Genomic DNA, 53,527 nt, shown 5'->3' on the forward strand with positions numbered 1-53,527 from the left:
CATCGAGGTTGAAGGCGGGTTGAAGGCGTAGAACAGCGGTGCTTGCGCAGCTTGCTGACGACCCATCATCGTGGCAACGTCCACTTGTCCGATGGGTAGGCAGTGAATCAGCTTCAGACGGCCGATTCAACTGACTTTTTCAACACAATCGACCCATAGCGGTCACTGACAAACCTTCCGCATAGAGCTGGCACCCTTCACGCAAGGACTAGACCGTGAGTCATCGACGTCCCTTAGGGTTTTTGTTCGGTTTGATGGTCTTGGTGTGTCCCGCCTACGGTCTTTTTGCTGCCGAGAGAACATTTGCCGAGCAAGGGTTTGTCCTTACTCCTTCTCAGGCTGAGGACCTAGCCGGTCAGGCGCTCGATGGGTCGGGTGACTCGGCTCTTCGACTTTCGCGCTTCTATTCAAATGTGACCGTCAATCTGGATGAGTCGCTGAAATGGGCCATCATTGGAGCAGAGAACGGCGACGCGAACTGCGCGTTCACCGCCTATGCGCTTCTCCGAGCACGCGTGTCGCCAGATGATAGGCGGCGAGCGAGGTTCTGGTTGAGGCGAGCCGCAGAGCAAGGCTACAAGCCCGCCGTAGATGCGTTGAACAGTTCAAGCTAAGGTCCGCTTTCGACCCGTAGCAGACCCAAGGGGAAGGGGACGCGCGAAGGTCAGGTGAGCGCCCGCGAGCACCAAGTCTTCGAGGCCAAGCCGATCTCGTTGATGGGCCTCACGCGCGTGCCAGGATGAGAGCTCATCGCGACTGACGATCCTCGAATTTCCCAAGAACTCGTTCGACCCAGGGGCGGATAGGTGACCGGCCGCCGTTGGAGTACATTTCGGCCTGTGCACGAGGTCGTCCACACCTGAGGCGGATGCATAGACGTGGTGTTCCGGCGCTTGATGGCATCCGGCATTTCCCGACTTAGAAAAAGGCCCCCGAGAGGAGGGCCTTCTTCACTTTCAATTGGCTATGCCCTGGATGCCTTTGGGGCATTTGCCAGCGAATGAATAGCGACGGCCGGCCGCTGAAGCAAACGCGACAACCTGTCTGCTCAGCGCAAGATCAACGCCGCCGGCGCCTTGCTGCCAGGCCGCGCGATCGCGTACATCTGCCAGCTGATGTCCTTCAGCAGCGCGTAGTGATCGTCGCCCAGCGTGTAAAGATCGAAGTGGCCCTTGTCGGGTAAGAACCGGAAGTCCGACTTGGCGCCCAGGCCATCCAGTAACGCTTTCAACTTGTGCGCGGGGCCCTCCAGGTAGGCGCTATCGGCGCTGCCCACATAGAGGTGGATCTTGCCGTCCAGATCGCCCTTGAGCTGCGGCCATTGCTGCTGCAAGCGATAGGCGATGTCGTAGTGGTCATGCCAGTAGCTCATCACTTTGGGATCGACCGCACCGGTGTCGCGATCGAACATCGGCATCGGCCGACCGTCCTTGCCGCGCGGCGAGAACACCCACTCGAACGAGGCCATCTGGCCGCCGTACTCGCCGATGACCCGTTCCTGCTTCGAAAACTCTTCCAGCGTGACCAGCACCTTGCCCTGGTCACGAAGAAACGGCCGCGGCTTGCCCTGCGTATCGCGATAAAGGTTGGCGTTCGGCGCGTACAGATCCACGCCAATGAAATCGTGGAAATCGCTTGGGTCCGGCGAGGTCGACCAGGTGCCGCCGAAGATGGACGGGTAGTTCGTCTGCAGCCATAGCGTGGCCCAGCCGCCGGACGAATGGCCGTTGAGGAAACGCCCGTTCGGCGTGGCGTCCATGTGGTACTTCGCTTCCAGAGCCGGTATCAGCTCGGCGGTCAGCGCCTGCCCCCAGGGGCCGTTGTTGACCGAGTCGGCGAACTCCACCGTGCCGGTGTAGCCAGACTCATCCAGGAAGACCCAGATCATCGGCGGCATCTCGCCCTTGCTCATCGCCGCATAGACACTGGCCAGCACGGGAATCATGCGGTCGTTGTTGCCACTGAAACCATGCGTGTAATACACCGTCGGGTAGCGCGTGGTGGCATGGGCGTCGTAGCCCGGCGGCAGCAGTACGCGGCCACGCATGGCGATCGGGCGGCCCCAGAAAGCACTCAGCGCAGGGCTGGTGAAGTCGATCGCCTGCGTATGCGCGCGCGCTTGCGGCAGCCATTGGCGCACCGCGGCCGGAGTCTGGGCCGACAGCGTCCACGGATCGCTCGCCGGCAGGGCGCGCGTGAGCTTCAACACTGGCGCTGAGGTGGCCGGCAGATGCACCGACACCACCTCGCTGACCAGATCGCCCGCGCCACGACCGTCTACGACGTTATAGCCGTGATCCACATCGAGCACTGCCTGCATCACGTAGTCGCCCGGCGGCAGCTTGGAAAAAGCCGCCGGAAATGCCTGTTCATCGGCGTCAAGCGTCACCGGCTGGCCTGGCAGCAGATGGGTCACCTCGCGCGCCGCTACCGAGGCCTGCTCGGGAAAAAACGGACTGGCGTCGACCGCCTCGACCTTGCCGTCCTTGGCCGCTGCCTGCGCCGCCTTGGCCTCGCTGGCGAATAACAGCAGGCGACCGCTGACCGGCTGCTGGGAGGCGCCGTCCAGTTCGATCTGGAACAGACTCTGCGCCGGCGCGGCCTGCTCGGCCTGTGCCAGTCCCGTCCACGCCATCCCGGTGCCGCTTACGCACACTGCCAGCAGTGCGGCGGCGATCTTGGTTTTATATTGACCCACAAACACTCCTAGGCGGCCATAGGCGCCGCCGGTGAAAACATCGCTGATCCAGGAAGCCAATACGAGCTGGCATCCCGGGTATTCTTAGTTGGCGTTGACTGGCGCCAATGGCTTTCGCCGCAAGTCCTGATCGTTTGCTTGTGCGTGCGCTGCAGTCATCGTCATGGCAACAGACATCCCGCCAACCATCGATCGCAAGTACTTGTTCGTGATTTGTCTCCAGGAAAGGCCATTGGGGCAATGGCTCTTTTCTACTTCGCTGGCAGTACGAACCCGGTTACGTATTTTTTCTGTCGGATGAAATGAGAGCTGCTCCGAACTCTTCCTGCATGACGAGGCCGGAAATTCGTACCTCCTGCAGTTGCGGGGAGACTAAGCGTCACCGAGGGCCCAAGCCGCGCCAAGGTCAACGAAGCGGAAGAACTTGCTTGTCTTGAGCTGCGCGTGCGCCAGCCGCGCAGCGGCATGATGTCGTTGGCCCGAATTGACCATCAGGCCAAGACGAGATCTCTCAAGGAACATCACTCATGAATCTCACTTGTAGCTTAGGTCGGAACCGTAAGGTCCGCTTTCGACCCAAAGCAGACGCCAAAAGCTGGTGAAAACCGAGCCTGGTTTTGCAGGTCGCTAGCCGATTGCATGATGGTTTTGTGAAGGCAGTGCCGGCGGAACGCGGGTGCTATAGTTTTTCAGCGCCGGTAGCGGCCGGCTTGGTTTCACTGGCGCACTCCCATGTGTGGAAGCCCCCGGGCTGTGATTCTTCCTGGTGTGATGCTTCCACTGTCCTTAGCGGCTCAGGAAGAGGTATCGCTATGAAGACTTCGACACTTGCATTGGTGGCATCCACGGCGCTTGCGATGGCTATGCCGGCTTTTTCGGATGACGGTCCATTGGGCCAGGATGGTACTTTGTCCTACAGCGGGAATTTTCTTGTCTGGAAAGATGCAGGCCATCGCATCGTCTTGACGACGGATGCATTTCAGCGGGTTTTCGTGAGCCAGGTTCGGCCTGACGGTTGGATGGGATTGCACAGCACCGACCAGATTGAACGGATCGATGGGCAGCCGGTGCGCTGGGTGGGACAACTCGTCGGGCAGATGAAGAGTCACGCGCCGAGTCCTGTCGTGCTCACCGTTAACCACCACGACATCGACATGCGCATTTACCAGCGACGAGACCTTCAGTTTGCGCGGGTCGATTACGCGAAGTTCATCCCGAAAAGCTGATCGTCTTGTGACACAGGGTTGAAAGTCGGCGTCGCGCTTCGGGTTGGACCTGCCTGTTTCCTGGCGCTGCTTTTCCTGATGGATTCTTTCGCAGTGATCATTTCCTGGCGCGCATGACCCATCGTGGGCATGCGCGCCAGGCGAACGAACGCGCGCAATTCGTGGTGCGTGCGTATCTCTGAATTCAAATGACTTTGCTTCGGCTTCGGGCCATGGTGTGCAGGCAAAAACGGACGCTTTTCGCATCAGTCAGGCTGAGGATGGAAGCTGGTGAACAGTTGGCAGGGTCAGCCATGAACGCAGAAGAGATAGCCGAGGTCCAGGCTCGGTATAGCCATCTGGTCAACTATGTTGATCAAGACCCATGCGTTCCGATAGATCCGATGTCTTACATCGACTCGAATGGTCTACCGCTTCGCACTACGCCTATGCTGGCGGGCGTGAGGACACGGTGGATTTTTTGCTCTCGAATGGGGCAGACACTTTTATCCGAGATAGCTTTGGCCGACTTCCTGACGAGTGTCGTCGGGACAAATAAGTCTTGGACGGGCAATCGTCCGCTTGAGACCGAAGAGGACGACGTCCAGAACCTGCTTTGAGGCGCTGTCCGCTTGACGTTGTAAATTACCTGACCTAAGTTAGGTATATGGATGATGCCATCAAGCGTGTTCGTCGTTTCAACCGGGCCGTGACGGCAGCAGTCGGCGCGCTGGACGAGTCCTTTCTTGGACGCGGTCGGCCGCTGGGGTCTGCTCGCGTCATCAATGCCATTGGGCACGGGCGAACCGACGTCGCTGTTCTCAGGGAGTACCTGGGTGTCGAAACCAGTTTGATGAGCCGCTTGTTGCGCGGCCTTGAAGATGAAGGCCTGGTCGAAACGGTGGTGAGTACGCAGGACGCGCGCCGCCGCGTCGTGCATCTGACCAAGACTGGGCGATCAGAATTTCGGGCGTACGAAAAGCTTTCCAACACCCAGGCCGACGGGATGCTCGCCGGCCACGCGTGGCCAGACGAACTGTTGGCAGCCATGGATCTCGTGGCCTGCGTACTTGGGCGCGACCGCGTCATCATTGAAGAGGCGGACCCTAAAGGGGAGGCAGCCACCTACTGCCTCGGCGCCTACTATGCGGAAATCAGCAGTCGCTTCGAGCATGGTTTCGACGTATCGCGTTCGCGGGATCCGGTCGCCGCGCAGATGACGCGGCCTCGCGGCGCGTTCCTGGTCGCCTGCTCTGACGATCTTCCTGTTGGCTGCGTGGGGTTGAAGGGAGGCGGGCCCGGCGTGGCGGAGATCAAGCGGCTCTGGGTGGCGCCTGCTGCGCGTGGCATAGGACTTTCGAAGCGCCTGATGGCCCAGGCTGAGCGAATTGCGCGGGAGCTGTCCATCAAAACGCTCCGCCTGGATACCAATCGCGCATTGCCTGAGGCAAAACAGCTCTATCTCAAGACGGGATGGAAAGAGATCGATCGCTTCAACGACGATCCCTATGCCGATAGCTTCTTTGAGAAGCAACTGTGATGTCAGCGCACGGCCGGCTGTCGCGGGAGGCTGTTCAAGCGAAACGAATGGCGTCGAATCGCTTGGCGCAGTAACGCGGTATCGATCGAGCTTCTGCTGTCGGTCGGATGCAGCCCTCCAGGTTTTCGCCATGCCCGAACAGTGTCTGGTCGTGTGCGCTCTACAGCCGCGCGCTTGGACAAGGCGAGCCGCCGGCCTGTATCGCGTGGAATTCGATGGAGAGGCCAAGGTCTTCCTGCGTGGGGGCCAGGAAGGAATCGCCGGACAGGCCGCGATAAGTCGCCAGCTTGTGCTCGTAGCCGCGCTCGACCCAGCGCTGCGCACGTTCGAGATCACTCACCCCCAAGCTCACGCCCAGGATGCGTGGGCCGCCGCTCGCCATGGTCTGCTGGGCCAGCCCAGCGCCGTCGGGTTGCAGTGCCAGCAGCGCGGTCGGGCCGACGGGCACGCAGAATCCCTTGGCGCCGAGTGCGGCCAGCTTTACCGGCACTGCGTGGCCGTAACCCATTTTCTCAAGCTGCCGGCGATCGGCATCGGCGTCGCCCGATACCAGCCATATCGACGAAAGCTCGCGCGCGCCGTTGGGGTGTTCGCGCGTCACACGGTAGTCGTCGGCATTGGCGGGGTCGAACTGATCGGGTGCGTAGCCGGCCGCGTAGTCGATGAAAAAGGTGTTGCTCGACAGCGGTGCGCGGTCGAAGGCGAACAGACGCCAGCCTGGCTTGGCGCTATCGGGCCCGGAAAAAAATGGCGTGACGGCGTAATGCAGCGACTGCAGTGACTGGTGGATCGTGTCGAGCGACGAAGAGCGAAAGCCGAACGTGCGTGAACCGGGGCCGCCTTTCAATGCTTGCTGATCCTCTTTCATGCCCGGATCGAACGTGGGATCGGGCCGTGTGATGCCGAGCAATTCGATAAAGCTGCTGTCCGAAAAACGGATATAGCGATTGGCCACGCCATCAGGGTCGCGCCCTGGCCGGACTTGAAAGCCCAGCTTGACTGCCATGACCGACGTGACCTGGTCGATCCCGCGGCCCCACAGCAGGATATGGTCGAGTCGCGTGGTGGGAGCCACCGGTGCGGCTGCGGCCGTGGCGGGCTGGGCGGCGGCGAAACACACAAGACATGCTGAAAGAAAGGGGATCAGGCGCATGCGTATCCTCACATGAACGTGGATGGTGCTCTCGTGCAGGCCGCAGAAGTCATGACGTCTTCGGCTGCGATGAATCGAACAGCGGCCATGGGCCGGTCGGTGCGCTCGCCACCTGGCCAGGGGCTCTCGGCGCTCTTTTATGCGTGTTCCGAACGGCGCCTACAAGGACAATTTCCGGACAAAAACGGCCATCTCGGATCGGCCGCAACGCCGTGCATCGCAAGCGCCGTGGTAGCCCGCGGCGATCACCCGCCGGCGCTGCGGCGCAGCGACAGTGGTGACATGCCGAACGCGCGCACGAAAGCGCGACGCATGCGGCTCGCGTCTCCGAAGCCCGTGGATGCCGCGATGTGGTCCAGGGTGAGGTGGCTGGTCTCGACCGCGATGCGGGCGGCTTCCAGGCGCAGGCCTTCCACGACTTTTGCCGGCGTCGCGCCGATTTCTGCCGAGAAGGCGCGGGCAAAATGGCGGGGACTCATCGCGGCGCGCTCGGCCAGGCGCTCGACCGTCATCGGTTCGGCAATGCGTGTGTGCATCCAGTTGATCAGGTCGCCGAAGCGTCCGGTCTTGCCACCTTGGTCCACCAGCACGGAGTACTGCGACTGCCCGCCGTGTCGTCGCTGGTGCACCACGAGCTGCTGCGCCGTGCGTCGCGCAATGCCAGGGCCGAGGTCGTCTTCGACCAGCGCCAGCGCCAGGTCGATGCCTGCGGAAATGCCTGCCGAGGTCCACACGTTGCCGTCCCGGACGAACATCCGGTCGGCATCGAGCCGCACCTGCGGATAGAGCAATCGGAAACGCTCGGCGACGGCCCAGTGCGTGGTCGCGCGCCGGCCATCGAGCAAACCGGCCTGCGCGAGAAAAAACGCGCCGGAGCACACGCCCGCCGCTCGCCGCCACGCATCGTCGCCGAGCCAGTCGACGATGTCGCCCTGGTTCTCTTCGATCTGCGCGAGATTGCCGCCCGATACGATCACGGTGTCGAACGGCTTGCGTTCAATCGGCGAGGCCGCCAGGCTCACCCCCGACGAACTGCGCACGACGCCGCCTCCGGGGGCCAGGACGGTAATCGCATAACTGTCCGGCCGAAACCGATCGGCCATCTCGAATACCGCGACCGGGCCGGCCGCATCCAGCAGCTGAAATCCCGGAAAAACAATGATGGCGATGTCGCGTCGCATGGTGGCAGTCGCATGACTCGGTCCAGTGTCGAGAAAGTGGCGTAACTGCAAGGCGTGCGTCAAGGCCATGATCACGAGCAGCGAAGCGAGCGGGCCGATTTCGCTGAAGACGAAGTAACGGGATCGCTTTCACTTGCTGGGCCAGGTCCGACGGAGGATGCTGGCGGGGTGCGGGGCCAGCGCAGTGTGATGCGTGGACGGTCCGCGCTTCTTATCCAGGCACAAGAGGCGGAGACGGCATGAACATGGTGCGCAACCTGGGCCTGGTCGTTTTTTTCGTGTGGTTGATCATCGATGCCTTCGTGGTCTTTCGCCTGAAGACGGGCACGGCGGAGAATCGGGATCACCGGTCATTGAAGTTGCTGATGATGGGTGGTCCGGTGGTCTTCGCCATCTGCATCGCCTTGTCCTACGGGGCGGTGGGAAGCTTGCATTCAGTGGCCCTGCAATGGGCGGGACTGGTCGTTCTGCTGATCGGCATCGCCGTGCGTTCACTCGCCATCGCCCAGTTGGGCCGGTTCCACACACCGAACGTGGCGATTCGCGGCGATCATCAACTCAAGGAAGCAGGCCTGTACGCCTATGTGCGCCACCCAAGCTATCTGGGCGCCATGATTGGATTCTTCGGCTTTGCCCTGACCTTGAGCAACTGGCTTGGCGTGATCGTGATGGTGAGCCTCACTACGTGCCTCTATCTCTATCGCATCAAGGAAGAGGAAGCGGCGCTGGCCGAGGCGTTTGGCGACGCATTTCATCAGTACGCGGCACGCACCAAACGCCTTGTTCCCTGGGTCTACTGACCGACGCCGTGGAGGCCATGAAGCCGTGGCGTCAGGGCGGGTGAAGCGATTGTGTCGCCGCCGTCCCTTATGGCGCCATCGGGGGGATTTCATCGAATGAGCCGACGGGCACTTCGGAAGAGGCAAGGCCTTCCAGTGCGCTGTCCAGCTCGTGATATTCCCTGGCGAAACGCTTCTTGAAGTTCTCAAACGCAGCGGCGGTCTGCCAGCGGTCCATGGTGAGGTATCGGCCCGCATGTTCGCGGCTGCGAAGCAGTCGTACTTCAAGAAAGCCAGGGGCTCGCGCAAACAGCTGAGCCCACGGACCGTCGGGGCCATAGGCAGTTTCAAAAGCCGTCCGTTGATCCTCGGGTACCAGGAACTCCCAAACGGTGGCGTAGCTCATGCTCTATCCCTCCGGTTTGGGCGCGGCTTGAACTGCTCCGTCGGCTTGCGCTTTACGGAAATCAGACCACGCCAACGGCCAACGTGAAGCTCTGGAGAAAGTGGAAATCGGGGCGGCGCAACGCATAGTCGGGATGGTTGGGGTCGCACAGGCGCATCACTTCTTCATGATCGCTGCTCGACAAATACGCTTGCAGCCGCGAGCCCCATGTGCCGCGAAAAATGGCATTCAGCAGGTAGTTCTCGTCCTCCAGCCGCAAGGGGGCGAGGCGTTCGATCATGAAGGTGCGCACATGCACGTCCCGCAATCCGGCCTGGCGCAGCAGGCCGGCGATGGCGCGGATGGAGGTGAGGTCGCGCTCGTCCAGCTGGTATCGGTCACGGTAGTACTGCCGAACGGCCTCGTTGACCAGGCGCTCCAGGCGGGAATCCCAGGCGAAGTACATGTCGGGCAAGAGCGAGCTCTGACCGAGCGCAACGCGCCCGCCAGGGCGAACCAGAGCCATCAGGGCTTGCAGGCCCGCAACCGGCGAGCGGAGATGGTTGATCACGTTCACTGACCAGACCAGGTCAACGCTGGCAGCCACCATCGGTAGCGCCAGAATGTTTCCTTGCAGCAGCAGTGAGCCGCTCTCGGTGGCCGTGCTGTGCGCCGCCCTGACGTGTGGTGTCGCCAGGTCCATGCCGATCACGGCGCCATCGGGGCCGACGTCGTCCGCCAGCCATGCCAGTGCCTCGCCGGTGCCACAGCCTGCATCGAGTATGCGCATGCCGGGCTTCAACGCCAGACTCGCGATGGCCTGGCGTATTTGGGGTGCGGCGAAGGCGTTGAACAGCCGGAGTTTGTCCGCGTAGTCGCGCGACGCCGTATCGCCAAGCAGTCCCAACGTGGTTGTCGGACGAGTCATGGGATCACGCATGCCTGAGTGGGAGCTGCGGTGGCCGAAGGCTTGTATAGCCTCGACCGTCAGCCATGCCAAGCCTAGTGGGCGTTTAGAGATCACGCCAGCGGCAAAGCTGGTGAAGAAAAACTGCCGTTCGGGGGACGGGCAGGGGAGGTCATGGGTCATATGTCCATCGACACGGGTCGCTGACCGCCCCGGTCGATATGCTGCCAGCCGCCATGCCATGCCGAGCCGTCCAGAGGCTGCCTGGATCATGGCTCGCGGCATCCATCATTGAGACACACATCATGATGCAGCTCACTCGACGTCAGTTTCTCGCAGCTGCTGCCGCCTTCGGCGCGGCGGCCATCTGGTGCAGGCCGATGCTTGCGAAGTCGAGTGTGGCGTGGCGCCCATGCACAGAGCGATACCCCGAAGGCGTCGCCTCCGGCGATCCCACGGCCGAGAGCGTGATGCTCTGGACGCGTTATCCCTCTGCCGATGCCCGCAAGCGCTGGACACTTCAGGTCGAAGTGGCCGAAGACGCTGCCTTTGAGCGCGTCGTCGCCAGTGGCAAGGCGCGGGTATCGATCGCGTCCGATTGGACTTGCCGCGTGCTGATCGGCGGACTGAAGCCCGCGCGCGAATACTGGTATCGCTTCACGGACAGCGAGGGCCATGGCAGCCGCATCGGCCGCACGCTGACCGCACCCGAAGAATCGGACGGGCGCCCCGTACGCTTCGCCTTTGTTTCATGCCAGAACGCGAATGTGGGCGCACAGAATGCGTACCGGCGAATGATTTATGAAGACGAGCGTGCCGCTCCGGAGGATCGTCTCGGGTTCGTACTTCACCTTGGCGATTTCATTTACGAACTCGTGTGGTATCCGGAAGACCGGCCGCAAGGCATGTACGACCGGCGCATCCGGGATGTCGTTCGCTACGCGCACGGCGAAAAAATAGACGACTTCCATGTGCCGACCACGGTGGACGACTATCGCGCGGTCTACCGTGCCTACCTGCGCGACCCGGATGTGCAGGACGCCCGGGCACGCTTTCCCTTTGTGTCGATCTGGGACAACCACGAGTTCAGCTGGCAAGGCTGGCAGAGTCTGCAGAAATTCGATGGCAAGACACGGCCCGCGCAGACACGCAAAGTTGCCGCCAACCAGGCGTGGTTCGAGTTCCATCCCGCTCGCGTCAAGACACCGGGTGAATCGCTCGAATGGTTCACTGCGCCCAGTGTCGTGGATGCACCCATCGAACACTACGATGATGCAGGGCTGGGTCTGGAAGCGAACAATCTGGCCGCACTGGCCAGCCTCACCGGCTACCGTGCGCTGCGCTGGGGCAAGCATGTGGATCTGGTCATTACCGATCAGCGTAGCTATCGCTCCGAAGAGCCCGTTGGCCGACCGGAGGCCAAGGTTTTCTCAAGCAAGGACTTCCCTCAGTTCATTCCGCAGGAAGTGCAGGAGATCCTCGACGCCGGGCGCACCTACAACCACGGAAATCCGCCCCCATCGATTCGCTACGATGGCCACGACGTGGACAACTTCTGGCGCGACAGGCCCGCCCAGACCATCCTGGGCGCCAGGCAGAAAACCTGGTTTCTCCAGCAATTGAAGATGTCGGACGCGACCTGGAAGATCTGGGGCAATACCACCGCCACGCTTGATATGCGCGCTGACCCGCAGAACTTGCCTGCCGGATTGACCAGGCCGTGGCCGGGCGCCGGGTATGCGGGATTCGGCGGCGGCGACCATGGCAGCGCCTATGTCGAGCGCGCCGAGATCTACGATTTTGTCGCGCGCGAAGGCATTACCGGATTTGCGACCGTCGCCGGCGACCGCCACAGTTTCTGGGCCGGGCTGGCTGCGAAGTCGTTGCCGCCTCAAGCCTTCGAACCGGTGGGTGTGGCCTTCGTGGTCGGTTCGATCTCCGCGCCTGGCATGGTGGAGGCGATGGAGCACAGTTTCCCCAAAGATCATCCGCTGCGCCCCTTGTTCCTTGCCAACAGGCCGGGCGTGGACAAGCCGGCGCCGACCATCAACATGCTGCTTCGCCACGGCGTTCGGTCTTGTCTGGAATACGCCAAGAGCGGCGACCTGGCAAAGGCGCGTGCCATGACGAATACCGACAACGCGCCCCATCTGGCTTTCGTCGATATGGGTGGGCACGGCTATGCCGTCGTGCGGGCGTCAGGACACGCGCTGGAGACGCAGTTCGTCTGCCTGCCGCGACCCCTTGAGCGCAGTGATCGCGAAGATGGCGGCCCGCTGGTCTATCGCGTGCAGCATCGCGTATCGCTGTGGGAAAAGGGTCAGTCGCCGCGTCTTGAGCAACGGATGCTGGAGGGCGATGCGCCATTCTCGGTTTGAGAGAGGAGGCATCGTGGCGCAACCCGCCGTACTTCCAGCATCGACGATAAGTAAAAATACGCGCCAAAAAACCGTACGTTTGCTGTCGAAATGACCGGCCGGGACAGTGCACGCTGTTGCGGTGCCAATGGGGAACGGTCATGAAAGCTTATGCGCGGTACCTGAGTGTTGCTCTGGCGGCGTTCGTTGCCGCAATGGCCAATGGGCAGACGCCAACGCCCGTGCCGAACGACCAGGACATCAGCGATAGCTATATCTATCTGCTCAGTCGACTGCTGGTGCTCAACCAGGAGCAGGCGGACTTCAGCAACGGCTTTCAGTGGAACCAACTCGTCCACCGCAAGGTGGGTGAGGTGGACTGGCCCAACCCCAATCTTGATGTCGCTTATTCGGAAGCCTGGGTGGCCATCGATGAGAAGAGCTGCGCCTTGATCACGGTGCCGAAGGTGAAAGACCGCTACTACACCGTGCAGTTCCTCAATGGCTGGGGTGAGACCCTGGCGAACATCAATGAACGCGTTTATCCGCAGCGTCCTGATGGTGAGTTTGCCGTGTGCCTGAAGGGCGCCGTGGTCCAGCTGCCGGCAACGACGCAGCGCGTGGATGTGTCCGCCAAAGTGCTGCGCGTGCTATCCCGCGTTGAACTGGGCGCAACGCCGGACGAGGCCGTGGTGCTGCAGAAGAAGTTCAACATCCGCGCCAGCGGTCACCCGGCTGCGCCCGAGGTGCCAAAGACGGTCAGGTTCGATATCGAAAAGTTGCCAGGCGTAGAAGCATTCGACTCGGCCACCGTTGCGCTGGATAGCGCCGCGGATATCAACCTGGGCATGGACAGGCTACAGGCGAGTACGCGTGCCGTTGCCAGGGCAATCAAGGATGCGGGCGTGCGTCAGCATGTCGATCAGGTGATTCGCCAGCAAGCGATTCCTGCGATCTACAAGGCCTCGCCAACGCTCGGCGATGGCACGGTAAAAGATGGTTGGGCGCTGCCCACAACGATCGGTGTGTATGGCAGCAACTGGTTGCTGCGTACCTTGGTCAACCTTGGCGGCATCTGGGCCAACAGCTATGAAGAGGTGATTTACTACAAGGCCTTTATCGATCCTTCGGGCAAGCCGCTCAATGGCGATCACTCCTACGCGTTGCGCTTTGAGAAGGAGCAGCTGCCGACGCTCTACGCGACGTACTTCTGGTCAGTCATTGCGGTGGATTCGGGCCATCGCCGTGTTCTTCCCAATCCACTCAAACGCTATCTGCTGAGCAATTTTTCCAAGCTGAGCTACGGCAAGGATGGCTCACTGACATTGTATTTTGGCGCCGCCAAGCCAAGCGGCGCACCCGATGGCAACTGGATCCCCACGCCGAAGGGAACAGGCTACAGCTTGACCTTCCGCTTCTATCGACCCAAGGGTGCTGTGGCTGATCGCAGCTACTTTCCGCCGGCCTTGAAGGAGCTGTGAGGCTGGCGGCTAGGGCGTCTTCAACACCGAGGGCGGCTTCCACGTGCCATTGGTGATGGCGGCGTCGGGCCAATAGGCGCGTATGTAGAGCGAGAAGTCATCCGCCGGGGCGGGCAGCCAATTGCTCTCTTTGTCCTTGCCGGGAGAGGCGTGCTGGACATAGAAGGTGAGCGAGCCATCGGCATTGGTCTTGAGGTCCCGGCTCTTGGTGCCCAGGGAATAGCGATTGAGCGCATTGGGCTCGAACAAGTGGTGCTTGTTGTACATCGTCAACGACCAGAACCCTTTTACCGGCGGCGTCTGGCCCTTGGGGAAGGTGATCGTATACGCATGGTTGCCTGCGCCAGTGAGCCTGATGCCCTTGGCGTCGAAATCGGTGTAGATGTATCGCGTCTCCTGCGGCGCGTTGTCGTACATGTTCGACTTGGCCGTTGCGGTGCGCGACAGATAATCCACGCCCCAGTTGGCGCCATTGGGCGGCGAGGTCCAGCCGTTGCCCACCGGACGACCGTTGTTGCGGAACTCGAACAGCGGCGCAATGATTTCCTTCTCTGAGGCCACGGCAGCCTGCACCAGCGCCTGCTTGAGCTGCGGATCTTTGGCGGCGGCATCCAGCACCGACTGGATCGAAGCGTAAAGCGACTCTTCACCCGGTTGCGGCGGAATCTGCTTCATCACGACAGGCAGCTCGTCAAAAAACTTCTCCGGAACCACCCACTGGATTTCGCCGGCTCCGCTGCTTGGAGGGGCCGGGTAATCGGGTGTCTTGTGCCAGTCGATGGTCTTCATCTTGCCGTCGAACTTGTCCAGCGGATAGACCATGATCTGGCTCAGCGTTTTCTGTATGGCCGCTTTATCCTCGGGCGTGTCGTCCATAAAGGCGCGCGGCAATACGACCGCCAGATCGGTGGTTGACCGGCAAACGCCGGTGATGCCCTTGGGTACCTGGCCTTTCCAGTTGGGGCCTGCCAGCAAATAGAAGCCAGGCTTGGTTCCATATTGTTTGCCGATCGCACAGAAAGAGTCGGTTCGCGCATCGGCGATCTGGTAGACATAGAAGCGGTCGCCAAAATCGGGCACTTGAACGACGACCGGCAGCGTATCGAGATGCTGATACCCCGAGCCGTAGACGGTGTCCTGGTTCGGGCAGGTGATGAACTTCTGATCCGCCTTGAGATAGTCGGTCAGCATGCTGATGGCGCCCGGAGGCGACACGGGGAGGATGCCGCCATTGCGGCCGGGTCCGGGAAGCTTGGCCAGCGCGAGCGACCGGTTGTAGTTGTTGACCAGCGGCCAACCCCAGATGTACGCCATGCGACCGATGGCCTGGACGTACTCCTTGGTCATCATCGTGCCCTCAGGCGTGCCCTTCAGTTCACCGGCGTGAGCAGGGGCCGGGACTTGAGGCGATCCCGCTTGAGCATCGGTCGACGGACAGGCGTGCGCCAGGCCTCCCGCGCCCAACAACACCAGGGTCACCGAGAAAAGTGGAAGTGCTCTGGACATGACCATGCCTCCAGTCGGAAACCATCTTGCTGCACGGCTCGTGGGTGCAGAACGCCGCTATCCAACCATAGGCAGGCGAACGTCGCCTCTGTGGTACTACCGATACGAGGTAGGTAAAAACACCTAAACGCGCCGCGTCGACAGCGGCAGGGATGGGATGACTGCCGGGCCTCTGGCCGGCAACGAGCGGCTCGCTGCCCGTATGCATGAGGCATGACCGACAGATGCGACATCGCTCCCATGACAGTCGGCCATCGGCCACTGGATGAAACGAGATGGACGTCCGAATTCGATCCGTCGCGAACGCATGACATCGATGCGCGTTCATATGCAATGCTCACGGCGGGCGACGATGCGCGTCAGGCTCTTGCGGCGCGAGCCTGCGCGAGGGGCATGGCGTAGAGCGCAGGCGTAGAGCAACGCCGCATGGTGAACCAGGTCGTGGTGATGGCGCAAATGCTATCTGACACCACGCCGGACAGTAGTCGCGTCGCCAACTCCGGCCTCATACTGCGAGGCATCCTTGGTATCGGTCCGGAGTTTTCATGCGTCGTCGCGACTTTCTCACAGGAGCTGTAGCCGCCACCGCTGCTGCGTCCACCCTTATGCTGGCCGGCCGCTCGGCGCAGGCCGCGCCTGCCGCGCAAGCCGCCCCCACCGGGCTGGCCGGATTGACGTCCATCACCGGCGGCGCCAAGCCAATTACAGTTGAGGAGCGACGCTCACGTATCGCCAGGCTGCAAAAGCTGATGGTCGAGCAGAAGATCGGCGCCTTGATCCTGGAGTCGGGCTCGAGCCTGGACTACTTCACCGGCATCCAGTGGCATCGCTCGGAGCGTACGACGGCTGCGGTGATTCCGGCCCGGGGCGACATCGTCGTCGTGACCCCGGCCTTCGAAGAGCCCTCGATCCGCGAGACCTTGGCCGTGGGCGACGATGTGCGGCCCTGGAACGAGCATGAAAGTCCGTTCGCCCGCCTGGTCGGCGCACTGCGCGACCGCGGCGTGACCTCCGGCCCGATTGCCTTCGAAGCCACCACGCGACTGTTCATCGTCGATGGTGTGCGCGACGCAAGCGCAGGCGCTTACACCGTGGTTTCCGGCGACGCGCTGGTGAGGGCCGTGCGCCTGATCAAATCCCCGGCCGAACTCGCGCTGATGCAAACCGCCAATGACGTCACCCTGGCCGCGCTGCGCTACGTCCATGGCCACGTTCGCGCCGGCATGCGCCCCGACGAGATCGCCACCATGATGAACGAGGCCACCGAGGCCCTGGGCGGCGCGCCGGAATTTGCCCTGGTATTGATCAACGAGGCCAGCGCCTATCCGCACGGTTCGCGCCAGCCGCAGACCCTGCACGAGGGTTCGGTCATCCTGATGGATGTGGGCTGCGCCGTGCACGGCTATCAATCGGACATCTCGCGCACCTGGGTGATGGGCAAGCCGACCGCGAAACAGCGCAAGGTCTGGGATACCGTCAAGCGCGGCCAGGAGATTGCGCTGGCCACCGCCAAGCTGGGCTCCCCGGTGGGCGCCATCGACGATGCCGTGCGCGCCTACTACGAAAAGGAAGGCTGGGGCCCCGGCTACAAGCTTCCCGGCCTTCCGCATCGCACCGGCCACGGCATCGGCCTGGACGGCCACGAGTCGCCCTACCTCGTGCATGGCGACGCCACGCCGCTGGCGGCGGGCATGTGCTTCTCCGACGAGCCGGGGCTCTACATTCCCGGCGAATTCGGCATCCGCCTGGAAGACTGCTGGCACATGACCGAGACCGGCCCAAAACTTTTCACTGAGCTCGCCAAGTCGATCGACGACCCGATTTGATGGGTTTCACGAGTACTGACGAGCGTTGGGGAAACCTCCGCTCTGGACTCGAAGCGGAGTCAGGTACAACCAGAAATCAGGCGGTGCGTCAGATTCGCTTCCGACCCGAAACGGACACGCGAAGGCGAATCTGGCGCGAGCATCGGGAGGAGCATGGCTGGATGGATCTGGTTCGGCTCAAATTTGACGATGGTTCTGGCCGTTGCTGGCGACGTGTGCTGCGACCCCATCTATTCAATAAGGGATCTCATCCAGGCGATACGGTATGTCGATAAGCAAACTGGTTACTTCGTTGCCATAGAAAAAAACAGATACACCATAGGCACTGCACTCGACGACATGCCGCAATACTCGGACAGCCTCGAAAACTGTTCGTCCAGAGCGTTCAAATGTCGAAATATCGCTAATCTCGTATTTGCCATACCAAGGGTAAAGACGAGTCAGCTCAACGGACGAGTGCGTCCGGCTTAAGTAAGGTCAAGCAAACCAAGGGCCTGCTTTTGCACCCATTTGAGGGTGTCCTCGTCGACACTGGCTTTGCGAAACACTGCGCTGCCCATAGTCAATGTCATCAGCGTCGCCGCTTGGGCACGCGCCATTGGCCGCCGGGTGCCGCGTTGCGTAATGAGTTCTTCCAGCAGTGCGCACATACGCTGGATATGCGCGCGCCCGAGTTCAGCCAGCTCCGGGTCGCTGGGGGCTAGCTCCACGATGGCATTCACGCAAAAGCAACCACGATCATCAGGCCGGGTGTCCACCAGGGCTCTTACCATGGCGCGCAAGGCGTCGTCGGTATCCTCGTGCTCATCCGCCAGTGCCTTCATGTCGGCGTAGAAAGCATCGGCATAGCGCCGATAGGCATGCAGGAGCAGCTCACGCTTTGAGCCAAACGCTGCGTAAAAACTTGATCGGCTGAGTTGGGTTGCCTCGGTGAGGTCATCCAGCGAAGTGGCCTCGTAGCCTTTGCGCCAGAACACGCCCAGGGCGTCACCTAGAGCCACCTGTTGATCGAACGATCGAGGTCGGCCAGCGCGGGACATGGTTTTTGGCATGACGTCATCACCTTGACAGCGTGTGGGTGCATTGTGGACCATTCAGTCCAGAATGTGAAACTTCGATTTTTCCCCTGCCTCGACGGTGCAACGCCGCGAGGTACCCATGTTGCTCTCCTGCAAACAATAAGGTCACGATAATGAAATCTTCGGGTGTGTTGATGCGTGCCGGCCTTGCAATGGCGGTGATCCTTGGCTTAGGTGCTGTGGCAGCGCCAGTGCAGCAGGCGCAGGCGGCGGCGCCGCAGATCAGGAAGTCCGGTGCGGCGTACTACCGTTTCATGCTCGGAAAATTCGAAGTCACCGCGCTCTCCGATGGCACGACGGCGTTGCCCGTCGACCAGTTGCTGACACAGACCACGCCTGAGCAGGTGAAGAAGGCTCTCGCGGCGAACTACATCAGCATGCCTTACGAGATGAACTTCAACGCCTTTCTGATCAATACCGGCGACAAGCTCGTACTGATCGATACCGGCGCAGGCGCACTGTTTGGCCCCAACCTGGGCAAGATGGTCGATGCGCTGAAGGCTTCGGGCTACACCCCTGAGCAGGTGGATGAAATCTACATCACCCACATGCACCCGGATCACATTGGCGGCCTGGTGGCCAACGGCAAGGCCGTGTTCCCCAACGCGCTCGTGCGCGCCGACAAACGCGAAGGCGATTTCTGGCTGAGCCAGGCCAACCTGGATAAGGCCGGGAAGGATGACAAGGGCTTCTTCCAAGGTGCCCAGGCCGCACTCAAGCCGTATGTGGACTCCGGCAGGTACAAGCCGTTTGATGGCGCTGCGGAGTTGTTGCCTGGCATCAAGTCCGTGCCCCTGCCCGGTCACACACCGGGACATGCGGGTTACATGATCGAGAGCGAAGGCCAGAAGCTGCTGGCCTGGGGCGATGTGATTCACGTGGGCGCGGTGCAATTTGCCCAACCCACCGTCACCATTCATTTCGATGCGGACAACAAGTCTGCCGAGGCAGCCCGTCTGAAGCTGTTGGCCGACGCTGCCAAGCAAGGGTACTGGATCGCCGGCGCCCACTTGTCGTTCCCCGGCGTGGGCCACATCCGCGCTACCGGCAATAACAGCTATACCTGGATTCCGGCCAGCTATACCGCTATCCACTAAACGCAGGTAGAACGAGCAGACCGGGGCTGCGGGCTGTGGCCCCGGGGCTGCAACATAGCGCTGATTTGATTGTGTCAGCGTGTGTCATGCAGATTACGAAGGCAAAACTGGGGTCAGAGTGGACTTTCCATGCAAGCGGTCGGGAGAAGTGCACTCTGACCCCAGCTTTCTCTCAATAAGGTAAATCTATGGATGGAGAGGGAATGGAGACCGTATGTCGGGCCTGTGGCCATCAAAGGGGCCCGGGCTCTTCTGCCCCTGAATGGCAGTGTCCTTCTTGTGGCAAGGCTTATGCGAAAACCTCGCACGACTCACCTGACCCGCTAGTCGTCTACGAAGATGGGGACCTTGCGGAACCGCGACGGGGCGTGGGCAAGAAATTCTTCCTGGTCGTGTCGTGCGTGATGTTCGGCAACTTCTTCCTGATGGGAGTGCTTTACTGGGTGCTGACTCGGTTTCACTTGGTGGAAGCCAGGTCCACGGTGCTGAGCATATGCAGGTTCATCGCTGCTTTTCCGCTTGCGACGGGTTCCTTGATGATCGTGTTTGGGCATATCCGAAACGCCCTGAGCGGCTTCATCGTTGGGAGCGTTGGAATAGGGGCGCGGGAGATTTATGCTGCCAAAGAGCCCATAAACTTTATTGTTACTCTGATTGGGCAACTCGCAGGGTGGACGGTGATGACGTATATCTTCTTCAAGCTCACTGTGTACGCGTCGAACTGGACGACTGCGGAATTTTGAGTGTCCGCTTTCGATGGCGGATTCAGCCGGTGGTTGCAACACTCCTGCTGCTCGCGAAGTCTTCAGTGTGTTGCAACCAACGGCTGAATCCGCAACCCAAAGCAATGAGATGGACTCCTCCCCGTCTTCGGCATCGAGTGCCAGACTGGAAGCGATAGAACCAGTCGCTGGCGAAGAGGAGTCCACCCATGAAGCTTACGCGCATCGGAGTAGACGTGGCCAAGCAGGTCTTCCAGGTCCACGGAGTTGATCGACACGAGCAACCGATATGGCGTCGCCGCCTGTCACGAGATCGGTGGCTGAAGGCCGTGCAGGAGGTGGCCGAGCCGGGTTGCGAGATCGGCATGGAGGCGTGCGGTGGTGCGCACCACTGGGCACGGCAACTGCAGGCAAAGGGCTATCGCGTGAAGCTGATCGCGCCGCAGTTCGTGAAGCCGTATGTAAAGAGCAACAAGAATGACGCCAAGGATGCCGAGGCAATCTGCGAGGCGATGAGTCGCCCGAGCATGCGCTTTGTGAGCGTGAAGAGTGTCGCTCAGCAAGATCTGCAAGCCATGCACCGCGTGCGTGCGAGTCTGGTGGAACAGCGTACGGCCAAGGGCAATCAGATCCGCGGCTTGGTTGCCGAGTATGGCCTGGTCGCGGCGAAGGAGATGTCCTCGTTGCGTCGCGCGATTCCGAGCTGGCTGGAGGATGCCGACAACGGTCTGAGTGCGAGCTTCCGATACTTGCTTGAAGGTCTGTGGCGAGATCTGCGCTTGGCAGACGAGCGCATCATGGAATTGGATGGCCAAATCAACGAGGCAGCCAAGGCTGATCCGGATGCGCGTCGGTTGCAGCAGTTGCGCGGCGTCGGCCCCGTGGTCGCCACGGCCTTGGTGGCCTGTGTGGGCAATGCCGGGCAGTTTGCCAACGGTCGACAAATGGCTGCATCGCTTGGCCTTACACCACGGCAATGCAGCTCAGGCGGCAAGGACCGCTTGTTGGGTATCAGCAAGCGAGGCGATGCCTACGTCCGGTCGCTGCTGGTCCATGGCGCCCGTGCCATGTTGCGAACCGCACCGCGACACGACGATCCGCTGAGCCGATGGGTGACCCGCCTGGCATCGCGATCCCACCCTAACGTGGCCTGTGTGGCGATGGCCAACAAGACAGCGCGCATGGCCTGGGCCATGTTGCGTCACGGTACGAACTACCAACCGGCGCTGGCGGCCGCCTAACCCGAACATCCGAGGAAATCCCTTCACGATTGCGAAGCTCCCGAAGTGATGACGAACCGGTCGAACCGGCGTCGGCAAAACCCTGAAAGGTCCGTGTGCTGAAAAGCACGCCAAAGCGATTGGGAGCCGACGCGCGACTAGCTCATCGTGGCCCGGCACCGCCTGACGGTGCAGCGTTTAGAGGCCGGATATACGTGCGCAGTCGACACGGACGCCAGAGCTAAGAGATGCTTGGCAAAGGGGAGGAGTCCATATACGGACACTTTCTTGCTGGAAAGGATTTCGGCCAATGACAGCATCCATGGAAACAGGCAATCGACTGGTACTTCGCCTGGCGCACCACTGGCGGTTTCCTGGAAACGCCGCGCTCGGGTTCGCTCTGGGGTGTGTTCTTTCATCCGCTTCATGCGCAGCCATGGGGGACGACGAGCTCGCGGTCTATCCCACCTATGCACGCTGGGATGGGTTTTATAAGTACGAGTACATCATTACAGCCGCTATGGTTGGTCGGGCTCCGAAATGGAACCCGGCTGTGGCGCCTGATCCGCCTCTATCCCGCTCCGATGCGATAGCTAGAAGCAAAGAATGCATCGTCAAGATACCCCCGGGCCAGGTAGATCTAACTGTTCTGAGTACATCGACGGCGGCCTACTGGTCATTAGATGGAGCAAAGCTACAAAAGGTGCTGGATGGTTGGGCGTGGACCATTTCCTACGAGCTCACTTCAAATGGTCCGATGACAGGCCAATGGCCGACCATGGATTGTTGGGTACTCATGGATGGTTCGGTTCTCGAACCACAGCCCAGATCTGTGCTGTCTCGTTGAGTCTGGGCGAACGGGCTCGGGTTAAGTTCCTGGATCGAATGCCATCCAGAAACTGGTCCTGCTTCTTCTTAGGTCGGTTCGGTACATTGAACGTCCCATGACGTAATCGGCCGGATGAACCGGCCTCAAGGGGAAAAATGGAAAGGCTTTCGCTTCGCATGTGGATGGCTGCGGCAGTTGTGCTGCTTGGGTCCTGCTCGGCGTCGAATCAGCTGGATCAAGGTCGGCGAGCGTTGGAGGCGGGGGATTTCGCTGCGGCCAGGGCGGCCTTTGAGCCGTTGGCAAAAAGCGGCAACGCTGAAGCGCAACAACGATTGGGCCGAATGTACATCTACGGGCAGGGCGTCCAAGCCAGCGAAGAGATCGCGATGAAACTCTTCGAACAGTCCGCGGCACAAGGTTATCCGGACGGCATCAATAGCCTTGCTGCCGAGCTTGAGGGTATCCCAGGCGATCTGCCGCGCGCCGTGGCTCTTTATCAAAAGGCATCGGACATGGGCAACGCCAGGGCTGAGTACAACCTTGGACGCATGTACGAGCACGGCAGGATCGTGCCGCAGGACCAGGAGAGGGCGGCGGCGCTGTACTCGAGCTCGGCCAAGCAAGGCTACGACCTGGCCGAGTACAACCTTGGACTTATGTACGACGATGGAAGAGGCGTAACCCAGGACAAGGAGCAAGCGGTGCATTGGTACGGGGAAGCCGCCGCCCAGGGCAACGATATGGCGCTCAACAACCTTGGCGTGATGTACCAGATAGGCGATGGCGTACCGCGCGACGTCAACCGTGGGGTCTCCATGCGCAAGCAATCAGCCTTGAAAGGCAACGTCCAGGCGCAGCGGGGCCTCGGCCGCATCTATGCAAATGGCGATGACGTGGCACAGGACTTTGCCGAAGCCTTGCACTGGTATGGCATGGCAGCCGCAGCGGGCGACGCGCAGGCCGAGTCTGGCCTGGGCGACCTGTATCGCGAGGGCAACGGCGTCCCTCGGGACTACGCCAAAGCCAAGGATCTCTATAGTCAGGCAGCAGGCCAAGGAGACCGCAACGCGCTCAACAGTCTGGGCATGATGTACGGAAACGGAGAGGGGGCTCCCAGGGACGATGCACTCGCCGCGACACTTTTCCGGCGATCGGCAGAGAAGGGAAATGCGGCGGCCCTGTTCAATCTCGCCGTCATGTACCACGTCGGTTCGGGTGTGCCGTCTGACGATGTGATTGCTTACGCCCTGGCGGACACAGCGTGTCGACTCGACAACGAGGTGCAAGCCAGGGTGGGCGGGCAGCGCGACGATATCGCCCGATCGTTGAATAGCCTTCAGCTCGCTTCCGCACACCGGCTGAGTGAGGAAATCGCGACCAACGGGCTGGATAGGGCACTGGATGACTACGTGGCGAGTTCCACGCTTCTCTCGAACAAGAAGTCGGCATTGCTCAAGTGAACCAGGCAGGTGCTGGCAGCTTGCGGGCGACCCGGTGTCATCTGACGACACAAAATGAATTTTTCAGCGGAGGTAGTGGATTCCCGCTCGCCTCACATGGATCGCCCATAGCAGACGTCTAGACCGTATGGCACGCCGACCATGCCTGGATAGAAGTACGAAGCCGAAAGTCCGCTTGCGACCATCGGCCGACGCCATGACGACGTTGCGCTGGCTCATGCGTATAGTGGCGGGCAAAGTTGCTCGCGCAGAGAGATTGCCATGCTGCTCAGGGGACTCAGCTTTTTTCGGTGGACGGATCGGAAACGATCCACCCTCGGCGCTCTGGGCGCCGCCTTGCTAGCCTGCCTGAATGGCTTGGCCTACGCGCAGTCAGTGCCGGTATCGAGCGCGGTGCCCACGCTGGCCCCCGTAGTGGTGAGCGGCATCCTGCCCGGACCCGCCCTGTGGAAGGTGAGCAAGGCCGGCCATGTCATGTGGGTGCTCGGCCTTACCTCGCCGGTGCCTAAAAACATGCAGTGGAAATCCGCGGGAGTCGAAAGCCGCATTGCCGCCTCGCAAGCGGTATTGAAGTTGCCGAGCCTCGAGATCGGCGTGCGTACGAGTTTCTTTCACAGCACGATGATGCCGTCGCTCCGGGAACTGAGAAAAAATCCCGGGCAGCAGAGCCTGCAGGACGTACTCACGCCGCAGCTCTATCAACGCTGGCTGCTGCTGAAAGCCCGATATCTCGGCGACGACCGCCGCGTGGAGAGCATGCGGCCCATTCTTGCCGGTCGCGAACTCTATGAGGCCGCCCTCAGGCACTACGGTCTGGTCAATGAAGATGGCCTGGAGAAGATGATCTACAAGGCCGCTGCCCACGCTGGCGTTGCTGGCGTCAATACGTCCTATCAACTGGTGCTTCAAGATCCGAGCGAGGCGGTACGATCGTTGAGTGACAAGCCGGTGGATGATCAGCAGTGTCTGGGCCTGGTGTTGGACGCGCTGGATCATGGGCTGGCCCAGACCGTAGCGCGTGCGAATGCGTGGGCGACCGGGGACATCGACACGCTGCGGTCCATCTTGTCGCAAGTACAGCAGGACTCCTGTCTTTCGACGCTGGACGGATCGCAATTCGCCACGACGCTGGGTATCAACGATATGGAAGGCCAGGTCAGGAAGAGCTGGATCGACAGCGCAGAGCGTGCGCTCGATAAAAACAAGCAGACCTTTGCGGTACTGCCGATGCATGAGCTGCTTGCGGCAGATGGCTACCTGGGCGCGCTTCAAGCCGATGGTTATAGCGTGCAGGCACCCGACAAATAGTTCGGGCGACGCGAACAGGGTCAGGTCAAGTTCCACCATCGGGCACAGGGTGTCGCGTTGGAATCCAGTCAAACTCTACGTTGACCTATCTATCTCCCATGCACACTCAATCCCGCCATTGGATGTTGTCGCTGAAGATCCTGAGCGTGCTTGCCATGTCGCTGATGGCGATGGCCGCGCGGGCTGCGCCCGGGTCCGACCATCCCACCGTGGTCATCACCGATGTGACGATCGTCGACGTTGAAGGCGGCCGCACCGTCGGCCCGAGAACGGTGGTCGTCAAGAATGGACGCATTGCTTCGATCGATGCGAAGGGCTCGGTGCCCGTTGGTGATTCGATCCAGCGTGTCGACGGTCGTGGACGCTTTTTGATGCCTGGTCTGATGGACATGCATGTCCATCTGTTCAATCTCTCCTCGCACCGCCCGCCGAACGACTGGTCGTTTCGCATGTACATCGCCAATGGCGTGACTGGCGTGCGGGACATGCGCTCCGATGCGGCGTCGATGCAGTTGGTGAAGCGCTGGCGCACTGCTGTGGACAGCGGCCAACTCGTCGCACCTCATATCGTTGCGGCGGGTATTTCGGTGTACGGCAAGTCGCCGGATGGCGCGAAGGCTGATGTGGATGCCGCCGTCGATGCCGGCGCCGATTTCATCAAGGTCTTCTCCGAGGTGCCCGCCACGCATTGGCGCGCCATCCTGACGGAAGCGAATGCGCGCTCGCTGCCAGTGGTTGGGCATGTACCCGCAGGCATCTCGCTGTTGGACGCCGCCAACGCCGGACAGCGCACCGGCGAGCATCTGACCCAGGTCTATGAGGCGTGCTCATCCGCCGAGGCGAAGATCCTGGCCGAGCGCCAAGGTCTCCAGGGCGATGCGCTGATGTCTCGCGCCAGTGCGCAGGAAGCGGAAATTCTCGGTACGTTTGATCAGGGCGTGTGCGGGCGCATGGCCAGGGAGCTGGCTGCCACCGGCCAGGTGCAGGTTCCGACATTGGTGCTTGCAGACGAAGATGAACTTGCTCGCCACGCCCAACCCAACGACGACTACCGCTGGCGGCTCCTTCGCCCCGATGAGCAACGGCGTTGGCAACGTTTCCTGGCGCAATACTCGAAAGAGGATGCGAGCCTGGCTGCCCGGCGCTGGCCGATTGCGCACAACATCGTGTCCATGTTGCACCAGGCTGGTGTCCCCATCATGGCGGGCACGGACGCGCCCATGCCGGGCGTCTATCCGGGCTACTCCCTCCATGAGGAATTGAAGTTGCTGGTCGCGTCGGGGCTTGCGCCGATCGAGGCACTGCGCACGGCGACGCTGGAACCTGCCCGGTTTTTGCGTATCCAGGACAGGAGTGGATCGGTGGCCGTCGGCAAGCAAGCCGACCTGGTGTTGCTCGATGCGGATCCCACCAAGGACATCGGCAATACTCAGCGCATTCGCGCGGTGGTGCTTGCTGGTCGCCTCTTGGAGCGCAGCGATCTGGATGCACTGCTCAACGACGCGGCCAAAGCGCCACCCTGAGCCAAGCGAGGTAGCAGGCATGTCGGATCGGATCGCAGAAGCTTCGCCGCGTCTCTGGGCCAGGATGACCGGCTTGGTCTATTTGCTCTACTTCGTGACGGCCATAGCCGCCGAGGTGGTGGTTGGTCGGGGGCGACTGGTGGCCTATGACGTCGTCACGCTGGTGGCCTACGGCCTCTATGTTGCCGTGACGCTGCTCTTCTACCGCATGTTCAAGCCGGTCAGTGCGCGCCTCTCGCTGATTGCAGCGCTCTTCAGCCTGGCGGGGTGTGCCATTGAAGTGACAGGTGTCTTTGATCCTGGCTTCCGCGGGGTCCTGCCGCTGGCATTTTTTGGTCCCTATTGCCTGCTGATCGGCTATCTCATCGTCAGGTCGACCTTCCTGCCGCGGGCTCTCGGCGTGCTCTTGATGCTCGCCGGTCTGGGCTGGCTGATTTTCCTGACGCCGCTCGCCAGTCCGCTGTCTCCGTATCTGAAGGCGCTAGGATTTGCCGCGGAGCTATTGCTATGCCTGTGGCTCATTGTGATCGGCGTGAACGTTCCCAAATGGCGGGAAATGACGCGCGCGGGAAGTTGGCCAACATAAGGGAGTCTGACGTCATGCACACGGTATGGGTGATTGGTGGCGGAATCGTTCTGCTCGGGTTGTTTCTACTCTTTGGACATCTATGGGGCAGTGGCCCCACCGCACTGCCCATGGCAGCGAAGGCCTTCCTTCCGCTCTGGCTGGTTCTGTCTGTCGTCAATTTGTGGGTGGGCGTGACCAAGGCCGGTTATTCAGTGCGTGACGAGCTGCCGATGCTGGTGGTGGTTTTTGCACTGCCAGCCATCGTTGCCGGTGTCGTGATCTGGCGCCTGACGCGATAGGGCCAAAGCCTGGCGGGCTCGTGGAGCCGTGGGTGCCTGTCTTTACGCCGAAGCGGGGCGTTCCGATGCAACATCGCCGGCACGTCCACTGGCAAGGTCAGGCGGTTTTCACCGCTGAATGACTTCCTGCCCATGCTGCCCAACGGAGTAGCGCGTATAGATGCTCCACCGCATCCGCCCGGAGCAGCCCGTGAAACAGATCATTCTGATCTTTGCGCTGCTGTTTGCGCCGCTTGCGCGAGCTCAGTCAGAAGGACTTGCCACCTTCATCGACACGTATGCGCAAGCGCACCGGTTCAATGGCGAAATCCTGGTACAGAAGCCCGGCCAGCCATTGCTTGTGCAGAGTTTTGGCCTGGCCAATATCGCGCTCAAGGTACCCAACGCCAGGCAGACGCGATTCAAGATAGCGTCCATCACCAAGCTGTTTACCTCGGTGTTGATCATGCAGCTCTACGAGCAAGGCAAGCTCGACCTGGATCGGCCATTCAAGACCTATTTGCCTGGCTACACGGGGCCGGCCGCGGATCAGGTGACCATTCATCAGCTGCTTGATCACACCTCGGGCTTGCCCAATATCGACAACGTCAAGGACGCTGCCGACGCCATTGCACACGGTCTGCCGGTGTATCAAACGCCCTATACGAGCGATCAGCTGCTGAGCAAGTTCTGCAGCAGCGCATTGGTCAATGTCCCGGGCAAAGTATTCGACTACAACAATGCCGACTACATTGTGCTTGGCAAGATCATCGAGCACATCGAGGGTCAACCTTTTGACCAGGTACTGAAGACGCGCATTTTGCAGCCTTTGCAATTGACGAACACCGGCATGCTGCGTCAATCGGAAATTGTCGATGGGCTGGCCGATACGTATTTCTATCGCGATGACCTGAAGATGCTGGCCAATGATTTACCCGTGTATCCGGAAAACTGGTATGCGGCGGGGGCCATGTACTCCACGGCCGATGACCTGCTCGGGTTTACCAACGCATTGTTCGGACTGAAGCTGATCAAACAAACCACGCTCGACGCCATGTTGAAGCCAGGCCTCGACGATTACGCCTTCGGCGTATGGTCGTACGAGACCAAGGTCAACGGAAAGGCACATCCGGTCATGAAGCGTCCCGGGCGCATCATGGGTGCTCAGACCCAGCTGTTTCACGTACGAGACCAAAACATCACCATCGTGATCCTCAGCAACACTGGCACCACCGATCTGGACGAATTTGTCGCAGCCATCGCCAAACGTGCCATCGACTAGCGCGCGCCAGAGGTTTCGAATCGCTCACGCATCCGGGCGGCCATGACGGCGTTTCGTCGCGACATCGGTGCCTGGCAGGCTGGGCAGGGTGCGTCGACCCTGGGCTGGTATGCGTACCAGCCAATCGCGAAAACTTTCGGCCAGTGGCCTGAGGATGTTCGTCACGCCTGTGCTATATCTCCGCGCGGGGAGGGCACGAAGCATGGCTTGGCGCAGGCGTTCATGGCAGCGCCGGGAGCCCGCTTTCGCCCGGGTCGCTGAATCCGCTGGGGAGAGTTGATCTGGCTATGCCTGTTTCGGGGTTCGCTCATTGGCAGCTATGCCGTCGGTGCCTGGTCGCGATGGTGGTCTCATCGCTGATGGCCGGTTGCGCCGTCGGGCCCGATTTCAAGCGGCCCGCCGCGCCCGAGGTAAGCGAATACACCAGCCATCCGGTCGCCAGCACGGTCGCGACCGAGCATGTGGCTGGCGGCGAGGCACAGCGCTTTGCGACGGGCGGCGATATCCCCGGGGACTGGTGGACGCTGTTCCACTCCAAAGCGCTCAACGAGCTGATTGAGCAGTCCCTGGCCAACAACCACGACTTGAAGGCGGCGCAAGCGGCGTTGTCGGTGGCCAGGGAAAATGTGCTGGCGCAACGCGGCAGCTACTACCCCAGCGTGGCCGCGAGCTTCTCGGCCAGCCGCCAGCGGCAGTCGGGCACCATCTCGCCGACGCCCAACTCGGACACCTTCCAATACAACCTGTTCACCCCGCAGGTCAGCGTCGCTTATGCGCCCGATATTTTCGGCCTGAATCGCCGAACCGTGGAATCGGTACAGGCGCAGGAACAAGCAGTCCGCTTCCAGATGATCGCCACGCAGATCACCTTGAGCACCAATGTGGTGGCCGCCGCCGTGCAGCTCGCTGCGCTGCAGGCGCAGGTGGATGCGACGCGCGAGCTGGTGGAGATCAATACGCATATGGTGCAGATCCTGCGCGATCAATCCGCCAAGGGTTACGCCAGCGGACTGGATCTGGCCGCGCAGGAATCGCAGCTGGCGCAAACCAACGCCACGCTGCCGCCGCTGCTCAAGCAGCTGGCGCAGCAGCGTGATCTGCTCGCCGTGCTGGTGGGCCAGTTCCCGAGTCAGGCATCGGAGCAGTCTTTCGATCTGGCCAAGCTGCAGTTGCCGCAGGAGCTTCCGGTGAGCCTGCCCTCGACGCTCGTGGCGCAGCGCCCCGACGTGCTCCAGGCCGAGGCCAACATGCATGCAGCCAGTGCGCAGATCGGCGTCGCCACTGCCAACCGCCTGCCCAATATCGTGTTGAGCGCCAACACCGGCAGCACCGCACTGGCGATGAATCAATTGTTCAAGTCGGGCACGGGTTTCTGGGGCATTGGTGCGGATATCACGGCGCCGATCTTCCAGGGCGGTACCTTGTTGCACCAGGAGCGCGCCGCCAAGGCAGCCTACGTGCAGGCAGCCGAGCAATATCGCAGCACGGTGATGACCGCCTTCCAGAACGTCGCCGACTCGCTGGTGGCACTGGACCAGGATGCAGCGGGACTGAAGGCGGCGGCGGCGGCCGAGCAAGCCGCCAAGCGCACGCTGGACTTGTCGCAGCGCCAGTGGAAGGCCGGCTACGCGGACTATCTGTCGTTGTTGAATGCAGAACAGACCTATCAGCAGGCGCGAATCAATCTGGTGCAAGCCCAGGCCAATCGCTATGCCGACACGGCGGCGCTGTTTCAGGCGCTCGGTGGCGGCTGGTGGAATCGCGCGGATCTAGCCCAGGACAAAAATGAAAAATAATGCGTTTCGGGGAGCGCCATCACCGTGGCGCGGGACAGCATGCGCTCGCCTCTCCACCATCGCCCTGCTGCTCGCGGCTAGTGGGCTGGCCTCTGGTTGTTCCAGCAAGACGGATGACAGCGCACCGGCGGCCTCGATCACGCCCACCAATGTCACCCTGACGCCCGATCAGCGCAAACACGTCCGCCTCGCCAGCGTCGAGCGATCCCAATATCAGCGAACGATCGAAGCCACCGGTTCGGTGGATTTCAACAACGAGCAGGCCACGGCCGTGCTCGCGCCGTTCTCCGGTCCAGTCACACGGCTGCTGGTCGACATCGGTGATCACGTCAACAAAGGTGATCCGCTCGCCCTGGTGGATTCGCCGGATTTCGCCGCGGCGATCACGGCGTATCGCAAGGCGCTGACGACCGCGCACACGGCGCGCCGCCTCGCCGACCTGGAAAAAGACCTGGTCGACCATCAAGGTGTCGCCAAGCGCGAAGAAGATCAGGCGCAGGCCGATGCCGCCAATGCCGACGCGGATGCGGACGCTGCCTTGAAAGCGCTGGTTGCGCTCAATGTCGACCCGAAGGTCATCAAGGCCGTCGAGCAGGGCCAATCCATCGCGCCTGTCGGCGGCGTGATCCGCTCACCGATCGCCGGCACCGTGGTGGATCGGCAGATCTCGCCCGGCCAGCTGCTTCAGGCCGGCACTACACCGTGTTTCACGGTGGCAGATATGTCGCGCGTATGGGTGATGGCGCAGGTCGCCGATTCCGACGTCGCCTCGGTGAACGTGGGCGATCCCGCCGACGTGAGCACCGGCGTTGACCCGAAGCACCTGACGGGCACAGTCACCAAAATCTCGGCGCTGGTGAATTCGGACACGCGGCTGGTGCCAGCGCGCGTGGTCGTCGACAACCCGCAAGGCGCGCTGAAGAAGCAGGCCTACGTCGCCGTGCAAATCCACTCGCGTCAGCCCACCAGCGGCTTGCTCGTGCCGGTGTCGGCACTGCTGCGCGACGATGAAAACCTGCCGTTCGTCTACGTGGCCCAGCCAGACGGCAGCTACGCAAGGCGATCCGTGACCCTGGGGCATCGCACCGGCGACCAGTTCGATATTCCCGCCGGCCTGAAGGCGGGCGAGCAGGTCGTGGTAGATGGCGGCATCTTCGTGCAGTTCATGCAAAACCAATGAGCGACCAACTTCCTCCCGCCGTGTCGCCGTCGCGAACGACGTCGATGATGAACCGGATCGTGTCCGCGTCGCTGGGCCAGCCGTTTCTCGTGATCCTGATGACGCTGCTGTTGACGGGAGCGGGCGCCCATTCGCTGCGGCGCTTGCCGGTGGATGCGTATCCCGACCTCTCCCCGCCCATCGTGGAAATCATCACGCAGTGGCCAGGACACACCGCCGAGGAAGTGGAGCGGCTGATCACCGTGCCGGTCGAGCTGGGCATGAACGGCGTGCCCAAGACCACCACGACGCGCTCGATTTCGCTCTACGGCTTGTCCGACGTGATCCTCACTTACGAGACGGGCACGGACAACAACTTCGCTCGCCAGGAGGTATTCAATCGACTCGGCGACCTGAGCCTGCCCAGCGGCGTGACGCCCTCGGTATCGCCACTGTCGGCGCCATCGGGGCTGATTTATCGCTACGTCTTGCAGAGCACCGATCGCTCGCCGATGGAGCTGAAGACACTCGAGGACTGGACGGTCGAGCCGCAGTACAGATCCGTGCCCGGTGTGGCGGACGATTCGGGATTCGGCGGCGGCACCATGCAATATCAGGTGTTGCTGGACCAGACCAAGATTGCCGCGGTCGGCCTGTCAGCCGTGCAGGTGGAAGCCGCACTCGCCGCCAACAACGCCAACGCAGGCGGCGGTTTCTACTCGCAGGGCGGCCAGTTCTATTACGTGCGTGGTGCGGGCCGTGTCGAAACGCTGGAGGACATCGGCAACGTGGTGGTCGCGGTGCACGACGGCGTCCCGGTGCTGGTGAAGGATGTGGGACGCGTCGTCATCGGCATCGCGCCGCGCCTGGGCGAGTTCGGCTACGAGAAGCAGGACGATGCCGTGGAAGGCGTGATCCTGTTGCGTACCGGCGAAAAAACGCAGGACGTGCTCAAGCGGGTCGAGGCAAAAACCAGACAACTCAACGACGAGATCCTGCCCAAGGACGTGAAAGTCGTTCCGTTCTACGACCGCACCGATCTGATCACGCTGACCACCAAGATCGTGGAAGAGAACCTGCTTCGCGGCATGCTGCTGGTCGTCGTCATCCTGATCTTCTTTCTTTACGATTTCCGCGCGGGCCTGATCGTCGCCACGACCATTCCGCTGGCACTGTTGTTCGCCTTTATCTGCCTGGACCTGCAGGGCGCCTCGGCCAACCTGTTGTCGATCGGCGCAGTGGACTTCGGCATCCTGGTCGACGCAGCTGTGGTGATGGTGGAAAACATCTTCCGCCAGATCGCCGAGCACCGCGGCACGCCGCTCAATGTGAAGGAGATCATCCGCGACGCTGCCGCTGAGGTTGATCGTCCGCTGTTCTATGCGGTGGCAGTGATCGTGGTCAGTTTCCTGCCGATCTATGTCTTGTCCGGGCCCTCGGGTACGTTGTTCAAGCCGATGGCCGACACCATGATTTTCGCGCTGATCGGCTCGCTGGTGATCACGCTGACCCTGCTGCCGGTGCTGTGCGCGGTGTTCATGCGCAAAGGTGTGCAGGAGCGGCGCAGCCGCGTGTTCGAGGCGATCAAGTCGGTGTACGTGAAGGGCCTCGACTTTTGCCTTGCCCGTCCGTGGGGCACGGCGATCGCGTCGGCCATCGTGCTCGCCCTTTCGCTGCTGCTGATACCGCGCATCGGTGCGGAGTTCATGCCGCAGCTGGACGAAGGCGCGCTCTGGGTGCGCGCCACCATGCCTTACACCATCTCCTTCGAGGAAGCGTCGAAGATCACGCCCCAGGTGCGGCAGGTGCTGCGATCGTTTCCCGAAGTCACCACCGTGGCCTCGGAACTGGGTCGCCCCGATGACGGCACCGATTCCACCGGCTTCTTCAACGTCGAGTTCTACGTGGGCCTGAAGCCCTATTCGCAGTGGACCGGGACGTATCGCAACAAGGCCGCCCTGATCGAGGCCATCAACAAGAAATTGCAGGCCTTCCCCGGCATCATTTTCAACTACACGCAACCGGCCGAAGATGCGGTGGACGAAGCGGAGACCGGGCTGAAAAGTGCGCTGGCGGTGAAGGTCTTCGGCTCCGATCTCAACACGCTGGAACAGAAAGGCAAGAGCATCAAGCAGGTGCTTGAACACGTGCGCGGCATCCGTGACGTGACCCTGGTGCAGGAGCTGGGCCAGCCCAGCCTGAGCATCAACGTCGACCGCGCGAAAATCGCCCGCTACGGCTTGAACGTGTCCGACATCAACGGCGTGATCGAAACGGCGATCGGTGGCGACGTGGCCACCCAGGTAGTGCAGGGCGAACGGCAGTTCGATCTGGTCGTTCGACTCGAGCAGCAATATCGGGACAACCCCGAGGAGATCAGGAACATCCTGGTGACCACGCCGGCCGGACAGCAGATTCCGCTCAAGGAGTTTGCCGATATCCGCGAAACCAATGGTGCGTCCTTCATCTATCGCGAAAACAATTCGCGCTATATCGGCGTGCAGTTCTCGGTCGATGGCCGCGATCTGGCTGGCGCCGTGGAAGACGCCATTCAACAGGTCAACGGCAAGGTCAAGCTGCCGCAGGGCTATCGCCTCGACTGGGGCGGCGAGTACACCGAGTACACCGCCTCGCGTGCGCAGTTGAATGTCATCCTGCCGCTGACGCTGGCCTTGATCTTCCTGCTGCTGTTCACGCTGTACAGCAACTTCAAGTTTCCGTTCATCACCGTGCTGGGCGTGCTGCTGTCGGCGCCAGTGGGCGGCATCGTTGCGCTGTGGATTACGGGTACACCATTCTCGGTGTCCTCGGGCATCGGTTTTCTGGCGTTGTTTGGCGTGTCGGTGCAGACCGCGGTGGTCTACATCTCCTACGTCAACGAACTTCGCCGCGGCGGAACCAGTCTCACTGATGCCATCCGCGAGGGTGCGATCCTGCGCTTGCGTCCGATCATGATGACGGCCCTGGTCGCCGCGCTAGGCCTGCTGCCTGCAGCGCTCGCCACCGGCGTTGGCACAGATACACAACGACCGTTCGCCCTGGTGATCGTCAGCGGCCTGTTCACGCGACTGTTGATCAGCGTATTCCTCATGCCCGTGCTGTACGCCCTGGTCGCACGACCGGATGACAGGCTTGAAGTGTGAGGTCGCTGCCATGCCGGCGCACCCATTGAGATTCACGTGCTGCTTGTCAGGCACGTTCAAATCACCATCGATAACCCTTCATGATCAGGAGTACACCCCATGCAGACACGCATACAAGGCACGGTGATGCCGGTGCTGGAAGTTCGGCTGGAGCCTAACGACAGCATCTTCGCCGAGAGCGGCGAGCTTTCCTGGATGACGGCGTCGATCCAGATGACCACGCATACCCAGATGGGCGGCGGCGGTGGCCTGATGGGCATGTTCAAGCGCGTGGTCGGCGGCGGCAGCTTGTTCATGACCGAGTACCGTGCCGTGCAGTCGCCCGGCGAGGTGGCTTTTGCCACCAAGGTGCCGGGACATATCGTGCCGGTATCGGTGAGCCCGGGTAATGAGTACCTGGTGCACCGCCATGGTTTTCTTTGCGCCACGCCGGAGGTGACCATCGGCGTCGGCTTTCAGCAGTCGCTGGGTGCAGGCATCTTTGGCGGCGACGGCTTCAGGCTGCAGAGGATTGGCGGCTCCGGTACGGCGTGGCTTGAACTGTCGGGCGAACTCATTCGCAAGGACCTCGCACCCGGCGAGACGCTGCGCGTTCACCCCGGCCACGTGGGTGCGTTCCAGGCGTCGGTCAGTTTTCAGATCACCACCGTGCCGGGCATCAAGAACGCCATCTTTGGCGGCGACGGCATCTTTCTGGCGGCGCTGACCGGCCCCGGCACGGTGTGGTTGCAGACGCTGCCCATCTCCCGCCTGGCGCATCAGATTGCCGAATACATGCCCAGTAGCGAGGGCGGTGGTGGGCGTGCGGCCATCGGCGGTGGATTGCTTGGCGGCATCGTGGGTTCGCTGTTGAGTGGCGACGACAACTGATCGGTAGGCCCGACACAGTGGCGCTCGATGCAAGTCGCACCGAGCGCCCCAATGGCTATACCGATTTCACTTCACCGCCGTCCATGCGCAGCATGGATCCCGTCATCCATCGGGCTGCCGGCGACACCAGGAACGCCATCAGTTCGGCGATTTCCTCCGGCGTGCCGTAACGGGCGATGCCAGCCTCGCGCGGGAAGCGTTCCATCGCTTCGTCCACGGTCATGTTGTGCAGCGGGGCCCAGTGCTCCAGGTAGGAGCGGCGGCGACCGGTCATCACCGGGCCCGGCAACACGCTGTTCACCTGCACGCCATCGGCAATGCCGCGATCGGAGAATGCCTTCGACAGTGCGGCAATGGCGGCGTTGATGGTGCCCACCGCGGCGTAGGGCGCCTTGGGGAAAATGGCCGAGTTGCCTGAGGTGAACACCACGGAGCCATTGGATTGCTTCAACGCCTCCCACGCTTCGATGGTGAGGCGCCGTGCACCGTGCAGCTTCAATGCCATGCCGTCGTCCCATTGTTCGTCGGTCATCTCGAACAGGTCGATCTGTGGCACCGCGCCTGCGATGTTGAGCAGGGCATCGATGCGGCCGAAGGTCGACAGCGTCTGCTTGACGACGCCTTTGGCGGCGGTTTTCTCTGCAAGGTCGAGGTCGATGATCAAGGTCTTGGCGCCCAGGGCTTCGACGGTCGCCGCCGTTTCAGCTAGGTGTTCGCGATTTCTCGCAACCAGCACGAGAGCCTCGAAATCCTTGGCCAATCGAATGGCGGTGGCCTGGCCGATGCCTTGACTGGCCCCGGTGACGAGCGCGGTTTTCAGCGACATGATGTGCTCCTGGCGTCAGTGTTCCCACGCCATCTCAGGCGAAGAAGCTGCGGATGGCCTGGGCGATCTCGCGCGCATGGGTTTCCAGCGCGAAATGGCCCGTCTCGAAAAAGCTCACCTGTGCCTGCGGGATATCGCGCTTGAATGCCTCGGCGCCCGGCGGCAGGAAGAACGGATCGTGGTTGCCCCACACTGCCAGGAAGCGCGGCTGGTGCTGGCGGAAATACGCCTGGAAAGTGGGGTAGAGCGCCACATTGCTCTGGTAGTCGAGGAACAGATCCAGTTGCACGTCGTGAGCGCCTTCGCGTGCCAGGTAGTAGTTGTCCAGCGCGATGCCATCGGGCGACACCAGCGACTCATCCGGCACGCCATGGGTGTACTGCCAGCGCGTGCTCTCCGGTGCAAGAAAGGCGCGCAAGGCGTCGCGGTTCGCCGCGTTCGGGTTTTCCCAGTACGCACGAATGGGATTCCAGCCCTCGCTCAAGCCTTCCACGTAGGCATTGCCATTCTGCGAGATGATGCCGGTGATGCGTTCGGGATGTTTCACCGCGAGACGAAAGCCCGTGGGCGCGCCGTAGTCGAATACATAGACGGCGTAGCGGTCGAAGCCGATCACTTCGGTGAAGCGATCGATCACGTCAGCGAGATGATCGAAGGTGTACTTGAACTGCTCGCGCGGCGGCATGTCCGACAGGCCGAAGCCCGGCAGATCGGGAGCAACGATATGGAAGTCGTCGCTGAGCAGGGGAATCAGATCGCGAAACATATGGCCCGAGCTCGGGAATCCATGCAGCAGCAGCAGCTTGGGCTTACCCGGCGTGCCTGCTTCACGATAGAAAATATTGAAGCCGTCGGCAGACGCGGTGCGATAGTGAATGTGTGACATGGCAATGCTCCTTCGATAGAGGTGACGTTGCAGCGGGGGATGGCATCAAGGCGCCAGATGAGTCGTTGGGTGATTCGTCGGGGAGTCAGGCGGTGTGTCGCACGGCATCGGCGATCAGTTCCGCGACCGGCAACGGCGCCGTGACGCTGGGCAGGTGATCGACGGGAAGAATCGTGGTGTGCGCATGCATGCGCTCGGCCATGAAGCGCTGCGTTTTCTCGGGAATCATGTGGTCGTGCTGCGCCACCAGATACCAGGCCGGCACGTTCTTCCATAGCGGTCGTCCCGCCGGCACGGTAATCGCCGCTGGCGAGATGGGGCGCTGCGACGCGGCCAGCGCCTGTTGTTGTTGCGCCGTGGCGTGCTGCGCGAACGCGGTGGCAAACGCCTCCGCCGGCAACCAGAACAGGCCGTCCTGACCCGGAGCCAGCGCGGGTGCCTTGTCGTCGTGCGGATAGCGGTTGAACACCTCCGCGACCGTCTCGCCCTCGTCCGGCGCCAGGCCGGCGATATAGACCAGCGCTGCCACTTTGGGGCTCTGGGTAGCGGCGATCACCGCACCCGCATAGGCGTGCCCCACCAGTACGACCGGCCCGGGGATGCGCTCGAGCACGTCGTCCAATGCCGCGACATCGCCGGCCAGGGACAGCAGGGGCAAACTCACCGTAACCGTATCAATGTGCTTTGAGCGGAGTAGTTTGACCACCCCGTCCCAGCTGGACGGATCCGCCCAGGCCCCGTGAACCAGCACTACCGTCTTTGCTGTCGCGTTCATTTGTGCCCACTCCCATGAGGTTTGATGACGAAGAAACCTGAACTGCTGGCTTGAGATTTAAGTAACCGCCTCAACTTCGATTTGGAGGTTATGATCGTCAATGTAACTTGTCAAGTGCTTTTTAGCCGGTTACCTTTGGCCGCAGGAGAACCCCATGTCACAGCCCATGCCCGCTCTATTCCTGGCCGATTCGCTCGGACTGGATTTCCTCAACTCCGTGGCCACGCCGGTGGACACGCCGGTCGATTGGCTGGCAGACGGCGAAGGACTGTTGCGTTGGCTCGCGCAGGCGCAGCTGGTGCCCGCTGAGGTGTTGCGGTCGGCGCGTGAGCGCGCGATCCCCGGGGAGATCGATCGGCTGGCCGGGCAGGCGAGGGCGCTGCGGGAGTGGTTCCGTGGCTTTGTTCGCCAGCACAAGGGGCGTGCGTTGCAGCCCGCCGATCTGGCGGCGCTTGAGCCGCTCAATAGCCTGCTCAAGCGCGACGAGCGCTACAGCGAAATCGTTGCCGGGTCGCATGGCGAGTCGATGGTGTTCACGCTCGCGCAGCAGCGGCGCTGGAATTCATCCGACGCCTTGCTGCTGCCGATTGCCGAAGCGATGGCGCGCCTGGTCTGCGATGAAGACTTTGCCCACGTGAAAGCTTGCGAAGGCCCCACCTGCACCTTGCTCTTTGCGGACCACACCCGCGGTCATGCCCGTCGCTGGTGCAGCATGGCGCTGTGCGGCAACCGCGCGAAACAGGCCGCGCATCGGCTTCGTCAGAAGTCTTCAGCGGGAGCTGCGTAGTCGCCTCAGCGTCACGTTGAGCGGCAAGATGGCCTGCCTTGGCCAGGCCATCGGTTTCACGCGAAACTTTGGGAGTTTGTGAAACCGCCGCGTGGTGGTAATAAGGCCGGGCCCTTATCGCCGAGCGTCACCATGCACGACCTCCCGCCGTTCCATCTCGCCTTTCCAGTCACCTCGCTGGCGAACGCACGCGCGTTCTACGGCCAGTTGCTCGGTTGTCCCGAAGGCCGATCCAGTGACAGCTGGGTGGATTTCGATTTCTACGGCCATCAGATCGTGGCCCATCTGGCGCCCGAAGAGACGCGCGCCGCCAGCGCGCACGACGTGGATGGCGACGACGTGCCGGTGCGCCACTTTGGGGTCGTGCTGTCGATGGACGACTGGCAGTCGCTCGCCGAGCGCCTGGAAGCCAGCGGAACGCGCTTTGTCGTGGCGCCGCACATCCGCTTCAAAGGCCAGCCCGGCGAGCAGGCGACCCTGTTCCTGCTTGATCCCTGCGGCAATGCACTGGAGTTCAAGGCCTTCGCTGATCGCTCGCAGTTGTTCGCCCGATGAAGCCCGAAGACCTGCAGCGGCTGGTCACCATGAGCATGCCCTATGGCAAATACCAGGGCCGCCTTATTGCCGACCTGCCTGGCGCCTATCTTGCCTGGTATGCCCGCAAGGGGTTTCCGCCCGGCGATCTGGGCAACTTGCTCGCGCTGGCGCTGGAGCTCGATCACAACGGCCTCAAGCCCCTGCTCGATCCGCTGAGGAAACCGCGGCGGGACCGCTGAGCCACGCGTCCGCCGCATTAGTTGCAGCGCAAACTTGTTGGCCCGCGGAATGTTATTGCGCAGACAACGAAATCCACACTTGAGCCACACCGAGGCTTGCGGCTGACTTGGTGTAACCTGAACCAGTCGGGGCGCGGCGACGGAGGTCGACCCAATGACTGCAGAGACCGCCTCTGCTGCGTGGATTGCGTTCGGTACGGTCGAGATCGATACCCTGGGCCATCGCTTGTTTGTCGATGGCGAAGAGGTCGGGCTCGAGCGCAAGGCGTTCGCCGTGCTCGTGCTGTTGGCACGAGAGCCTGGCCGTGTGCTGAGCCGGGATGAAATTCTCGACGAGGTCTGGGGCCATAGCCACGTCACACCCGGCGTACTCAGCCGCGTCATCGCGATGTTGCGTCATGCGCTCGGCGAGAGCGGTGACGAAAGCCGCTATCTGCACACCGTGCATGGCGTCGGCTTTCGCCTCGATGCCCAAGTGCGGTCAGCCGCATCGCGTGAAGAGCTGATGGTGGACAGGCCATTGCCGGCCTCCGCGCTTGCGTTCGTACCGCCCCGCACCAGCGACGCCGGTGCGCCACCGGTTGCGACGGATGCGAGTCCGGCAGCACCTGAGGGGACTGATAAGCCACGTCGATTTGGCCGGCTAGTTGTCGTCGCGGTCGCGGTGCTGCTCGTCGCGGCGGCCCTGCTGTTCGGCGGCCATCAAATCGCGCGTCGTCCCGCAGACGCGTCGGCGGCGGTCGATCTCAAATCCGTTGCAGTGCTTCCCTTTGAGAATCTAAGCACCGATCAAGGCAACGCCTACTTCGCCAGCGGCATGCAAGACATGATCCTGACCGAGCTGGTGGGCATCGGCGGGCTCAAGGTGATCTCGCGCACCTCGACCGAAAAGTACCCGAGCCATCCGGAAGACGTGAAAACCATCGCACGCGAACTGGGCGTGGCGACCTTGCTCGAGGGCACGGTGCAGAAGGTTGGCGATCAGGTGCTCATCAACGTGCAGTTGATCGATGCAGCCAGCGGCAATCATCTCTGGGCGAAAGCCTATACACGCACGCTGGACGATGTCTTCAATGTGGAAGGCGAAGTCGCGCAGAACGTAGCGGAGGCGCTGAAGGTACGGTTGACCTCGGCTGAGACGGCGCGCATCGATGCCGCGCCAACCTCCAACGCGGCAGCCTACGATCTGTATCTGCAGGCCGGTGCGCATGCCAACCGCGCCTACGATGATCCCGTGCTGTCATCGACCGAGTTGCCCGTGGCGATCTCGCTGTATCAGCAGGCCTTGGAAAAGGATCCGCACTTCGCACTGGCCGCCGCCGCGCTGGCGCGCGCCAACATGCAGATGTATTTCTTCGGACCCGATCGCACGAATGAGCGACTGGTCGAAGCGAAGACTGCCGCCGATCGCGCCCTGACGCTGCAGCCGAAACTGGGGCAGGGACATTACGCACTGGGCCTGTATCACTACTGGGGGCATCGGGATTACGTCGCTGCCACCAACCAGCTTGAGCTGGCCCGGCAGGCCTTGCCCAACAGCGCCACGGTTGAACTGCTTATCGCCGCAGTTGCCAGGCGGCAGGGACGCTGGGACGAGGCGGTGTCGCTCTTTCGCTCGGCCACTGTGCTCGATCCCCATAGCGAATTTGCGTTCAACCAGCTTGGCGTGACTTATCAGAGCATGCATCGCTATGCGGATGCCGACCGGGCTTATGCCTCCGCTCTCGCATTGAGTCGCAATCCTGCCGGTGCGCGTGTGACGCTGGCCTTCAATACGCTGATGTGGAAGGGCGATCTGGCCCCGCTGCGTGCCGCGCTGGCAGCGCTGTCGCCGGGGAGCAACGCCTACGCCGGCAACGTCATGGGCATGTATTTCGAGCGTTCGCTGGCACGCGATTATGCCGGGGCGATCAAGATCGCCGAGGCGGACAAGAACGAGGACTGGGACGATCCGGACAATATTGTCTTGCCACGGCGCCTGTATATCGCCTGGGCCGCGCAGTCGGCCGGAGACACGGCCAAGGCGACCGCGGGATATACCGCGGTGGCTGAGAAAGCGCGCGCCGCCCTTGTCGAGCGACCGGAAGACCCGGATCTGCATCTCGCCCTGGGATTTGCCTATGCCGGCCTCGGGAAAAAGGCCGAAGCCGTCGCGGAGGGCGAGCGTGCCGTCGCCTTGATGCCGGTCACCAAGGATGTCCTTACCGGCGCGGACATGCTTGCCTGCCAGGCGCAGCTCTATATGCGAGTGGGCCAGCACGACCAGGCCATCGCCTTGCTCGATCGCGTGCTGTCGATGCCGACGGGCGGCATTTTGTCGGGTGCGTCGCTGCGGGTCGATCCGATCTGGGATCCACTGCGCGATGAGCCAGGCTTCAAGGCGCTGCTGCAGAAGTATCCGAGCGGCTAGCCAACAGGCGTGGCGCAATCGTATGAAACGTCGGCCTTGAACCAGACCGCCAGCATCGATGCAAGCTGCATTTAACTTGCGTCGTCACGTTATCGATCAAGCTCTGACAACCTAAGTCGCAAACCGCGGCACCTATCTGTCTCCAGGCAACGAGGAAATGACATGAGCAAGGGTATGGATTCAAAGAAAAGCGACAAAAAGAAGCCGGCCAAGACCATGAAGGAAAAGAAGGCGGCCAAAGAGGAAAAGAAGCGAGCCGCCAAGTAGAACCTCGCCATCGCAACCTTTCCGTATCACCGCTGCCTCGACGCGGGGCTCACTGCGTCGAGCGCCGTCGTTTGACCCGGAGTGGCTCCGTTGAGGGGCGGATGCGGAATCATCACCTTAGTCAGGACAAGTCATGATCGCGAAGACCGCAAGCGGATGGGTGGCGGCTGTTGTATGGCTGATCGCCGGTGCATCGGCCGCTCAGGCGCAGGAAGCAGTACCTGCTGCACTGCAGCCGCCCGCCGGCTATACCGTGGCATTCACGGCCAAGGCCACCGGCGTTCAGATCTACACCAGCACGATCGAAACGGGCTCGCCACCGAAATGGACTTTTGAAGCACCGCTGGCCGAACTGACGGCTCCCGGCGGCGTGATTCATCACTACGCCGGCCCCTCATGGGAGGCCGCCGACGGCAGCAAGATCGTGCGCGACAAGGATGCGCCGGTTGCCACCGTACCCGCGAAACAGCCCAACGCGGATATTCCGTGGCTGCTCATCAAGGTGACGCCTAACGCCACGCCCGGCATCTTGAGCAAGGTGGCCTATGTTCAGCGCGTTTCAACCGCCGGCGGCGCCGCACCCTCCGCACCGCCCGCCAACGCCGGCACCAAGGTCGGCGTTCCGTACACGGCAACCTATGTGTTTTACGTCAAATCAAATTGATGTCCAGTGCGGCGTTGTTCCTGCGGGTTGATCCTGGACCCGTTGCGTAACAGCCGCAGGCCACGCGAGGGCAACCAGGATGCGCTTTCGACATGCCGGAACTCCTTAAACTGTCGTCTTTCGATCTGATGCAGATAACGTAGGCCGAGCTTCCATGGCAAGGAGCAAGGGTCCATGAAGAGGTGGTCACCAACCGGCGGTGTCTTCGCTATCGTGTTTCTCGCATTCGCGATCCGATGCCTGGTTTCCATCGGGCGCGGCGATGGCGATCCGCTGTGGATACTTCAGTTTCTGACGTTGCCAGTTTCTTACTTGCTGGTCTTTCTCAGTGGTCACGTCCACGCCCTTTTCAATTTGTCCGACGACGTCGTGGGGTGCTCGGCCGCCATACTGGACGTCCTTTGGGGAGTGCTGATGTACTACTTCTTTGGATGGCTTCTGGAGCGGCCGCTAAGGCGCTAGCCATTGGCCCCATGGGCCGGTGCTAGTCCGCTTTCCGATCTGCTTCGAACCGGATGCGGATGATTCGTCGCCCGAACACAGGTGATTTCCAACGCTCGATGCGCGCCTGGATTGGCGGGCATCGACTATGGCGCCTGGTGCGGCTGTTGAGCCGGCAAGTCCTTCATATCCGAAGTGACCATCGGTTCGGCAGGTCTGAGCCACATGGCAAAGAAATGACCTACGCGCTCCTTGTAGCGATCTGCGCCATATCGAAAAAGGTCGACATGCTGGGCGCCATTGACGACCCACAACGCTTTAGGGTCGGCAGCCGCGGCGTACATCGCCATGGATTCATCAAGGTGCGTGTGACGGTCTGAACTTCCCACGATGAGGAGCTTTGGCACGTCAACCTTGGCAATGTGGTCAATCGGCCGCAGCTGCTCTGCCTTGATGCCGGTTCTCCAGGCGAGTGACTTCAGCAGCAGGGGTGACAGCCAGGCCCCTCCTTTCAGATGGATCAGGAGACGGTCGTACACGGCTTTATCGATGCTGGGATAGACCTGCTCCAACACCATGGCATCGACGTGCAACGGTGGGCTCGCCAACAAGCTGGCCGCGCCTCCCATGGAAGTCCCAATGACGCCGATACGTTCAAGCGGCAGCCGTGAACGCAAATAGGTAACGGCGGAGACGGCGTCGTCTGATTCACGCAGCCCAAAAGTAATCCACTGGCCGGAGCTTTCCCCCGCAGCCTGGAAATCAATCAAAAGCACGGAATATCCAAGCTCATGGAGCCACCTCGCCCGTGGCAGCATCGCCAGTCGGTTGGCGCGCACGCCGTGGAGTAGCAGGACGGCGCCGCGACCGGGCGTGCCGGCTACGAACCATCCGCGCAGCGTCGCTCCCGAAAGGCTTTGGATAATTATGCTTTCGAACGGGAGGTCAGTCGGCGCTGCGCCGATGGACTCCCTTTGCGGCGAGATGAGCATGCCCTCCGCCATCCATGCTGCGGATGCCACCAGCAAAGCCAGTGCGATGCATCCGCAGGCCGCGATTCGTCTCCATCGGCGTATGGCCATAGCGCTCTCTTCGCAGCTGATGTGGTCGGCGGATTGCCAAACCACAGGCTAGCGCGCACCTATGCATAAATCGGGCGTTCCCAAGGCCGCAAATCTGGCGGGCCAGAAAGTGGCGTTTCCCGGAAAAAGCGTCCGCCGCTGACCCAGGGCGGAGCTGACTCAATCAGTAGCAGATCGAAGGACCAAGCCTTCGCCATCAGCGCGCTCGCAACGCGTTCATTTATGTGCCGCCGATTTCGGTGACAGGCAAAGGCACTCCTTTGTGCCGCCGCCGATCGCGCAGGACAAGAAACGGGCGCTCGACGAGATAGTGCAAAAGAGCTGCTGCCGTGATGGCCACGAGCAGGCAGCACGCGAAGGTGATGATGCCGCGGTGATTGAGGTCATCCGGAAGATGCCTTGAAGCCAGCTTGAGCATCGCCTTGTGGCTCAGGTAGATGCTGTAGGAGGTGGTCGCAACCCAGGCGGTACCGGGCAACCTGATTCTAGCGAGGAGGCTGGCGGGACTTGCGGCGGCGGCAACGATCAGGGCGATGCCTGCTGACAGTATCGGGAAACCGAAGACGCAGGCTGCGAAGGTGAGGATGTCCCGGAAAATCCAGGCTGCGAACAAGACCAAGGCCAATCCAAGAAGCGCGAGCATATTGGGGCGTCGTTGCAGGCGCTCCCATTGCGATGCCCGGTAGACGCTCAGGATCGCCAGGCCAACGCCGCACAGCAATCCATCCAGGCGTGCGTAGGTGGGGTAGTAGATGAGCTCCATATAGCGTCGCCCGTCCATCTCCCACACACCACTGCCGCCTGCGGCAGGCGTTGCGGATTGCCACCAGGCGAATGCGCGCCACGCGATGCCTGCCAGCATCAGGCCAAGCATCACGATCGTCACGTGCTTCGCTCGCAAGCGGTGCGCCATGGCAAGCACCGCGATCGGGAAGATGAGATAGAAGTGTTCTTCCACGCACAGTGACCAGGCCGATGAGAACGCGTGCAGCACACGCTGGTCGACAAACAGGTTCATGGTGAAGGTGAGGAACTGCCAGAGCGGCTGGATCGCCGTTTGCTCCCGCAGGTTGGGCACCAAGAAATAGAGCGCCACTACAGTCAAATAGGCAGGAACAATGCGGTAGGCCCGCTGCCGGTAAAAAGCCCGCAGGTCCACTCCATCACCGCGCTTGTGGCGAAGGAGAACCTGTCGGCCAATCAGGTACCCGCTGAGGACGAAGAACAAGTCAACGCCCATCCAGCCGTATTCCTCGATCCATCCAAATCCGTAGCCCATGCCGCCGACAATCCATGCATGCGTGCAAAGGACCGACACGATCGCGACAGCGCGCAGCAGATCCAGGCCTGGTAGACGATGCATGGGGTTCTTCCCTGAAATGGCGGGGAAGCATAGCTACTTTTCAAGCGGGCCTGCGGCTGGGTCTTAGTGCACGCATCTCAGGATGCCGTGGTTGCCCGTCAACCCAGAATTGTCGTGGCGCATTGCGGAGGATGGGGCCGTTGGGCAAGCTGGGAACGCCAGCTGCCGCGCCGAAGCGGACTATTCCCCGTGAGCAATGGATGGAGATGACGACGATGGATCGAGCCGAGAAGAAGTGTCTTGACGACATCGAAAAGTACGGCTGCCACATCATCCATGTGTTTGAGGAAGGTGAGTTGCCGCCTTTCAGCTATTCCGTTGGCTTGGAACGCTCCATAGGGCGCCCGGAGCTGATCATCATCGGCCTGCGGAGAGAGTTGGCTCACTATATGATCAATGAGTACTGCGCCTGAGCGCGTGCTGGCGAGAAGTTCAGTCCTGGGATGCGTGCTCAAGGTTTCCTGGATGACTTCGACTGCGAGTTCCGCACGGTGAGTCCAATCCACTACGAGCAATACACGGGCTGGGATATCTGGCTCTATGGAGGAACCAACTTTCGACTCCTCCAACTCGTATACCCATCCACCACGGGCGCCTGGCCTTGGGATGAAGACAGTGGTGAGGCGTTTCAGGCCTGGCAACCTGTGCTTGAAACCTAGCGCTATGTCAAAGTCCGCTTCCCGCCCAGAGCGGACGCGGTGCTTGAGGCTTCCAGGGGCCAGGAAAGGGCGCGACTGATGCCGAATTTCCTGGGCTTATGCGTTTCCCGCCCGGGTGGGCAAGTTTGGGTCTCTGTCCCGACGAACTCGTTGCGCGAGAGAAGCGCATGCACGCCCACATGGGGGTGGTCTTCTTTCAGCAGCACCTGTGAAAGGTGCAGCGCGAAGCGAAGCGCCATGACCGTCACTCCGAAAAGGATGGCCGAAGGCGGCTGACATCCGCCTTCGGCATCCGATCTGGTCTTGCTTAGTGTGTAGCGGTATTGAAGCCGGGTGTGGCGGTGATGAAGCTGCTTGCCGCCTGGATGTCGATGCTGCCCCAACCAGTGGCGTTGTCGCGACCGGCGACGGCGGAGTAGTAGCCGTTGTTGCCCGTCGTTACGTCGTGGAACGGAAACTGGCTGGCGTAGGCATACAGCGCCGGGGCGGCGAAGCCCAGGCCATTGTTGTTCGCCGATTCAAGTCGTGCCCACACGCCGACAAAAAGCGGGGATGCCAGGCTGGTGCCGCCGTTCAAGTAATAACCGGACTGGCTGATGCCCGAGGTTGAGCTCGCCGTGAAGTAGACGATGATCGGCGAGTTGGTCCAGTCCGCGTCAAAGGCCACGTCCGGCACGGTGCGATGTGCATAACCGCTCGGCTGCCAGCTCGGCGTGGCTTCCGATGCACTCACGCCGCCACCGCTGTACGGCCAGGAGGCCTCCGAGACGTAGCTGTCAGTTGAGGAGGTGTTGAGCGTGGTGCCGCCCACGGCAACCACGTACGGCGAGCTCGCCGGGTAGTTCACCGAAAGCTGCGTGGTGCTGCCATAGGCGCCGTTCTCCGGCGCACTGCCATTGAGCGGGCAAGGATAGGAACCGTTGTCGCCGGTGGCGGCCGAGAAAGTCTGTCCCTGGGTGACGCCCAGCGCGAAGGCCGAATCGGCAAAGCCCGGCGCGCCATCGCACTCCGGAAGACCCCACGACATGTTGAGGACCTTCGCGCTGTTGTCGCTTACGGCTCGGTTGATCACCTGCAGCAGTCCGCTGTTGGAGGCGCCACTCGATCCCGTGCGCGAGCTGTAGGTGCCGCCGTCCGTATAGAAGATCAGCTTCTGAAGGCTGCCGGCTGCGCCAACGATCGCCTGCGCGTCCATGCCCCACTCGCCCTGGCCGCTGTCGTCCTTGCTGGTTGTGGTGACGGTCGACACGATCGAGGTCGGCACCGCGGTAATTCCCTGGCCGCTTTCGAACTTGGTCAGGTCGGTCTGCGCATTGGTCATGCTGCCCCAGCCAAGCACCGCCACGGTTGTATTGCTGGCCGTCGCGGTCGTGCCTGCGTCATAGACGGTCGCAAACTCCTGCGGGTAATAGGCATGGGCTGCCGAATTGCCCGTCGTCGACACCACCGTATAAGCGGGCTTGATCTGCGATCCGGGCACCGAGAAAACGCGGGCCTGATGCAGGGTGTTGAAGCCCAGTACCTGATCCACGGTCTGGCTCAGCGCCGCCGGCACCTGCACGTCGCTGGTGTTGGCAATGCCATCCTTGCCGTGGCGCGTGTAATGGCCGATCGCTGTCCGGAAAGCATTGCGTGCTGCGCCAACGGTGCCATCGGCGGTGACCAGCAAGCGGTTCGGCGCGATCTCGATGTTGGTGAAACCCTGCTGCGCGAGATAGTCCGCAACGGACTTGGCTTGCTCCTGAGTGGGCGCAAAGAGCTCGGTACTGTCCTTGCTGCTCAGGAACTGATGATAGGACGGGCTGCCCTGACGGAAGAGTTCTCGCGTGAAATCCTGAAGAACGTCCTGGTTACGCAGCTTCAGCGACACGGTGATCGACACTGGCTCCTGATCGGCGGCATAGCCCTGAAAGGCGGCGTCGCCGGTATAGGGAACGTGGGTGCGGGTAACAGTCCACGACGACGCGTCGGCGCCAAACGCGGATTGCGCCACAAGGGCGCCCTGGATGCCGAGCGTCAATGCCAAAAGGCTCATCACGCGTCCGCCGATGAACAGGCGCGAGCCGCCTTTGCTTTCGTTTTTCATGCGCAAGAACTCCCCAATGATTGGATGACAGGCCCACATGGGCCGATGCAGCCAAAAAACGCAAACACAAACCCGGGCCATGGCGATGTGCGAAATCGCCTTGGCTGCGCTGTGGAATACGGAATGCAAGAGAAGGCAGTACGGCTGCCTCGACCTCTATGCGCTGGCTGTCCTTTTTTTATAGGGAAGTCGCGTCACTGGAAGTGTGACTACGTTCTCGTTGCGTGGCGCAAGAATATGCTGACGCGTGCCTGTCGTCGGCGTCGATGGCTGCACTCTCACATGGCCATCCAGATGGCCATCTGATTTTTGCAGGATACCTGCCATCGCTGGTACCAAGCGCCGATGCCCGTATGGACTGGGGCATCTGCGCAACCGCAGTGCCCTTGCTTGCACCGTTGCGGCGACTGGCGAATAGCATCGGCGTAGCGTTCCCTGCCGTGCGAGATCCAAGTCTCCACGCGCAACTCGGGTGCGGTGCTATTCATTGGGTGCGCGTAACACATGGAGCACGCCGTCGAATCTCTGCGGGCCCGCCGTTGGCCATTCGCACGACAAAGCAAGCGATGCCGCCCAGTACGGGCGCCAAGGCGGGCGGGCAGCCGAGCCGTCGGCCAGCAACGAGCACTAGCGCACCCAGCAACGCTGCGCTTGCATAGATGTTCGCAACCAGCACCATGGGCACCCGCAGCTTCTGGGACGGATTCATCTGGGAGTTGCTCTTGTGGGGAGTATTGGCCTATGTATTCCTACGGATGTTGGCTCACCTGGAGTGACTGATCACGTTGCGGCTGTTGGGCTCGTGTGACATCCACACACCATGTCCGAGGGCTGGGTCTGGGAAATCCGGCACAGCGTGCACTCGGCCCGGCTTTGCGACCATTGTTTTGATGCTTTCTACTTCTCGACAAAAGCGCGCTCGATAACGTAGTCCCCCGCTTGGCCGACACGCGGGCTGATCGTGAAGCCGCGAGCATCGAGCAGGTCGCGTGTGTCCTTGAGCATTGCCGGGCTGCCGCAGATCATCGCGCGGTCGGTTTCCGGGCTGAGCGGGGCCAGGCCGATGTCCTGGAAAAGTTGGCCGGACTCGACGAGGTCGGTCAGGCGCCCACGGTTGCGGTACGGTTCGCGCGTGACGGTCGGGTAATAAATCAGCTTCTCGGCGATCATCTCACCGAGCCATTCGTGCCGCGGCAGTTCCCTGGTCAGATAGTCCTGGTAGGCCAGTTCGCTCACGGTGCGCACGCCGTGCAGCAGTATCACCTTCTCAAATTTTTCGTAGGTCTCGACGTCGCGAACGATGCTCATGAAGGGTGCCAGGCCCGTGCCAGTGGCGAACAGGTAGAGGTTCTTGCCGGGCAGAAGATCCCTGATGACCAGCGTACCCGTGGACTTCTTACTGACGAGGATGTCGTTGCCCGGACGCAGGTGCTGCAGGCGCGAGGTCAGTGGGCCGTTGGGCACCTTGATGCTCAGAAACTCGAGGTCTTCCTCGTAGTTGGCGCTGGCAATCGAGTACGCACGCATCAGCGGCGCCCCCTCAATCTGGAGGCCGATCATCGCGAAGTGGCCATTATCGAAGCGCAGCGCCTCGTCCCGTGTCGTCGTGAAGGAAAACAGCGTTTCGTTCCAATGACGAACGCTCAGGACCCTTTCAGTAGTGAAGGCAGTCATCTTGATGGGCGTCGTTGATGAGGTGGCGTTGAGTCGTTTTTTGCCATGGCGGGCGCCATCGTGGCGACCACGCCAAGGCGACTGCACCGAGGCATAGCGTGTTGTCCGGTCATGACGATGCGCCATGCTGCTCTGCTGTTTCAGTTGCTGGCGAGGTAGTCGAGAACGCACGCATGAAGTTGCCAAGCCAGACTCGCCTGGCAATCGCGGGGCGCAGCAGTGATGACGGCGGCATCATCAGGTTCACGACTTTCAAAAACGTTGTCGCCAGCGTGCTGTCTTCCATCGCGGCAAGATGAAGCTTGTCGATGTACCAGTTGATAAAGCGCAGCATTGGCGTGCGCGCGCCCTTGACTCGCTGATTGCGCAGGTCGCTTCCGACCGCGATGTGCCACGGAATGTCCACGATCGTCGCGGCCGCCTTGAAGAACCGGCGCGCGAGATTTTTTGTGCCCGCGCTTAGACACTGTTGCAGCATCAAGGCCTCTTGGGCAGCAACCGTCATGCCCTGGCCGTAGATAGGGTTGAAGCTGCAGAAGGCGTCACCAAACACCAGGTAGTTGCCGGGGAAGCGTGAGAGCTTTTCATACCGCCGGCGCTGGCTTTCGGCGTAGCGGTAGCGATTGAATCCACTCAGCGGCTCGCCGCGAGCGACGATGTCGTGCATCTCCATGGTCGGCAGTGTCGCCAGATAGGCGAGAAAGCCTTGATCATCGTCGGGCGCGTCATCGCCGAGAAAGCCGCCGGTGCTGATGGTCCAGCTGTCGTTCTCCTGCGCGAGCATGACGCCATTGCGCCAGTTCGGCGCACTGCCGGCGACGACGATGCCGAGCTTGCCGCCCAGATCGCCTGGGCGACGTCGATAAGTACGAGTCATGTAGCAGATGCCGATATGGACCCTCTCCTGGGCGGGAGGCAGGTAGCCCAGCTGCTGGAGCCAGGCCGCGCTCGATGAGCCGCGGCCAGTCGCATCGACGACAAGGTCCGCATGGATGGTTTCCTCCGGTTTGCCTCCGACGCGCGCGCTCACACCAATCACACTTTTGCCGGCGGCGTCAGCGACAAGGCCCCGGACAGAGCAATTCTCGGTGGCGCAAACGTTCGGCAACGCCAGCAGTCGTCGGCGCAAGTGGCCCTCGAGCACGGGGCGGCTCGCGAGCAAGCCGTCAAGGTCGCTCTTGCCGTTAGCCAGCCTGACATTGCGGCCGATCCAGATCACATCGTTCGCAACATCACCGATCAACCCGCCGCTCTGCGCCACGACCTCGGCGTTGTATCCCGGGAAGAACGCTTCGAGTACCTCGCTTCCGCGCGCCAGCAAACCGTGCGTATGGCGACCTTGCGGCACGTCCTTGCGCGGCGTGTCTGCCGCAGGAAACGCATCGCGTTCAAGCACGGTGACGGTGGTGTAGAAATCCGCCAGTGCGCGGGCGGCCAGAAGCCCACCCATGCTGGCGCCGATCACGATCGCATGCTCGCCCAGATTTTTCATGGCAATCCTCCGTTTCAATGGGTCGCGATGAATCCGGCAACCATCGCTTGCACGGAATGCTAGGATTGCCCCGTCCCCTGAGCGTCCCCTGGACGCCGTCACTGAGGGTCGCCTCGCCATGGCTCTGCTCAGCGTGCAGACGCTTGGATTTCCCGAGATACGTCGAGATGGCCGGCCATGTCCGCTGGCCTTGCGCAAAGGCCTTGCGCTGCTGGTCTACCTGGCCGAAACGAAGGGATCCGTCGGACGCGATGTCGTCGCCACGATGTTGTGGCCGGAAGGCAGCGAAGAGGTAGTGCGGGCGCGCTTGCGGCGCCTGTTGCATCACCTCCAGCGCACGCTGGGCGACGAGGTTCTCACCATCGACCGATCCACGGTGCGATGGTCGGCGACGATCGACCTGCAGGTGGATTCCCATCGATTCGAGCAAGCCTGTGACGATGGCCAGTTCGAGCGTGCGTGCGGACTCTACTGCGGTGACTTTCTTGAGGGCTTTACGCCCGGCGATTGCCCGCAGTTCGACGAGTGGGCCTTCTTTCGTCGCGAGGCCTTGCGGGGCCGGTTGATCCAGGCGCTGGAGCGGCTGGTGCAGGATAAGCATGCAGCAGGCGACTATGCGGCTGCGGCCATGCATGCTGGCCGTCTGGTCGAGTTCGACCCGCTCAGCGAAGTGTACGGCCGGCACCTCATCCGCAGCCTCTTGCTCGCGGGCGACCGGGCCACCGCCCAGCGGCATTTCGAGGCCATGCGGCAGCGCCTTCACGACGAGCTCAACGTGGCTCCCGAATGGGAGACCCGTGCGCTGCTCGATGCCGGCACAACCTTGCCCAGCGAGAGCCCGCCGTCAACGCGCTACGTCAGCGGTGACGGCGTCCATCTCGCTTTCCAGACCTACGGCACGGGCCGCTTCGATATTCTGCTGTTGCCTGGCTTTGTGTCTCACGTCGAACGGGTGTGGGAGGAGCCCCGGTGTCGGGCGTTCCTGTCGTCACTCGCCGGGATGGGTCGTCTCGTCTTGCTCGATCGCCGCGGCGTCGGGCTGTCAGACAGGGTCGGCTTCAATCCCAGTGTCGAGGCCACCGCGCAGGACATCGGCACGGTGCTCGACGCCGCCGGCAGCCGCCGGGTCGTGTTGTTCGGCGCGTCCGAGGGTGGACCTGCATGCATCAAGTTTGCCGTCGACCACCCTCATCGCGTCGCCGGACTCATTCTGTTCGCCTCGCTGGCCAAGGGTGTCGCAACGCCCGACTACGGCCACGCGCTTCAGGCCAGCCAATATGAAAGATGGCTGCAGCACCTCATCGCAGGGTGGGGTGGACCTGCGGGTATCGAAACCTTCGCGCCGAGCCTGTCAGGCGATCCGCAGGCCAGGGCCTGGTGGGCAGGCTTGCTGCGGGCTGCGTCGAGCCCGGGCGCCATCAGGGGCGTGCTCGATACGTTGCGCGATATGGATGTGCGAGACCTGTTAGGCCAAGTTGCCGTGCCGACTCTGGTGCTGCACCGTCACGACGACCGCGCGGTGCGCGTGGGCGCCGGACGGCACCTCGCCGGCCATATCGCGAAAGCGCGATTCGTTGAACTGGAAGGCGCCGATCATTGGCCCCATGCGGGCGATCAGCAACCCGTCCTGGAGAACGTCAAGCAATTTGTGGGCGGCCTTGCTGTGTAGTTGCGAACCGCGGATAACAGGACGCGAGCTTCGGCGCAGTGCAAAGGCAGCGTCCAGAACCCGCCAAATGCAGGCCCGCGGAACCTGACACAGGCGATCACCTGTGCGTCAAGTTTGACGAGCGCCGGCTTGCAACGATCAGGATGCGCAATCAGGGCGAGGGCCAATGTCTGTTTCCGGCCGATGGTGTTGAAAAAGTCGTCATTTCGCCAGTGGCTCGTCGGTCCGATGATGAGTTGGTCGGTTCCCAAGTGAAGAATCGACAGGCAAACGCTCTGGCTCTGTCATGCGGGGACCACATCGATCCCTTTGGTCACC

42 protein-coding genes and 1 pseudogene are annotated in these 53,527 nt (G+C 61.7%); 27 read left to right on the forward strand and 16 right to left on the reverse strand.

What is annotated here, in order from left to right; all coding sequences use genetic code 11:
* Positions 1-215 precede the first annotated feature (215 nt).
* Positions 216-614, forward strand: a complete 399-nt coding sequence (locus AC1DE1_RS19830; RefSeq protein ID WP_477177466.1) for a hypothetical protein — start codon at positions 216-218, stop codon at positions 612-614.
* Positions 615-1,048: 434 nt separating this feature from the next.
* On the opposite strand, the gene AC1DE1_RS19835 is transcribed toward AC1DE1_RS19830, so the two are convergent.
* Positions 1,049-2,635 (reverse strand): alpha/beta hydrolase, encoded by a 1,587-nt coding sequence (locus tag AC1DE1_RS19835; RefSeq protein WP_477179283.1) that lies wholly within the window; start codon positions 2,633-2,635, stop codon positions 1,049-1,051.
* Between the two features lie 875 nt (positions 2,636-3,510).
* Here AC1DE1_RS19835 and AC1DE1_RS19840 point away from each other — a divergent pair.
* Entirely contained in the window at positions 3,511-3,924 is a 414-nt protein-coding gene (locus AC1DE1_RS19840) for a PDZ domain-containing protein (protein WP_477177465.1), read from the forward strand.
* Positions 3,925-4,570: 646 nt separating this feature from the next.
* Entirely contained in the window at positions 4,571-5,443 is an 873-nt protein-coding gene (locus tag AC1DE1_RS19845; protein WP_477177464.1) for a GNAT family N-acetyltransferase, read from the forward strand.
* 160 nt (positions 5,444-5,603) lie between these two features.
* Here the strand turns inward: AC1DE1_RS19845 and AC1DE1_RS19850 are convergent, their stop codons facing one another.
* A complete protein-coding gene (locus tag AC1DE1_RS19850) occupies positions 5,604-6,596 on the reverse strand; it encodes a VOC family protein (RefSeq protein ID WP_477177463.1) in 993 nt (330 codons plus the stop codon).
* 245 nt (positions 6,597-6,841) lie between these two features.
* Positions 6,842-7,777, reverse strand: coding sequence for a GlxA family transcriptional regulator (locus tag AC1DE1_RS19855; RefSeq protein WP_477177462.1), 936 nt, complete (start codon positions 7,775-7,777; stop codon positions 6,842-6,844).
* Between the two features lie 239 nt (positions 7,778-8,016).
* Between AC1DE1_RS19855 and AC1DE1_RS19860 the strand changes: the two genes are divergently transcribed.
* Entirely contained in the window at positions 8,017-8,577 is a 561-nt protein-coding gene (locus tag AC1DE1_RS19860; RefSeq protein ID WP_477177461.1) for a methyltransferase family protein, read from the forward strand.
* A gap of 67 nt (positions 8,578-8,644) precedes the next feature.
* Here the strand turns inward: AC1DE1_RS19860 and AC1DE1_RS19865 are convergent, their stop codons facing one another.
* A complete protein-coding gene (locus AC1DE1_RS19865; RefSeq protein ID WP_477177460.1) occupies positions 8,645-8,962 on the reverse strand; it encodes an antibiotic biosynthesis monooxygenase family protein in 318 nt (105 codons plus the stop codon).
* 61 nt (positions 8,963-9,023) lie between these two features.
* Positions 9,024-10,121: a class I SAM-dependent methyltransferase gene (locus tag AC1DE1_RS19870; RefSeq protein ID WP_477177459.1), complete on the reverse strand. Its 1,098-nt coding sequence runs from the start codon at positions 10,119-10,121 to the stop codon at positions 9,024-9,026.
* Positions 10,122-10,153: 32 nt separating this feature from the next.
* On the opposite strand from AC1DE1_RS19870, the gene AC1DE1_RS19875 reads away from it, so the two are divergent.
* Entirely contained in the window at positions 10,154-12,226 is a 2,073-nt protein-coding gene (locus AC1DE1_RS19875; protein ID WP_477177458.1) for an alkaline phosphatase D family protein, read from the forward strand.
* 140 nt (positions 12,227-12,366) lie between these two features.
* Complete coding sequence (locus tag AC1DE1_RS19880; protein ID WP_477177457.1) at positions 12,367-13,686, forward strand: DUF1214 domain-containing protein; 1,320 nt, start codon at positions 12,367-12,369, stop codon at positions 13,684-13,686.
* 9 nt (positions 13,687-13,695) lie between these two features.
* Here AC1DE1_RS19880 and AC1DE1_RS19885 read toward each other — a convergent pair whose 3' ends face one another.
* Positions 13,696-15,192, reverse strand: coding sequence for a DUF1254 domain-containing protein (locus AC1DE1_RS19885; RefSeq protein WP_477177456.1), 1,497 nt, complete (start codon positions 15,190-15,192; stop codon positions 13,696-13,698).
* Between the two features lie 545 nt (positions 15,193-15,737).
* Between AC1DE1_RS19885 and AC1DE1_RS19890 the strand changes: the two genes are divergently transcribed.
* On the forward strand, positions 15,738-17,018 hold the full coding sequence (locus AC1DE1_RS19890; RefSeq protein ID WP_477177455.1) for a M24 family metallopeptidase: 1,281 nt from the start codon (positions 15,738-15,740) through the stop codon (positions 17,016-17,018).
* 467 nt (positions 17,019-17,485) lie between these two features.
* Here the strand turns inward: AC1DE1_RS19890 and AC1DE1_RS19895 are convergent, their stop codons facing one another.
* On the reverse strand, positions 17,486-18,070 hold the full coding sequence (locus tag AC1DE1_RS19895) for a TetR/AcrR family transcriptional regulator (RefSeq protein WP_477177454.1): 585 nt from the start codon (positions 18,068-18,070) through the stop codon (positions 17,486-17,488).
* A 140-nt stretch (positions 18,071-18,210) separates the two neighbouring features.
* Between AC1DE1_RS19895 and AC1DE1_RS19900 the strand changes: the two genes are divergently transcribed.
* From AC1DE1_RS19900 to AC1DE1_RS19960, 13 genes are all read left to right on the forward strand, one after another.
* Positions 18,211-19,194, forward strand: coding sequence for an MBL fold metallo-hydrolase (locus AC1DE1_RS19900; protein WP_441605298.1), 984 nt, complete (start codon positions 18,211-18,213; stop codon positions 19,192-19,194).
* 368 nt (positions 19,195-19,562) lie between these two features.
* Complete coding sequence (locus AC1DE1_RS19905) at positions 19,563-19,937, forward strand: hypothetical protein (protein ID WP_441605299.1); 375 nt, start codon at positions 19,563-19,565, stop codon at positions 19,935-19,937.
* A 188-nt stretch (positions 19,938-20,125) separates the two neighbouring features.
* Positions 20,126-21,157: an IS110 family RNA-guided transposase gene (locus tag AC1DE1_RS19910; protein ID WP_477179278.1), complete on the forward strand. Its 1,032-nt coding sequence runs from the start codon at positions 20,126-20,128 to the stop codon at positions 21,155-21,157.
* A gap of 963 nt (positions 21,158-22,120) precedes the next feature.
* Complete coding sequence (locus AC1DE1_RS19915; protein ID WP_477179279.1) at positions 22,121-23,425, forward strand: SEL1-like repeat protein; 1,305 nt, start codon at positions 22,121-22,123, stop codon at positions 23,423-23,425.
* Between the two features lie 261 nt (positions 23,426-23,686).
* Positions 23,687-24,733, forward strand: a complete 1,047-nt coding sequence (locus AC1DE1_RS19920; protein WP_477179280.1) for a TraB/GumN family protein — start codon at positions 23,687-23,689, stop codon at positions 24,731-24,733.
* 155 nt (positions 24,734-24,888) lie between these two features.
* Positions 24,889-26,256: an amidohydrolase family protein gene (locus AC1DE1_RS19925; RefSeq protein WP_477179281.1), complete on the forward strand. Its 1,368-nt coding sequence runs from the start codon at positions 24,889-24,891 to the stop codon at positions 26,254-26,256.
* Positions 26,257-26,275: 19 nt separating this feature from the next.
* Positions 26,276-26,842, forward strand: a complete 567-nt coding sequence (locus tag AC1DE1_RS19930; protein ID WP_477177451.1) for a DUF4386 domain-containing protein — start codon at positions 26,276-26,278, stop codon at positions 26,840-26,842.
* 14 nt (positions 26,843-26,856) lie between these two features.
* Positions 26,857-27,123: a hypothetical protein gene (locus AC1DE1_RS19935; protein WP_441605304.1), complete on the forward strand. Its 267-nt coding sequence runs from the start codon at positions 26,857-26,859 to the stop codon at positions 27,121-27,123.
* 190 nt (positions 27,124-27,313) lie between these two features.
* Positions 27,314-28,384 carry a serine hydrolase domain-containing protein gene (locus AC1DE1_RS19940; protein WP_477177450.1) on the forward strand — a complete coding sequence of 357 codons (1,071 nt, stop codon included), beginning with the start codon at positions 27,314-27,316 and terminating at the stop codon, positions 28,382-28,384.
* 341 nt (positions 28,385-28,725) lie between these two features.
* Positions 28,726-30,180: an efflux transporter outer membrane subunit gene (locus AC1DE1_RS19945; RefSeq protein WP_477177449.1), complete on the forward strand. Its 1,455-nt coding sequence runs from the start codon at positions 28,726-28,728 to the stop codon at positions 30,178-30,180.
* Positions 30,170-31,360, forward strand: coding sequence for an efflux RND transporter periplasmic adaptor subunit (locus tag AC1DE1_RS19950; RefSeq protein ID WP_477177448.1), 1,191 nt, complete (start codon positions 30,170-30,172; stop codon positions 31,358-31,360). Before AC1DE1_RS19945 ends, AC1DE1_RS19950 begins: the two co-directional genes overlap by 11 nt.
* Entirely contained in the window at positions 31,357-34,482 is a 3,126-nt protein-coding gene (locus tag AC1DE1_RS19955) for an efflux RND transporter permease subunit (RefSeq protein WP_477177447.1), read from the forward strand. The genes AC1DE1_RS19950 and AC1DE1_RS19955 overlap by 4 nt, the downstream gene beginning before the upstream one ends.
* A gap of 99 nt (positions 34,483-34,581) precedes the next feature.
* Positions 34,582-35,352 (forward strand): TIGR00266 family protein, encoded by a 771-nt coding sequence (locus AC1DE1_RS19960; RefSeq protein WP_477177446.1) that lies wholly within the window; start codon positions 34,582-34,584, stop codon positions 35,350-35,352.
* 55 nt (positions 35,353-35,407) lie between these two features.
* On the opposite strand, the gene AC1DE1_RS19965 is transcribed toward AC1DE1_RS19960, so the two are convergent.
* The 3 genes from AC1DE1_RS19965 to AC1DE1_RS19975 form a co-directional block, all read right to left on the reverse strand.
* A complete protein-coding gene (locus tag AC1DE1_RS19965; RefSeq protein ID WP_477177445.1) occupies positions 35,408-36,178 on the reverse strand; it encodes an SDR family oxidoreductase in 771 nt (256 codons plus the stop codon).
* Between the two features lie 34 nt (positions 36,179-36,212).
* Positions 36,213-37,064, reverse strand: coding sequence for an alpha/beta fold hydrolase (locus AC1DE1_RS19970; RefSeq protein WP_441611313.1), 852 nt, complete (start codon positions 37,062-37,064; stop codon positions 36,213-36,215).
* Between the two features lie 85 nt (positions 37,065-37,149).
* On the reverse strand, positions 37,150-37,839 hold the full coding sequence (locus AC1DE1_RS19975) for an alpha/beta fold hydrolase (protein WP_477177444.1): 690 nt from the start codon (positions 37,837-37,839) through the stop codon (positions 37,150-37,152).
* Between the two features lie 154 nt (positions 37,840-37,993).
* On the opposite strand from AC1DE1_RS19975, the gene AC1DE1_RS19980 reads away from it, so the two are divergent.
* The 5 genes from AC1DE1_RS19980 to AC1DE1_RS20000 all read left to right on the forward strand — a co-directional run bounded on the left by AC1DE1_RS19980 (position 37,994) and on the right by AC1DE1_RS20000 (position 42,743).
* Entirely contained in the window at positions 37,994-38,626 is a 633-nt protein-coding gene (locus AC1DE1_RS19980; protein ID WP_477177443.1) for a CGNR zinc finger domain-containing protein, read from the forward strand.
* Positions 38,627-38,758: 132 nt separating this feature from the next.
* Complete coding sequence (locus tag AC1DE1_RS19985) at positions 38,759-39,181, forward strand: VOC family protein (protein ID WP_477177442.1); 423 nt, start codon at positions 38,759-38,761, stop codon at positions 39,179-39,181.
* Positions 39,178-39,402, forward strand: coding sequence for a DUF3820 family protein (locus tag AC1DE1_RS19990; RefSeq protein ID WP_046972055.1), 225 nt, complete (start codon positions 39,178-39,180; stop codon positions 39,400-39,402). Before AC1DE1_RS19985 ends, AC1DE1_RS19990 begins: the two co-directional genes overlap by 4 nt.
* Positions 39,403-39,556: 154 nt before the next feature.
* A complete protein-coding gene (locus AC1DE1_RS19995; protein ID WP_477177441.1) occupies positions 39,557-41,812 on the forward strand; it encodes a winged helix-turn-helix domain-containing protein in 2,256 nt (751 codons plus the stop codon).
* Positions 41,813-42,212: 400 nt separating this feature from the next.
* Positions 42,213-42,743 (forward strand): DUF3455 domain-containing protein, encoded by a 531-nt coding sequence (locus AC1DE1_RS20000; protein WP_477177440.1) that lies wholly within the window; start codon positions 42,213-42,215, stop codon positions 42,741-42,743.
* A gap of 186 nt (positions 42,744-42,929) precedes the next feature.
* On the opposite strand, the gene AC1DE1_RS20005 is transcribed toward AC1DE1_RS20000, so the two are convergent.
* From AC1DE1_RS20005 to AC1DE1_RS20015, 3 genes are all read right to left on the reverse strand, one after another.
* Entirely contained in the window at positions 42,930-43,085 is a 156-nt protein-coding gene (locus AC1DE1_RS20005) for a hypothetical protein (RefSeq protein ID WP_441605317.1), read from the reverse strand.
* Positions 43,086-43,330: 245 nt separating this feature from the next.
* Positions 43,331-44,266, reverse strand: a complete 936-nt coding sequence (locus tag AC1DE1_RS20010) for an alpha/beta hydrolase (protein ID WP_477177439.1) — start codon at positions 44,264-44,266, stop codon at positions 43,331-43,333.
* Positions 44,267-44,486: 220 nt separating this feature from the next.
* A complete protein-coding gene (locus tag AC1DE1_RS20015; RefSeq protein WP_477177438.1) occupies positions 44,487-45,629 on the reverse strand; it encodes an acyltransferase family protein in 1,143 nt (380 codons plus the stop codon).
* A gap of 215 nt (positions 45,630-45,844) precedes the next feature.
* On the opposite strand from AC1DE1_RS20015, the pseudogene AC1DE1_RS20020 reads away from it, so the two are divergent.
* Positions 45,845-46,288 (forward strand): annotated as a pseudogene (locus AC1DE1_RS20020) (DUF4262 domain-containing protein).
* A 307-nt stretch (positions 46,289-46,595) separates the two neighbouring features.
* Here AC1DE1_RS20020 and AC1DE1_RS20025 read toward each other — a convergent pair.
* The 3 genes from AC1DE1_RS20025 to AC1DE1_RS20035 form a co-directional block, all read right to left on the reverse strand.
* Positions 46,596-48,374, reverse strand: coding sequence for a S53 family peptidase (locus AC1DE1_RS20025; protein WP_441605321.1), 1,779 nt, complete (start codon positions 48,372-48,374; stop codon positions 46,596-46,598).
* An 897-nt stretch (positions 48,375-49,271) separates the two neighbouring features.
* Positions 49,272-50,048 carry a ferredoxin--NADP reductase gene (locus AC1DE1_RS20030; RefSeq protein WP_477177473.1) on the reverse strand — a complete coding sequence of 259 codons (777 nt, stop codon included), beginning with the start codon at positions 50,046-50,048 and terminating at the stop codon, positions 49,272-49,274.
* Positions 50,049-50,157: 109 nt separating this feature from the next.
* The gene (locus tag AC1DE1_RS20035) at positions 50,158-51,540 is read right to left on the reverse strand and encodes an NAD(P)/FAD-dependent oxidoreductase (RefSeq protein WP_477179282.1); all 1,383 of its coding nucleotides are present in this window, start codon (positions 51,538-51,540) and stop codon (positions 50,158-50,160) included.
* Between the two features lie 118 nt (positions 51,541-51,658).
* Here AC1DE1_RS20035 and AC1DE1_RS20040 point away from each other — a divergent pair, with 118 nt between their 5' ends.
* Complete coding sequence (locus AC1DE1_RS20040; RefSeq protein ID WP_477177436.1) at positions 51,659-53,209, forward strand: bifunctional AfsR/SARP family transcriptional regulator/alpha/beta hydrolase; 1,551 nt, start codon at positions 51,659-51,661, stop codon at positions 53,207-53,209.
* Positions 53,210-53,527: the final 318 nt, after the last annotated feature.

Source organism: Dyella sp. 05T440 (assembly GCF_056395965.1).

What these genes read in the sequence shown, in the direction of transcription:
- AC1DE1_RS19835 (WP_477179283.1), bottom strand. Translation starts at nt 2,635, where the DNA reads ATGGCGTGGACGGGACTGGCACAGGCCGAGCAGGCCGCGCCGGCGCAG.
- AC1DE1_RS19840 (WP_477177465.1), top strand. Translation starts at nt 3,511, where the DNA reads ATGAAGACTTCGACACTTGCATTGGTGGCATCCACGGCGCTTGCGATG.
- AC1DE1_RS19845 (WP_477177464.1), top strand. Translation starts at nt 4,571, where the DNA reads ATGGATGATGCCATCAAGCGTGTTCGTCGTTTCAACCGGGCCGTGACG.
- AC1DE1_RS19850 (WP_477177463.1), bottom strand. Translation starts at nt 6,596, where the DNA reads ATGCGCCTGATCCCCTTTCTTTCAGCATGTCTTGTGTGTTTCGCCGCC.
- AC1DE1_RS19855 (WP_477177462.1), bottom strand. Translation starts at nt 7,777, where the DNA reads ATGCGACGCGACATCGCCATCATTGTTTTTCCGGGATTTCAGCTGCTG.
- AC1DE1_RS19860 (WP_477177461.1), top strand. Translation starts at nt 8,017, where the DNA reads ATGAACATGGTGCGCAACCTGGGCCTGGTCGTTTTTTTCGTGTGGTTG.
- AC1DE1_RS19865 (WP_477177460.1), bottom strand. Translation starts at nt 8,962, where the DNA reads ATGAGCTACGCCACCGTTTGGGAGTTCCTGGTACCCGAGGATCAACGG.
- AC1DE1_RS19870 (WP_477177459.1), bottom strand. Translation starts at nt 10,121, where the DNA reads ATGATCCAGGCAGCCTCTGGACGGCTCGGCATGGCATGGCGGCTGGCA.
- AC1DE1_RS19875 (WP_477177458.1), top strand. Translation starts at nt 10,154, where the DNA reads ATGATGCAGCTCACTCGACGTCAGTTTCTCGCAGCTGCTGCCGCCTTC.
- AC1DE1_RS19880 (WP_477177457.1), top strand. Translation starts at nt 12,367, where the DNA reads ATGAAAGCTTATGCGCGGTACCTGAGTGTTGCTCTGGCGGCGTTCGTT.
- AC1DE1_RS19885 (WP_477177456.1), bottom strand. Translation starts at nt 15,192, where the DNA reads ATGTCCAGAGCACTTCCACTTTTCTCGGTGACCCTGGTGTTGTTGGGC.
- AC1DE1_RS19890 (WP_477177455.1), top strand. Translation starts at nt 15,738, where the DNA reads ATGCGTCGTCGCGACTTTCTCACAGGAGCTGTAGCCGCCACCGCTGCT.
- AC1DE1_RS19895 (WP_477177454.1), bottom strand. Translation starts at nt 18,070, where the DNA reads ATGCCAAAAACCATGTCCCGCGCTGGCCGACCTCGATCGTTCGATCAA.
- AC1DE1_RS19900 (WP_441605298.1), top strand. Translation starts at nt 18,211, where the DNA reads ATGAAATCTTCGGGTGTGTTGATGCGTGCCGGCCTTGCAATGGCGGTG.
- AC1DE1_RS19910 (WP_477179278.1), top strand. Translation starts at nt 20,126, where the DNA reads ATGAAGCTTACGCGCATCGGAGTAGACGTGGCCAAGCAGGTCTTCCAG.
- AC1DE1_RS19915 (WP_477179279.1), top strand. Translation starts at nt 22,121, where the DNA reads ATGGAAAGGCTTTCGCTTCGCATGTGGATGGCTGCGGCAGTTGTGCTG.
- AC1DE1_RS19920 (WP_477179280.1), top strand. Translation starts at nt 23,687, where the DNA reads ATGCTGCTCAGGGGACTCAGCTTTTTTCGGTGGACGGATCGGAAACGA.
- AC1DE1_RS19925 (WP_477179281.1), top strand. Translation starts at nt 24,889, where the DNA reads ATGTCGCTGATGGCGATGGCCGCGCGGGCTGCGCCCGGGTCCGACCAT.
- AC1DE1_RS19930 (WP_477177451.1), top strand. Translation starts at nt 26,276, where the DNA reads ATGTCGGATCGGATCGCAGAAGCTTCGCCGCGTCTCTGGGCCAGGATG.
- AC1DE1_RS19935 (WP_441605304.1), top strand. Translation starts at nt 26,857, where the DNA reads ATGCACACGGTATGGGTGATTGGTGGCGGAATCGTTCTGCTCGGGTTG.
- AC1DE1_RS19945 (WP_477177449.1), top strand. Translation starts at nt 28,726, where the DNA reads ATGGTGGTCTCATCGCTGATGGCCGGTTGCGCCGTCGGGCCCGATTTC.
- AC1DE1_RS19950 (WP_477177448.1), top strand. Translation starts at nt 30,170, where the DNA reads ATGAAAAATAATGCGTTTCGGGGAGCGCCATCACCGTGGCGCGGGACA.
- AC1DE1_RS19955 (WP_477177447.1), top strand. Translation starts at nt 31,357, where the DNA reads ATGAGCGACCAACTTCCTCCCGCCGTGTCGCCGTCGCGAACGACGTCG.
- AC1DE1_RS19960 (WP_477177446.1), top strand. Translation starts at nt 34,582, where the DNA reads ATGCAGACACGCATACAAGGCACGGTGATGCCGGTGCTGGAAGTTCGG.
- AC1DE1_RS19965 (WP_477177445.1), bottom strand. Translation starts at nt 36,178, where the DNA reads ATGTCGCTGAAAACCGCGCTCGTCACCGGGGCCAGTCAAGGCATCGGC.
- AC1DE1_RS19970 (WP_441611313.1), bottom strand. Translation starts at nt 37,064, where the DNA reads ATGTCACACATTCACTATCGCACCGCGTCTGCCGACGGCTTCAATATT.
- AC1DE1_RS19975 (WP_477177444.1), bottom strand. Translation starts at nt 37,839, where the DNA reads ATGAACGCGACAGCAAAGACGGTAGTGCTGGTTCACGGGGCCTGGGCG.
- AC1DE1_RS19980 (WP_477177443.1), top strand. Translation starts at nt 37,994, where the DNA reads ATGTCACAGCCCATGCCCGCTCTATTCCTGGCCGATTCGCTCGGACTG.
- AC1DE1_RS19985 (WP_477177442.1), top strand. Translation starts at nt 38,759, where the DNA reads ATGCACGACCTCCCGCCGTTCCATCTCGCCTTTCCAGTCACCTCGCTG.
- AC1DE1_RS19990 (WP_046972055.1), top strand. Translation starts at nt 39,178, where the DNA reads ATGAAGCCCGAAGACCTGCAGCGGCTGGTCACCATGAGCATGCCCTAT.
- AC1DE1_RS19995 (WP_477177441.1), top strand. Translation starts at nt 39,557, where the DNA reads ATGACTGCAGAGACCGCCTCTGCTGCGTGGATTGCGTTCGGTACGGTC.
- AC1DE1_RS20000 (WP_477177440.1), top strand. Translation starts at nt 42,213, where the DNA reads ATGATCGCGAAGACCGCAAGCGGATGGGTGGCGGCTGTTGTATGGCTG.
- AC1DE1_RS20010 (WP_477177439.1), bottom strand. Translation starts at nt 44,266, where the DNA reads ATGGCCATACGCCGATGGAGACGAATCGCGGCCTGCGGATGCATCGCA.
- AC1DE1_RS20015 (WP_477177438.1), bottom strand. Translation starts at nt 45,629, where the DNA reads ATGCATCGTCTACCAGGCCTGGATCTGCTGCGCGCTGTCGCGATCGTG.
- AC1DE1_RS20025 (WP_441605321.1), bottom strand. Translation starts at nt 48,374, where the DNA reads ATGAAAAACGAAAGCAAAGGCGGCTCGCGCCTGTTCATCGGCGGACGC.
- AC1DE1_RS20030 (WP_477177473.1), bottom strand. Translation starts at nt 50,048, where the DNA reads ATGACTGCCTTCACTACTGAAAGGGTCCTGAGCGTTCGTCATTGGAAC.
- AC1DE1_RS20035 (WP_477179282.1), bottom strand. Translation starts at nt 51,540, where the DNA reads ATGAAAAATCTGGGCGAGCATGCGATCGTGATCGGCGCCAGCATGGGT.
- AC1DE1_RS20040 (WP_477177436.1), top strand. Translation starts at nt 51,659, where the DNA reads ATGGCTCTGCTCAGCGTGCAGACGCTTGGATTTCCCGAGATACGTCGA.